This window comes from Arthrobacter sp. 10T44 (assembly GCF_056393885.1).
In genome coordinates, this window is record NZ_JBFTGT010000001.1 from 284,558 (window position 1) to 342,228 (window position 57,671).

The 57,671-nt window shown below is 67.9% G+C and carries 47 protein-coding genes (2 of these 47 running past the window's edge); 13 read left to right on the top strand and 34 right to left on the bottom strand.

The window, feature by feature from the left end; all coding sequences use genetic code 11:
- The 7 genes from AC1DBL_RS01285 to AC1DBL_RS01315 all read right to left on the bottom strand — a co-directional run.
- On the bottom strand, positions 1-623 hold the beginning of the coding sequence (locus AC1DBL_RS01285; RefSeq protein ID WP_476925327.1) for an AAA family ATPase. Its footprint begins 3,193 nt before the window's first position; only the first 623 of its 3,816 coding nucleotides appear in the window; its start codon is at positions 621-623; the stop codon falls past the left edge of the window.
- 221 nt (positions 624-844) lie between these two features.
- The gene (guaA, locus tag AC1DBL_RS01290) at positions 845-2,434 is read right to left on the bottom strand and encodes a glutamine-hydrolyzing GMP synthase (RefSeq protein ID WP_476908483.1); all 1,590 of its coding nucleotides are present in this window, start codon (positions 2,432-2,434) and stop codon (positions 845-847) included.
- 95 nt (positions 2,435-2,529) lie between these two features.
- Positions 2,530-3,042 carry a DUF3817 domain-containing protein gene (locus AC1DBL_RS01295; RefSeq protein ID WP_476925328.1) on the bottom strand — a complete coding sequence of 171 codons (513 nt, stop codon included), beginning with the start codon at positions 3,040-3,042 and terminating at the stop codon, positions 2,530-2,532.
- A complete protein-coding gene (locus AC1DBL_RS01300; RefSeq protein WP_476925329.1) occupies positions 3,039-3,896 on the bottom strand; it encodes an SURF1 family protein in 858 nt (285 codons plus the stop codon). Before AC1DBL_RS01300 ends, AC1DBL_RS01295 begins: the two co-directional genes overlap by 4 nt.
- Before the next feature lie 75 nt (positions 3,897-3,971).
- Positions 3,972-4,460: a PTS sugar transporter subunit IIA gene (locus AC1DBL_RS01305; RefSeq protein WP_441417098.1), complete on the bottom strand. Its 489-nt coding sequence runs from the start codon at positions 4,458-4,460 to the stop codon at positions 3,972-3,974.
- A 62-nt stretch (positions 4,461-4,522) separates the two neighbouring features.
- Complete coding sequence (locus AC1DBL_RS01310) at positions 4,523-6,274, bottom strand: glycerol-3-phosphate dehydrogenase/oxidase (protein WP_175321236.1); 1,752 nt, start codon at positions 6,272-6,274, stop codon at positions 4,523-4,525.
- 92 nt (positions 6,275-6,366) lie between these two features.
- On the bottom strand, positions 6,367-7,503 hold the full coding sequence (locus tag AC1DBL_RS01315; RefSeq protein ID WP_441417097.1) for a GuaB3 family IMP dehydrogenase-related protein: 1,137 nt from the start codon (positions 7,501-7,503) through the stop codon (positions 6,367-6,369).
- Positions 7,504-7,797: 294 nt separating this feature from the next.
- On the opposite strand from AC1DBL_RS01315, the gene AC1DBL_RS01320 reads away from it, so the two are divergent.
- On the top strand, positions 7,798-9,702 hold the full coding sequence (locus tag AC1DBL_RS01320) for a S8 family peptidase (RefSeq protein ID WP_476925330.1): 1,905 nt from the start codon (positions 7,798-7,800) through the stop codon (positions 9,700-9,702).
- Positions 9,703-9,833: 131 nt separating this feature from the next.
- Here the strand turns inward: AC1DBL_RS01320 and AC1DBL_RS01325 are convergent, their stop codons facing one another.
- The 3 genes from AC1DBL_RS01325 to AC1DBL_RS01335 form a co-directional block, all read right to left on the bottom strand.
- Positions 9,834-11,675 carry an ABC transporter ATP-binding protein gene (locus AC1DBL_RS01325; protein WP_441417095.1) on the bottom strand — a complete coding sequence of 614 codons (1,842 nt, stop codon included), beginning with the start codon at positions 11,673-11,675 and terminating at the stop codon, positions 9,834-9,836.
- 115 nt (positions 11,676-11,790) lie between these two features.
- Entirely contained in the window at positions 11,791-13,302 is a 1,512-nt protein-coding gene (gene guaB / locus AC1DBL_RS01330) for an IMP dehydrogenase (RefSeq protein ID WP_175321232.1), read from the bottom strand.
- A gap of 181 nt (positions 13,303-13,483) precedes the next feature.
- Positions 13,484-15,580: an acyltransferase family protein gene (locus AC1DBL_RS01335; protein WP_476925331.1), complete on the bottom strand. Its 2,097-nt coding sequence runs from the start codon at positions 15,578-15,580 to the stop codon at positions 13,484-13,486.
- A 146-nt stretch (positions 15,581-15,726) separates the two neighbouring features.
- Here AC1DBL_RS01335 and AC1DBL_RS01340 point away from each other — a divergent pair, with 146 nt between their 5' ends.
- Together AC1DBL_RS01340 and AC1DBL_RS01345 are read left to right on the top strand one after the other, a co-directional pair.
- A complete protein-coding gene (locus AC1DBL_RS01340; protein WP_476925332.1) occupies positions 15,727-16,395 on the top strand; it encodes a DUF389 domain-containing protein in 669 nt (222 codons plus the stop codon).
- 29 nt (positions 16,396-16,424) lie between these two features.
- Positions 16,425-16,694, top strand: a complete 270-nt coding sequence (locus tag AC1DBL_RS01345) for a DUF389 domain-containing protein (RefSeq protein WP_476925333.1) — start codon at positions 16,425-16,427, stop codon at positions 16,692-16,694.
- Positions 16,695-16,739: 45 nt separating this feature from the next.
- On the opposite strand, the gene AC1DBL_RS01350 is transcribed toward AC1DBL_RS01345, so the two are convergent.
- The 4 genes from AC1DBL_RS01350 to AC1DBL_RS01365 all read right to left on the bottom strand — a co-directional run bounded on the left by AC1DBL_RS01350 (position 16,740) and on the right by AC1DBL_RS01365 (position 21,727).
- Positions 16,740-18,803 (bottom strand): acyltransferase family protein, encoded by a 2,064-nt coding sequence (locus tag AC1DBL_RS01350; RefSeq protein WP_476925334.1) that lies wholly within the window; start codon positions 18,801-18,803, stop codon positions 16,740-16,742.
- Positions 18,804-18,992: 189 nt separating this feature from the next.
- A complete protein-coding gene (groL, locus tag AC1DBL_RS01355; protein ID WP_175321229.1) occupies positions 18,993-20,603 on the bottom strand; it encodes a chaperonin GroEL in 1,611 nt (536 codons plus the stop codon).
- Positions 20,604-20,682: 79 nt separating this feature from the next.
- Positions 20,683-20,979: a co-chaperone GroES gene (gene groES, locus AC1DBL_RS01360; protein WP_028275747.1), complete on the bottom strand. Its 297-nt coding sequence runs from the start codon at positions 20,977-20,979 to the stop codon at positions 20,683-20,685.
- Between the two features lie 334 nt (positions 20,980-21,313).
- A complete protein-coding gene (locus tag AC1DBL_RS01365; RefSeq protein WP_441417090.1) occupies positions 21,314-21,727 on the bottom strand; it encodes a hypothetical protein in 414 nt (137 codons plus the stop codon).
- A 56-nt stretch (positions 21,728-21,783) separates the two neighbouring features.
- Between AC1DBL_RS01365 and AC1DBL_RS01370 the strand changes: the two genes are divergently transcribed.
- Entirely contained in the window at positions 21,784-23,013 is a 1,230-nt protein-coding gene (locus AC1DBL_RS01370) for a THUMP-like domain-containing protein (protein WP_476925335.1), read from the top strand.
- 21 nt (positions 23,014-23,034) lie between these two features.
- On the opposite strand, the gene AC1DBL_RS01375 is transcribed toward AC1DBL_RS01370, so the two are convergent.
- Positions 23,035-23,868, bottom strand: coding sequence for a shikimate 5-dehydrogenase (locus AC1DBL_RS01375; RefSeq protein WP_476925336.1), 834 nt, complete (start codon positions 23,866-23,868; stop codon positions 23,035-23,037).
- Positions 23,869-24,257: 389 nt separating this feature from the next.
- Here AC1DBL_RS01375 and AC1DBL_RS01380 point away from each other — a divergent pair, with 389 nt between their 5' ends.
- The gene (locus AC1DBL_RS01380) at positions 24,258-25,409 is read left to right on the top strand and encodes a glutamate--cysteine ligase (RefSeq protein ID WP_476892141.1); all 1,152 of its coding nucleotides are present in this window, start codon (positions 24,258-24,260) and stop codon (positions 25,407-25,409) included.
- Between the two features lie 16 nt (positions 25,410-25,425).
- Here AC1DBL_RS01380 and tsaD read toward each other — a convergent pair whose 3' ends face one another.
- From tsaD to AC1DBL_RS01410, 6 genes are all read right to left on the bottom strand, one after another.
- Complete coding sequence (gene tsaD / locus AC1DBL_RS01385) at positions 25,426-26,565, bottom strand: tRNA (adenosine(37)-N6)-threonylcarbamoyltransferase complex transferase subunit TsaD (protein ID WP_441417086.1); 1,140 nt, start codon at positions 26,563-26,565, stop codon at positions 25,426-25,428.
- Entirely contained in the window at positions 26,562-27,053 is a 492-nt protein-coding gene (gene rimI / locus AC1DBL_RS01390) for a ribosomal protein S18-alanine N-acetyltransferase (RefSeq protein WP_476925337.1), read from the bottom strand. The genes tsaD and rimI overlap by 4 nt, the downstream gene beginning before the upstream one ends.
- A 53-nt stretch (positions 27,054-27,106) precedes the next feature.
- Positions 27,107-27,778, bottom strand: a complete 672-nt coding sequence (tsaB, locus tag AC1DBL_RS01395) for a tRNA (adenosine(37)-N6)-threonylcarbamoyltransferase complex dimerization subunit type 1 TsaB (protein WP_476892139.1) — start codon at positions 27,776-27,778, stop codon at positions 27,107-27,109.
- Between the two features lie 2 nt (positions 27,779-27,780).
- The gene (gene tsaE / locus AC1DBL_RS01400) at positions 27,781-28,413 is read right to left on the bottom strand and encodes a tRNA (adenosine(37)-N6)-threonylcarbamoyltransferase complex ATPase subunit type 1 TsaE (RefSeq protein WP_476925338.1); all 633 of its coding nucleotides are present in this window, start codon (positions 28,411-28,413) and stop codon (positions 27,781-27,783) included.
- A complete protein-coding gene (alr, locus tag AC1DBL_RS01405; RefSeq protein ID WP_476925339.1) occupies positions 28,410-29,633 on the bottom strand; it encodes an alanine racemase in 1,224 nt (407 codons plus the stop codon). Before alr ends, tsaE begins: the two co-directional genes overlap by 4 nt.
- 761 nt (positions 29,634-30,394) lie before the next feature.
- Positions 30,395-31,486 (bottom strand): carbohydrate kinase family protein, encoded by a 1,092-nt coding sequence (locus AC1DBL_RS01410; RefSeq protein ID WP_441417081.1) that lies wholly within the window; start codon positions 31,484-31,486, stop codon positions 30,395-30,397.
- Positions 31,487-31,568: 82 nt separating this feature from the next.
- On the opposite strand from AC1DBL_RS01410, the gene AC1DBL_RS01415 reads away from it, so the two are divergent.
- A complete protein-coding gene (locus AC1DBL_RS01415; RefSeq protein ID WP_476925340.1) occupies positions 31,569-32,984 on the top strand; it encodes a family 4 glycosyl hydrolase in 1,416 nt (471 codons plus the stop codon).
- A gap of 55 nt (positions 32,985-33,039) precedes the next feature.
- On the opposite strand, the gene AC1DBL_RS01420 is transcribed toward AC1DBL_RS01415, so the two are convergent.
- Positions 33,040-34,824 carry a glycoside hydrolase family 5 protein gene (locus AC1DBL_RS01420; protein WP_476925341.1) on the bottom strand — a complete coding sequence of 595 codons (1,785 nt, stop codon included), beginning with the start codon at positions 34,822-34,824 and terminating at the stop codon, positions 33,040-33,042.
- A gap of 83 nt (positions 34,825-34,907) precedes the next feature.
- Positions 34,908-35,444, bottom strand: coding sequence for a GNAT family N-acetyltransferase (locus AC1DBL_RS01425; protein WP_441417078.1), 537 nt, complete (start codon positions 35,442-35,444; stop codon positions 34,908-34,910).
- Between the two features lie 97 nt (positions 35,445-35,541).
- Between AC1DBL_RS01425 and mshA the strand changes: the two genes are divergently transcribed.
- Both mshA and AC1DBL_RS01435 read left to right on the top strand, forming a co-directional pair.
- The gene (gene mshA / locus AC1DBL_RS01430) at positions 35,542-36,807 is read left to right on the top strand and encodes a D-inositol-3-phosphate glycosyltransferase (protein WP_476925342.1); all 1,266 of its coding nucleotides are present in this window, start codon (positions 35,542-35,544) and stop codon (positions 36,805-36,807) included.
- Positions 36,808-36,878: 71 nt separating this feature from the next.
- Positions 36,879-38,636: a formate--tetrahydrofolate ligase gene (locus AC1DBL_RS01435; RefSeq protein ID WP_476925343.1), complete on the top strand. Its 1,758-nt coding sequence runs from the start codon at positions 36,879-36,881 to the stop codon at positions 38,634-38,636.
- Between the two features lie 85 nt (positions 38,637-38,721).
- On the opposite strand, the gene AC1DBL_RS01440 is transcribed toward AC1DBL_RS01435, so the two are convergent.
- From AC1DBL_RS01440 to glmS, 8 genes are all read right to left on the bottom strand, one after another.
- Entirely contained in the window at positions 38,722-39,807 is a 1,086-nt protein-coding gene (locus AC1DBL_RS01440) for an inositol-3-phosphate synthase (protein WP_476892132.1), read from the bottom strand.
- A gap of 192 nt (positions 39,808-39,999) precedes the next feature.
- Entirely contained in the window at positions 40,000-41,037 is a 1,038-nt protein-coding gene (gene mgrA, locus AC1DBL_RS01445) for an L-glyceraldehyde 3-phosphate reductase (protein ID WP_476908471.1), read from the bottom strand.
- Positions 41,038-41,052: 15 nt separating this feature from the next.
- Complete coding sequence (gene treZ, locus AC1DBL_RS01450) at positions 41,053-42,810, bottom strand: malto-oligosyltrehalose trehalohydrolase (RefSeq protein WP_476908470.1); 1,758 nt, start codon at positions 42,808-42,810, stop codon at positions 41,053-41,055.
- 36 nt (positions 42,811-42,846) lie between these two features.
- Complete coding sequence (gene treY, locus AC1DBL_RS01455) at positions 42,847-45,183, bottom strand: malto-oligosyltrehalose synthase (protein ID WP_476925344.1); 2,337 nt, start codon at positions 45,181-45,183, stop codon at positions 42,847-42,849.
- A complete protein-coding gene (gene glgX, locus AC1DBL_RS01460) occupies positions 45,180-47,420 on the bottom strand; it encodes a glycogen debranching protein GlgX (RefSeq protein ID WP_441417071.1) in 2,241 nt (746 codons plus the stop codon). The genes treY and glgX overlap by 4 nt, the downstream gene beginning before the upstream one ends.
- Before the next feature lie 91 nt (positions 47,421-47,511).
- Positions 47,512-49,035, bottom strand: a complete 1,524-nt coding sequence (locus AC1DBL_RS01465) for an NAD(P)H-hydrate epimerase (RefSeq protein WP_441417070.1) — start codon at positions 49,033-49,035, stop codon at positions 47,512-47,514.
- Between the two features lie 4 nt (positions 49,036-49,039).
- Complete coding sequence (locus AC1DBL_RS01470) at positions 49,040-49,387, bottom strand: holo-ACP synthase (RefSeq protein WP_175321209.1); 348 nt, start codon at positions 49,385-49,387, stop codon at positions 49,040-49,042.
- Positions 49,388-49,391: 4 nt separating this feature from the next.
- Positions 49,392-51,284 carry a glutamine--fructose-6-phosphate transaminase (isomerizing) gene (glmS, locus tag AC1DBL_RS01475; protein WP_441417069.1) on the bottom strand — a complete coding sequence of 631 codons (1,893 nt, stop codon included), beginning with the start codon at positions 51,282-51,284 and terminating at the stop codon, positions 49,392-49,394.
- Positions 51,285-51,405: 121 nt separating this feature from the next.
- Between glmS and coaA the strand changes: the two genes are divergently transcribed.
- From coaA to mscL, 3 genes are read left to right on the top strand one after another with little or no spacing between them, the layout of a single operon-like run.
- Positions 51,406-52,371: a type I pantothenate kinase gene (coaA, locus tag AC1DBL_RS01480; protein ID WP_441417068.1), complete on the top strand. Its 966-nt coding sequence runs from the start codon at positions 51,406-51,408 to the stop codon at positions 52,369-52,371.
- A gap of 5 nt (positions 52,372-52,376) precedes the next feature.
- Complete coding sequence (locus tag AC1DBL_RS01485; protein ID WP_476892128.1) at positions 52,377-53,297, top strand: M15 family metallopeptidase; 921 nt, start codon at positions 52,377-52,379, stop codon at positions 53,295-53,297.
- Positions 53,298-53,326: 29 nt separating this feature from the next.
- Positions 53,327-53,716: a large conductance mechanosensitive channel protein MscL gene (mscL, locus tag AC1DBL_RS01490; protein WP_476892127.1), complete on the top strand. Its 390-nt coding sequence runs from the start codon at positions 53,327-53,329 to the stop codon at positions 53,714-53,716.
- 66 nt (positions 53,717-53,782) lie between these two features.
- On the opposite strand, the gene glmM is transcribed toward mscL, so the two are convergent.
- From glmM to rplM, 3 genes are all read right to left on the bottom strand, one after another.
- Positions 53,783-55,144 carry a phosphoglucosamine mutase gene (glmM, locus tag AC1DBL_RS01495; protein ID WP_476892126.1) on the bottom strand — a complete coding sequence of 454 codons (1,362 nt, stop codon included), beginning with the start codon at positions 55,142-55,144 and terminating at the stop codon, positions 53,783-53,785.
- A 200-nt stretch (positions 55,145-55,344) separates the two neighbouring features.
- Entirely contained in the window at positions 55,345-55,854 is a 510-nt protein-coding gene (rpsI, locus tag AC1DBL_RS01500; RefSeq protein WP_441417064.1) for a 30S ribosomal protein S9, read from the bottom strand.
- Between the two features lie 36 nt (positions 55,855-55,890).
- The gene (rplM, locus tag AC1DBL_RS01505; protein WP_015937805.1) at positions 55,891-56,334 is read right to left on the bottom strand and encodes a 50S ribosomal protein L13; all 444 of its coding nucleotides are present in this window, start codon (positions 56,332-56,334) and stop codon (positions 55,891-55,893) included.
- A 307-nt stretch (positions 56,335-56,641) separates the two neighbouring features.
- Between rplM and AC1DBL_RS01510 the strand changes: the two genes are divergently transcribed.
- Both AC1DBL_RS01510 and AC1DBL_RS01515 read left to right on the top strand, forming a co-directional pair.
- On the top strand, positions 56,642-57,307 hold the full coding sequence (locus AC1DBL_RS01510; RefSeq protein ID WP_476925345.1) for a prepilin peptidase: 666 nt from the start codon (positions 56,642-56,644) through the stop codon (positions 57,305-57,307).
- A gap of 269 nt (positions 57,308-57,576) precedes the next feature.
- Positions 57,577-57,671, top strand: the start of a protein-coding gene (locus tag AC1DBL_RS01515) for a Flp family type IVb pilin (protein WP_476925346.1). The gene runs 112 nt beyond the window's last position; the window shows 95 of its 207 coding nt (coding positions 1-95); its start codon is at positions 57,577-57,579; its stop codon lies off the right edge, out of view.

A 57,671-nucleotide genomic window follows, 5' to 3' on the forward strand; every position in this document is an offset into this window, starting at 1 on the left:
GTCGAGACGAGCAGGTTGTGCTCGATTTCGGCGCCGTGGATCGGCTGGATCAGGGTGCCGAGGCGGTCCAGCACCGGCTGCGGATCGTACCGGGCCGTGCTGTAGGCCATCCGGGTCACGGCGTTGACGTCGAAGACAATCCCGTGGATGGTCTTCAAGTGCCGGACCAGGGCGGGGTTGATCCGGGCCTGTTCCGTGAGCTGCAGTTCGTAATCGTCCTCGCCGGGGCGCACGGTGAGGGAAATGGCGGTGAGCATGACCGGCGCGGACACGCGCTGCGGCTTGCCCCCGACGGCGGAGGTCCAGACAACGGTGCCGGCCGAGAAGTAGCCGGCGTCGATGCCGCGGTCGTTGGCGAGCTCGAAGATCTTGGAGCGAAGGTTGCGCGAGGCCCGCGCGGCGACGACGTACTGCTGACGGTCACGGATCAGGGTCGACAGGCGGGTCCTGCGGCCGGCCATCAGCTGCGCCAGGCCCGAGGGATGCGCGTGGGTCAGGTCAATGGAGCCCTCGGGCGTTTTCGTAAAGCGCAGCATGGTGTCTGCTCCGGTGACGGGTTTGAGACCCGACAGCCATTTCCTGAACTCCTCGGAGCCCTCGGGGTGGCCTTGACCAACTGACACTGCTGCCTTCTTTTCTGTGCTCACGGTTTCTGTGCTCGCGGTTTCTGAGTTCGCGCGGGACGCCCTGGACCATACCGGCATGCCTTCGAGGTTAGCCCGAATCGGGCGTCAGTGCGGGGCCGCAACACTGGCGTACACCAAATTCGTGGGCAAATTGCTTCGGCGAAAGGGCTGGCCAAAAGAAAATGGCCGGCCTCCGAAGAGGCCGGCCATTCACAACGCTATTCCCACTCGATGGTTCCCGGCGGCTTGCTGGTGACATCCAGTACCACGCGGTTCACGCCGTCCACCTCGTTGGTGATCCGGTTGGAGATCCGGGCGAGCAGCTCGTAGGGCAGCCGCGACCAGTCCGCCGTCATGGCGTCCTCGGAGGACACCGGACGCAGCACGATCGGGTGGCCGTAGGTGCGGCCGTCGCCCTGCACCCCGACGCTGCGGACGTCCGCCAGCAGCACGACCGGCATCTGCCAGACCTCGTTGTCGAGGCCGGCCGCGGTCAGCTCGGCGCGCGCGATGGCGTCGGCCTTGCGCAGCAGGTCCAGCCGCTCCTTGGTCACTTCGCCGACGATCCGGATGCCGAGCCCGGGGCCCGGGAAGGGCTGACGGCCCACGATTTCCTGCGGCAGGCCGAGCTGGGCGCCGACGGCGCGGACCTCGTCCTTGAACAGTGCACGCAGCGGTTCCACGAGCTCGAACTGCAGGTCTTCCGGCAGGCCGCCCACGTTGTGGTGGCTCTTGATGTTTGCCGCGCCCTCACCGCCGCCGGATTCGACGACGTCGGGGTACAGGGTGCCCTGGACCAGGAACTTGATCTTTTCGCCGTGCGCCGCGGCCTCGGCGATGATGGCCAGTTCGGCCTCTTCGAACGCGCGGATGAATTCGCGGCCGATGATCTTGCGCTTGGTTTCCGGGTCGCTGACGCCGGCCAGCGCGGCCTGGAAACGCTCCTGCTCGTTGGCGACGTAGAGCTTGACGCCCGTGGCGGCCACGAAATCGCGTTCCACCTGCTCCGCTTCGCCTTCGCGCAGCAGGCCGTGGTCCACGAAGACACAGGTGAGCTGGTCCCCGACGGCGCGCTGGACGAGGGCTGCGGCCACGGCGGAGTCCACGCCGCCGGAGAGCCCGCAGATCACGCGGGAGTCGCCGATCTGCTCGCGGATCCGCGCCACCTGCTCTTCGAGGATGTTCCCGGTGGTCCAGTTCGGTTCCAGCTTGGCGCCCTTGAAGAGGAAGTTCTCCAGGACCTGCTGACCGTAGGCGGAGTGCTTCACTTCGGGGTGCCACTGCACGCCGTAGAGGCACTTCTCCTCGTTGGCGAAGGCGGCGACGTCGGCGCCCGCCGTCGTCGCGAGGACATCAAAGCCCTCCGGGGCCTCGTGGACGGAGTCGCCGTGGCTCATCCAGGTGCTCTGGTGCTGCGGCATGCCCTCAAGGATGGAGCGGCCTTCGCCGATGGTGGTGGTCTCGGTGGCGCCGTATTCGCGCAGTCCGGTCTGGGCGACCTTGCCGCCCAGGGCGTTGGCCATGGCCTGGAAGCCGTAGCAAATGCCGAACACCGGGACGCCGGCCTCAAACAGGTCTGCGCCGACGCTCGGGGCACCTTCGGCGTAGACGCTCGCGGGGCCGCCGGAGAGGATGATGGCGGCCGGGTTCTTCGCCAGCAGCTGCTCGGTGCTGTAGGTATGCGGAACGACTTCCGAATACACATTCGCTTCCCGGACGCGGCGGGCAATCAGCTGCGCGTACTGGGCACCGTAGTCAACAACCAGCACAGGCCTTTGGGACGTCTGGGATGCAGTGGGAGTGGTCACCCCACTAGCCTACTTTGCACCGCCGGTCCCCCGCACATTGAGAAGCCCCGGGTAAGCGAACTCACAGGCCGCCGGAGCGTCCGGAGGAGAGCAGGTCAGTAGCGCTGCGGCGCCTGCGGGTTGGCAGCCAGTTCCGCCTCCACCTCTGCGTGGAACCTCTTTTCCACAAAGAAGGACAGGAACGGCACGATGCCGCCCAGCGCCAGGATGACGAGCTTGGCAAAAGGCCAGCGCATCAGCGACCAAAGTCGGAAGTTGGACATCAGGTAGACGACGTACATCCAGCCGTGCACGATCAGCACCGCCACGGAGAGATTCACTCCCCCGATTACTCCCGGCGGCTCGGCGTCGGCGAACCCGAAGCCGAACGGCTGCCCGGTCACGGCGTTGGTGCCGCCGGCGAAAAGGTAGTGGCCGAAGACGTAGCGGGCGATCAGCTCCGCGCAGAGCAGGAGGAGCATGGAGCCCGTCAGGTAGGCGAGGACCTTGTAGAACTTCAGGGCAGAGCGGATCTGCGCCTCGGTCCCGCCGAAGCGGCGCTTCTTGCCGTTGGCGCTTCCCGTTCCGTCGGACTGCTGCGGCTGGATGGCCGGCTGGGGCTCGATCATGATTGCACTCTCGGATTGGTTGGTTCGGTTGAGGGGGAATCAGTAGGCGGATCGGTGTCGTGGGGTCCGCCGGCGGCCGCCTCGTCCTGGGCGTCTTCGAGGCCGCGGCGGTAGTCGTCCTTGACCAGGCGCCACCAAATAAACAGTGCGAAGCCGGCAAAGACCACCCACTCCGCGGCGTAGAAGAGGTTGAGCCAGTTCACGGTCTGGGCGGGCGGCTGCGGGCCGATATTGAGCGGTTTGACGGAGCCGGCGGCGGCAACGTCCGCACCGCCGGAGCGCTCGGCGCTGGCGGCCACGAACCCGGGATAGCTGCTGACGTCCCAGAGATTAATGAGTTCCGCGACGGAGACGGCGCTTGCCCGCCCGGCGCCGGCGTCGGTGTTGGGCAGCGGCGCTTCGGAGGGGATCAGCCGACCGGTGAGTTCAATAGTGCCCGACGGCGGCGCCGCGGCGTCAGCCGCATCGGCCACCCAGCCCCGGGCCACCGGGATCCAGGTCTGCGGCGATGCGCCGGCGCCGGTCAAGGCGGGAGCGCCCTGCACGGCGAAGGCGGAGACGATCCAGAATCCCTTGGCGCCCTCGTGAATCCGGCCCGGCACCAGGACCTGCTTCCGCGGGTCGTAGCTGCCGGTGGCGGTGACGACCTGGTCGGCCACCGAGCCCGGGAAGAACTGCCCCGGCTTCAGGACCGTGGTCAGCGGGCGGGCGTCCTCGGTTCCTGTGGAAACCGGCGCCTCGGACCGTGTGGAGCGGCCGAACTGCCACTGGCTCAACAGCACAAAGACTCCCGAAATCACGATCGCCAGCACCAGGCCTGCGATCCAGCGGGGTTTGAGGGCGGTTTTCAGCACCCCTTAACCGTACTTCGTCGGCGTGTAGAACAACGAAACGGCTCTGGAGACCAGCCATAGCGTCGGCAGCAGGTGCTAGTGGTCGAAGAACACCAGGCTGGAATTGATCAGTTCGGAGATCACTTCGGGATCATAGGCCCGGCGGAGCGACTCCCGGAAGGACTCCTTGGACAACGAACGCGCCAGGGTGGCCAGCACCTCCAGGTGGTCCGAGAAGGAACTCGCGGGCGTCGCGATCAGCAGGATAACGGTGGCCGGTCCGTCGGCCGCCCCAAAGTCCAGCGCCTTGCCGTACTTGGTGATGCCGACCGCGATCGAGGTGCGGGAAACAAATTCGCTGCGGGCGTGCGGCAGGCCGACGCCGCCGGGAAGCCCGGTGGCCAGCTGGTGTTCGCGGGCGTTGACGTGGCTGAGGAACCCCTCCAGATCGGAGATCCGGCCGGCGTCGTACATCCGCTGCGCGAGCTGGGCGGCGGCGTCGAACTTGTCCTCCGCGTCCAGCTCCAGGATCACCATCTGCGGCGTGGTGAGGTCGGCATCGTACCGGTCCAGTGGTTCCGCCAAGAGGTGTCCCTTCGAAGTGGCGTCGGTGCACGCCGGCTGGCGGCGCCGTACGGCGTCCCCGGTCAGCGCAGCGGAACGATGTCCTCGACGCCCAGGCGTGCTGCGTCGGCGGATTCGTCGTCCGGCTGCTCCTGGCTCAGCCGTTCCGCGTCGACCCGGGCCAGGTAGTGCTTGATCTCGCTCTCGCGCTGCGCGTCGCTCCAGCCGAGAACCTCACCGATCAGTTTAGCGACTACCGGCGCCGCGGACACACCGCGGTCCCACGCCTCGATGGAAATGCGGGTCCGGCGGGTCAGCACATCCTGGACGTGGCGGGCCCCCTCATACCTGGCCGCGTAGACGGCCTCGGCTGCGAGGTAGTCGTCCGCGCCCGGCAGCGGCTCGGCCAGCTCGGGGTTCTCCCCGATCAGCGCCAGCACTTCCGGGGCCATCGAACCGTAGCGGTTGAGCAGGTGTTCGATCCGCGCGACGTGCACCCCGGTTTCTTCCGCCATCCGGTTGCGCTTGTTCCAGGCAGCCTTGAAGCCGCTCGCACCGAGCAGCGGGATGGACTCGGTGCAGGACGGCGGGACGCGTTCGTCCATGCTGCGGGTGGCTTCGTCGACGGCGTCCTTGGCCATGACCCGGTAGGTGGTCCACTTGCCGCCGGCCACGACGACGAGGCCGGGCACCGGGTGCGCCACCACGTGTTCGCGGGAGAGTTTAGCCGTTGAGTCATTCTCCCCGGCCAGCAGCGGGCGCAGTCCCGCATAGACGCCTTCGACGTCCTCGCGGGTCAGCGGCCGCTTGAGGACCTTGTTGACGTGCTCGAGGATGTAGTCGATGTCCTTGCTGGACGCCGCCGGGTGCGCCTTGTCCAGGTGCCAGTCCGTGTCGGTGGTGCCGATGATCCAGTGCCGGCCCCAGGGAATAACGAACAGCACGGACTTCTCGGTCCGCAGGATCAGGCCCACCGTGGACTGGAAGCGGTCGCGCGGCACCACCAGGTGGATGCCTTTGGAGGCGCGGACCTTGAGCTGGCCGCGGTCGGTGACCATGGCCTGGGTTTCATCGGTCCAGACGCCGGTGGCATTGATGACCTGCTTGGCCCGGATGTTGAAGCTGGAGCCGTCCTCGTGGTTGACGACCTTGGCCCCGACCACCCGTTCGCCCTCGCGGAGGAAGTCGACGACGGCCATCTGGTTCACCGCGTGCGCGCCGTAGTAGGCGGCGGTGCGGACGAGGTTCGCGACGTACTTCGCGTCGTCGACCTGGCCGTCGTAGTAGCGGATGGACCCGACGAAGGCGTCGTCTTTAAGGCTGGGCGCCGCCCGCAGGGTGCCGCGCCTGCTCAGGTGCTTGTGGAACGGGACGCCGCGGCTGTGGCCGCCGGTGATGGACATGGCGTCGTAGAGCGCGATGCCGGAGCCTACATAGGGCCGTTCCACGAACCGCTTGGTGAGCGGGTAGAGGAATGGGACGGGCCGGGCAAGGTGCGGGGCGAGCACGGAGAGGATCAGCCCGCGCTCGTGCAGGGCCTCCTTGACCAGCGCGAAGTCCAGCATCTCGAGGTACCGCAGGCCGCCGTGGATGAGCTTCGAGGACCGCGACGAGGTGCCCGCAGCCCAGTCGTTGGCCTCGACGATGCCCACACTGAGGCCGCGGGTCACGGCATCGAGGGCGGCGCCGGCGCCGACAATGCCGCCACCGACGATCAGGATGTCGAGTTCCTTGCCGGGCTGGGTGCTGGCTTTGAGCACCGCGAGGGACGCTTCGCGTTCCGCGGGCCCTAGCGCGCCACCGGCCAAGGGAGCACCACCGGGAAAACTGTTCATCTCACGCCTCCATCCGGATCAAACCTCGTAGTGCACCACACTACTTCCAAGTTCTTCGGATGGGCAGGGTCTTGGCCCCGCGGGCGCCGGGCTCAGTTTCCGGCGTACGGCGAGACGACGACGTCGACGCGCTGGAATTCCTTCAGGTCCGAGTAGCCGGTGGTCGCCATTGATCGGCGCAGCGCGCCGATCAGGTTCGAGGTCCCGTTGGTGTGGTGGCCCGGGCCGAACAGGACCTCCTCGAGCGGTCCGACGGTGCCGACGTTGGCCCGGTCGCCGCGGGGCAGTTCGAGGTGGTGGGCTTCCTGGCCCCAGTGCCAGCCCTTGCCTGGAGCCTCTTCGGCGCGGGCCAGGGCGCTGCCGAGCATGACCGCGTCGGCTCCCATGGCGATGGCCTTGACGATGTCGCCCGAGGTGCCCATGCCGCCGTCGGCGATCACGTGCACGTAGCGGCCGCCGGATTCATCCATGTAGTCCCGGCGGGCGGCCGCGACGTCGGAGATGGCGGAGGCCATCGGTGAGTGGATGCCCAGGGCGCGGCGGGTGGTGCTCGTCGCTCCCCCGCCGAAGCCGACCAGCACGCCGGCGGCGCCGGTGCGCATCAGGTGCAGGGCCGGGGTGTAGCCGGCCGCCCCGCCGACGATCACCGGGACGTCGAGTTCGTAGATGAACTGCTTGAGGTTCAGCGGCTCATGGTCCTTGGAGACGTGCTCGGCTGAGACCGTGGTGCCACGGATGACGAAGATGTCAACGCCGGCGGCCACGACGGTCTTGTAGTGCTCCTGGGTGCGCTGCGGCGTCAGGGAGCCGGCCACGGTCACGCCTGCGGCGCGGATTTCGGCGAGCCGCGAGGTGATCAGTTCGGGCTGGATCGGGGCCTGGTAGAGCTCCTGCATCCGGCGGGTGACGGCCGGGCTGTTGGTCTCGTTTTCGAGGGCGGCAATCTGGTCCAGGACCGGCTGCGGGTCCTCGTAACGGGTCCAGAGGCCTTCCAGGTCGAGGACGCCGAGGCCGCCGAGGCGGCCCAGTGCGATGACGGTTTCCGGGGACATCGCGGAATCCATCGGCGCGGCAATGACGGGCATATCGAACTTGTAGGCATCGATCTGCCAGGAGACGGAGACGTCCTTGGGATCGCGGGTACGTCGGTTGGGGACGATCGCAATGTCGTCCAGGGAGTAGGCACGACGCCCACGCTTGCCACGGCCAATCTCAATCTCGTAAGTCACGTCCCCACTTTACTTGACCGGGCCGGGGACCCGGCATTGGCCGCGCCTGCCGGGCTGCGGGCCGGCCCGCGGGGGCACGGCGGCGGCCGCCGCGGCGGCGTTGCCGGGCCGGCCGATAGCGAAGTATGCACCCGAATTAATCGATAGCTCACACTTACTTGACACGATCTGTCAATAGTTTACAAAACCTGAAAATGCCCTTACGTTTACTTTCGGCCGGCCGGGGATTTCGCCGGGGGCCTCCACACCCAGTTCCGGGCATTCCGCAATGCCCGGTTAAAGAAAGCAGAACCCATGGGAAGTGCATCACTCAGGAAGTCCCGCGTCCTGGCCCTGTCGCTGGCCGCCGTCGTCGGAACCATGACCCTCGCCGTCACCCCGGTGCTCGCCGCCCCCGGCACCGGGCCGGTCGCCACCGAAAATGTCCCCGCGCCGGACGTCAACGCCGGCGAGGCGTACACGCAGTTCATCGTCAGTTTCAAGAAGACCCCGGGCAACGCCACCCCCAACGGCCGCGCGAACGCCTGGGGCAAGGCCGCCAAACAGCAGGGGGTGAGCGTACGGGAGCTGCGCGCCCTGGCTACCGGAGCGACCCTGATCGCCTCCGACAAACCCCTGTCCGACCAGGCCGCCACGGACTTCATGGACTCGATCGTCGCTTCCGGCGCCGTCAACGCCGTCGAACCCGACGCCCGCATGACGGCCGTCCTGACGCCGAACGACACCCGCTACGGGGAGCAGTGGGACTTCACCGGCGCCAATGGCATGCGGATCCCCGGCGCCTGGGATGTCTCCACCGGGTCGGGGTCCACCGTTGCCGTGATCGACACCGGCATCACCGCACACCCGGACCTGGACGCCAACGTGCTGCCGGGCTACGACTTCGTCTCCGATGCCACCGCTGCGCGTGACGGCAACGGCCGCGACTCCAACGCCCAGGACCAGGGTGACTGGTACGCCGCCGGCGAGTGCGGGCAGACCACCGCCGGCAACTCCTCCTGGCATGGCACGCATGTCTCCGGCACCATCGCCGCGGTGACGGGTAACTCCACCGGCGTGGCCGGTGTCGCGCCCAACGCCAAGGTCCTGCCGGTCCGGGTCCTCGCCAAGTGCGGCGGCTCCCTCTCCGACATCGCGGACGCCATCATCTGGGCCTCCGGCGGGACTGTCTCCGGGATCCCCGCCAACGCCAATCCGGCCAAGGTCATCAACATGAGCCTGGGCGGCTCCGGCGCCTGCGGCACCACCTACCAGGCCGCCATCGACTCTGCCGTGTCGCGGGGCACGACCGTGGTGGTGGCGGCCGGCAACAGCAACCAGGATGCCTCCGGCTTCCGTCCGGCCAACTGCAACTCGGTGGTGACCGTCGCCGCCAGCAACCCGAGCGGCGCCCTCTCCTACTACTCCAACTACGGCGCCACCGTGGATCTCACCGCTCCGGGCGGCGACACCAGCGTCAGCGGCGGAGGCATCCTCTCCACGCTCAACACCGGAACCATGACGCCGGGTGCGGCGGGCTACGCCAGCTACCAGGGCACGTCGATGGCGACCCCGCACGTCGCCGGGCTCGTCGCCCTGATGAAGTCCAAGTCACCTGCCCTCACCCCGGCCCAGGTCGAGTCCACGCTCCGGCAGGGCACCCGGGCCATGCCCGGCGGTTGCACCAAGGGCTGCGGCGCCGGCCTCTCTGACGCCACGGCTACGATGGGGCTCCTCGGCGGAAGCACCCCGCCGCCGCCGTCGGGCAACCTGCTCCTGAACCCCGGCTTTGAAAGCGGCTCGGCGTCCTGGACCTCCAACCAGTCGGACACCTTCGAGACCGGCACGGCCGCCCGCAGCGGCAGCGGCTTCGCGGGGCTGAACGGCTGGGGCAAGTCGACGTCGTACACGCTGGACCAGGCCTTTTCCATCCCGTCCTCCGTCAGCGGCTCCTCGCTGTCCTTCTACCTGAAGACGCTCTCGGATGAGACCACCACCAGCACCGCATACGACACCCTGAAGGTCCAGGCCATCAGCGGCGGCGTGACCACGACGCTGGCCACCTACTCCAACCTGAACAAGTCCACCGGCTATGTCCTGAAGACGCTGGACCTGTCCTCGTTCAAGGGCAAGACCGTCACGCTGCGGTTCCTCGGCGTGGAGGATTCCTCCCTGGCAACGTACTTCTACCTTGACGACACCTCGGTGACCACCTCGTAGCACCACCGGCCGCTGCTAAGAATGGGCATGCCCTCCCTCCCCGGGAGGACATGCCCATTCTTTGTGCTCCGGAGTGGACATAACACCGCTATGTCCACGGGACGTCGCCGGCAGAGCGCATGTCCGGCGGCTCAGACCCCCTCGGCCTCGTCGACGGCGAGCTGCGATTCGAACATCCGGAAATAGCGGCCGCGCAGTGCCACGAGTTCCTTGTGCGTGCCCTGCTCCACGATCCGGCCGTCCTCGAGCATGTAGACGATGTCCGCCTTCTCGATCGTGGCGAGCCGGTGGCTGATGGCGATGATCGTGCTGCTGCGGTCGGCGAAGAGCCGGGTGAAGATCCGGTGCTCGGCCAGGGCGTCGATTGCCGACGTCGGTTCGTCCATCACCATGAAGGACGCGTCCCGGTAGAAGTTCCGGGCCATGGCCAGGCGCTGCCACTGCCCGCCGGACAGGCCGCTGCCCTTCCGGCCGCGCGGGTCCTCCATCCAGTTGCTGACGTGGTTATCCAGCCCGTTGGGCAGCTTGTTGATGAACTCGAGGGCCTCCGCGTCCGACGCGGCCCGGCGGATCCGGTCGTCGTCGCGCGGCGCATCGACGTCGCCGAAGAAAATGTTCTCCGCCGCGGTGGCGAACTCGTACTTCAGGAACTCCTGACTGAGCACCGCAAGGTGGCGGTGCCACGACTTCACGTCGACGGCGGCGAGGTCCACGCCGTCGAGCAGCACCTGGCCCGAATCCGGGCGGTAGAGCCCGGCGAGGATCCGGATCAGGGTGGACTTGCCGGCGCCGTTCTCGCCCACTACCGCGATGTGCTGGCCCTGCCGGATGGTCAGCGAGATCCCTTTGATGACCTCCAGCTCGCTGCCGGTGTAGGTGAACCGGATATCCCGCAGTTCCACGGTCCGGGGCGCCTGGAGCAGGGGCGGGGCATGGTCGGAGTGGACGGGCAGCGCCATGAACAGCTCGTAGTCCTTGAGGTTGGCGAGGTCCTCGTCGATGGAACTGAGCGAGGAGACGAGGCTGTTGGCGGTGGACAGGGCGCGGCTGACGATCTGCTGGACGTAGAGGAACTGCCCCACCGGCTGGGCCCGGGCGATGATCTGGCCCACCACCCAGATCAGCGAGACCACCTCCGCGCCGTATTGCAGGGCGTCGGCGGCGAGCTGTTTGGGGATGTAGCGCTTCTGGAAGTCGAGCCGGCGCTTCTCATCCGCGTCCCGGAGCCGGGAGCGGAGCCCCATCAGGTAGCCGACGATCCCGTAGAGCCGCATCTCGGCGATGTGCTGCGGGCGCAGCAGGTTGGTTTCGATCATCCGGCGCTGCCGGCGTGAATCGACCTGCGTGTTCCAGTGCGCGATCTGTTCCCGGGACAGTTTGAACTGCAGGTAGACGCTGGGCACGATCGCGACCAAAACGATCACCGCGATCCACCAGCTGACCAGCAGCAGCGCGCCGATCGCCAGGACCACCGAAACCAGTTGGGTGAAGATGGCGGCGATCCGGTCCAGGACCCGGGCGTAGGAATCGGAGAAGCGCTTCGCCCGGTCGTACAGGTCCACCGTTTCCTTGTCGTCGTAGCGCCAGAAGTCGAGGGCGAGGAACCGCTCGTACATCAGGTCCCCGACGATCGCGCCGACCCGGAAGCTCATCAGCTGCTGGATGTAGCGGTCCACGCTGCTGAAGGCTCCCCAGAACAGGCCAAGCGCCGCGGTGATGATGACGTAGACGATGGCCTGCTGCCCGGCGGCGGCGTTTCCCGCATAGGCGGCTGCCAGCGCCGTCGTGGTCAGCGCGGCGTAGTAGGTGGTGACGAGGGGCAGCAGCGCCGAGACCAGCGAGCCCACGACTTTCATGACGACGGCGGCGGGCGAGGCGCGGAAGCTGACCCGCAGAACCTGCGCCACGGCCCGGGCGTAGGGCCGCAGCGCCAGTTTCCGCTTCGGCTCGCGTGCGGGCAGGAGTTCGGACATGCCTCCAGCCTAGTTGCGGGCCGCGGCGGCGGAACGCGGAAGGGCCACGGGACGAATCCCGTGGCCCTTCAAGTCGGCGTGGTGGCAGGGGCCGGGTGGGCCCCCGCGCCGGGGACTAGCGCGAACCGTAGTTCGGCGCCTCCACCGTCATCTGGATGTCATGCGGGTGGGATTCCTTCAGCCCGGCCGGGGTGATCCGGACGAACTTGCCACGGGCCTTGAGCTCGGGGACGGTGGGTGCTCCGGTGTAGAACATGGTCTGGCGGAGGCCGCCGACCAGCTGGTAGGCCACGGAGGAGAGCGGGCCGCGGTACGCCACGCGGCCTTCGATGCCCTCCGGGATGAGCTTGTCGTCACCGGAAACGTCGGCCTGGAAGTAGCGGTCCTTGGAGTAGGAGGTATTCTTGCCGCGGGTCTGCATGGCCCCCAGCGAACCCATCCCCCGGTAGCTCTTGAACTGCTTGCCGTTGACGAAGATCAGGTCGCCCGGGGACTCGTCGCAGCCGGCCAGCAGGGAACCGAGCATGACGGTGTCCGCACCGGCGACCAGGGCCTTGCCGATGTCGCCGGAGTACTGCAGGCCGCCGTCGGCGATCAGCGGCACGCCGGCCGGGATGGCCGCCTTGGCGGACTCGTAGATGGCGGTGATCTGCGGGACGCCGACGCCGGCGACGACGCGGGTGGTGCAGATGGATCCGGGGCCGACGCCGACCTTGATGCCGTCGGCGCCGGCGTCGATCAGGGCCTGGGCGCCTTCGCGGGTGGCCGCCTGGCCGCCGATGATGTCCACGTGCGCTGCCACCGGGTCGGACTTCAGCCGGCGGATCATGTCCAGCACGCCCTGCGAGTGGCCGTTGGCGGTGTCCACGAAGAGGGCGTCCACGCCGGCGTCGATCAGGGCCATGGCCCGCTCCCAGCCGTCACCGAAGAACCCGATGGCGGCACCGACGCGCAGCCGGCCCTCGTCGTCCTTGGTGGCCAGCGGGTACTGCTCGGCCTTGGTGAAGTCCTTGGTGGTGATGAGGCCCTTGAGCCGGCCCTGCTCGTCGACGAGCGGGAGCTTCTCGATCTTGTTGGTGGCAAGCTTGTGCGAGGCTTCCTCGCGGCTGATGCCGACGTGACCGGTGACCAGCGGCATCTTGGTCATGACATCGCTGACCAGCCGGATCGGGAAATCCGTCTCCGGCACGAAGCGGGTGTCGCGGTTGGTGACAATGCCCAGCAGCCGCATGCCCTCGTCCACGACCGGCAGGCCGGAGACCCGGTAGTGCGAGCAGATCTCGTCCAACTCGGCCAGCGTGGCCTCGGGGCCGATGGTGAGGGGGTTGGTGATCATGCCGGACTCGCTGCGCTTGACCCGGTCCACCTGGTCGGCCTGGTCGGCGATCGAGAGGTTCCGGTGCACGACGCCAAGGCCGCCCTGGCGGGCCATGGCGATGGCCATCCGCGACTCGGTGACGGTGTCCATCGCGGCGGACAGCAGCGGCGTGTTCACCGTGATGCGCTTCGAGATCCGCGAGGAGGTATCAGCTTCGGAGGGGATGACGTTGGTGTGTCCCGGCAGTAGCAGGACGTCGTCGTAGGTCAGGCCAACAAAGCCGAAAGGGTCGTGTTCGGGCTGGGTCATGAGTGCGCCTCTTACCTTGGGTTTCTGGGTTCACGGGTAGGGGTTGCAGCAGATGACCAGCCCGTCATTACGGGCATGGCCTGTGCAGAAGTGTTGTGTAAATACTAGAACCTTGGCGGCGATCCCCATATTCCGGGACGCGAATGTGAGCAACGGCATCCAACTGGCGGCGCCGGGGGCGTCACTTCCAGCCGGTGGCGGCGAGCAGCCGCTTTTCGAACATTGGGATCATGCTCTGGACGTAGGTCTTGGTCAGGTGGTTGTCGTCCTTGTAGACGTACACGTTCCCGACGACGGCGGGGCAGGTCCCGTCGGCGCAGATGAAGTCGCTCATGTCCATCAGGTGCAGGCGGGCAACCTTGCCGCGGTAGTCGTCCAGCGGTGAGGACGCCGCCAGGGATTCCTGCAGCGGGACGTTGCACTCGGCGGCGTGGGGGCCCTTTTTCTGGACGCATTCGGGCATGTTGGTGGTGAACCGCGGGTTGTCGCGGATGCCGACAACCTCGATGCCGGTGTCGGTGAAGGGCTTGATCCCCTCCAGGTACTGCGGCACCTCGGTTTCGAACGGCGCCTCCTTGTGCGTCAGCGACGCGACCGTGAAGACGGCGTCGGGCTTGTGCGACAGGACGTAGTCGGAGCTGGCTTTGTTGAAGGCGTTGCAGTCGGCATCCCGCTCGGGTGACTCTCCCCCGAAGCGGCAGTTTCCCTTGAGCAGGGTGACGACCTCCCAGCCGTGGCTCTTGGCGATGGGGCCCAGCGCGGCCATGTACTGCTGCGCATGCGAGTCGCCGAGCACCACGATTTTCTTGGTGACCTTGTCCGGCCGGCTGTTCTGCAGGCAGCCCTGCAGGAGGGGGTCGCTGGGCACGTTGCCGTCGGTGCAGAGCCCGTCGATGTCGGCCCATTCGTTCTTCATGGCGGCCGGTGCCGGGATGATCTTGGCCTCCGGCGTCGGCTTCCCGGCATTCTCCGGGGCCAAGGCTGCGGCGCCGGGCGTCAGTTCCTTCGGCTGGGACGCGGCCGCGGCTTCGTCGGCCACAATGTGGCTCTGCCACAAAGTCACCGGGCCGGCCAGCAGGGCCCCGCAGGCGGCGATGACGACGGCGGTGCGCCAGGCGCGGCGCTGCGGCCAGTGCCACTCGCGCAGCGGCTTCTCCACGAAGCGGGTGGTGAGCACGGCCAGCACCACGGAGATGGCGACTATCGCGAGCCCCTGCCACAGGTCCGGCGCGCTGACTCCCATCCCGGCCAGGACCAGCACCAGCAACGGCCAGTGCCAAAGGTAGAGGGCGTAGGAGTTGTCGCCGAGGGCGACGAGCGGCCGCCAGGTCAGGAAACGGTCCACGCCGAATCGGCTGCCGCTCTGCCCCGCCACAATGATGGCGGCGGCAGCCAGGGTCGGCCACAGCGCGATGAATCCGGGGAAGGAACGGTCGACCGTCAGCAGCAGCCCGCAGGAGAGCATCGCCGCCAGTCCCGCCCAGCCCAGGACAAGGCGCAGGATCCTTCCCGGTTTCAGGTACGGCAGGGCCAGCGCCAGCAGCGAGCCCAAAGCGAATTCCCAGAGCCGCGCACGGGTGTCGAAGTAGGCGTAGGCCTGGTTGCTGGCGGTCTGCTCGATCGAGTAAACCAGCGACGCGGCGAAGATGGCGCCGAACGCGAGGGCTAGGAACAGGCGGTAATTCAGCAGTCGTTCGTCCACCCCGGTCCAGCGGCGGAGCGCGTAGCGCAGTCCCTTGTGCAGCAGGGCGGCGCCCGCGAACACGAGCGGCCACAACAGGAAGACCTGCCCCTGGATGGACAGCGACCAGAAGTGCTGCAGCGGGCTGGCTCCCGAGTGGTCCTGGGCGTAGTAGTCCACGGCAGAGTCCGCGAGCAGCCAGTTCTGCCGGTACAACAGTGACGCCCAGGCCTGGTCGAGGATGTCCGGCCAGCGGCTTGCCGGCAGGATGGCCCAGGTGCCTGCCAGCACGCCCAGGACCACCACGACGACGGCGGGCAGCAGCCGCTTGAGCAGATGCAGCCAGTGGCTCACCAGGCGGAGCGGCTTACCGCTTTCCACCTTGCGGGCAAAGCTCAGGGTCATCAGGAAGGCCGAGATGAGAAGGAAGATGTCGACGCCACCGGAGACCCGGCCAAGCCACACGTGGTAGGTCACCACCATAAGAACGGCGAGGGCACGCAGGCCCTGTACCTCCGGGCGGTACCCCGATTTTCGGCTCGCGGGAGAACCCGCGGCCGCGTGCTGCGGGCTGGCTATGGTTCGCTCGTTCGTCACGCGGGATCCCTCAGGCTGGCTTCCAAAACATCAATGTTACCGAACCGTAATTTTCATTGCCAATTTCCGGGGCGCCTTCCGCCCGGGATTCCCGGGGCAGGGCGTACCGGCGAGGCTAGGCTGTTACGAGTCGAAGGAGGCCGCGAGTGATCGTGCAGGTGCGGATATGTGTCCCGGAGGAGCTCTCCGGAGCCGTGGTGGAGTGCTGCTCCGGTGAGCTTGGCGTCGCGGAGGTTGCGTTGCACCCCGGCGCCTCGGTGGTGCCGCCGGGCAACGTCATCCTCGTGTTCATGGCACGGGAGTCCGTCGAGTCGCTGATCGAAAAACTCCACGCACTGAACGTCCAGGACGTTGGCTCCATCTCGGTCACCACGCCGGAGCTGGTGCTGTCCGATCGCGCGGACCAGGCGGTCGCTGAGGCGCCCGGCGAAGGCGCGGACGCGATGATCTGGGATGAGGTGTCGCGGCAGACCGGGGAGGATTCCCGGCTGACGTGGAGCTACCTGGCGTTTCTGGTCCTCGCGACGCAGCTGGCCGCGATCGGCATCGTCACCGACTCGACCATCGCGATCGTCGGTGCCATGGCGGTGGGGCCCGAGTTCGGCCCGCTCGCCGCCCTGGCCGTGGCCCTGGTGCGGCGCCAGTGGCGGCTGGGGCGCAGCGCGGCACTGGCACTCGGCGTCGGGTTCCCGGTCGCGATGCTGGCGGCGGCCTTCACGGCCTGGCTCTCCGTACCACTCGGGCTCTTTCCAGCTGACGCCCTGGACCGCGGTTCCGCTGTGGAGTTCATCTATCACCGGGGCCCTATTCCCTGATTGTCGCCCTGCTGGCAGGGACCGCCGGCATGCTGTCCGTGATCAGCCGGCGCTCGGCGGCCCTCATCGGGGTGTTCATCTCCGTGACCACCGTCCCGGCCGCCGGTTTCGTAGCGGTTTCCCTCGTGCTGGGCGAGTACCAGAAGGCCGCAGGTTCCGCCCTCCAGCTCCTTGTGAACTTGGTCGGGATTATTGTCTCGGCGGTGGCGGTGCTGCTGTTCTACCGGCTAGTCACGAAGCGGCTGCCGCGCGACGCCGCGCGGAAGCTGCGGAGGAACGCCCAGCGCCTGCACCACTGAGCTGCACCGGGCCGGCCCCGGGGCGTCCCCTGCGGGGCCTGCGCGCTACATCCAGCCGGTCGACTCAGCGAGCCGCTGGCCGAACACGGGTGACATCGAGGCCACATACGTGCGGGTCAGGTGGTTGTTGTCCTTGTAGACGAACGTGTTCCCGACCACCCCCGGGCAGGTTTTTCCGTCGCAGATCAGGTCGGTCATGTCAACGAACGACAGTCCTGGCACCCGGCCATGTAACGGAGCCAGAGGGCTCTTCGCGGCGAGCACGTCGCGTTCGGCGCGTTCGCAGTCCGGGCTCTCAATTCCCTTGTTCGCCACGCATTCGGCAATGTTGAAGTTGAAGCGCGGGTTATCGCGGATAGCGACCATCTCGACGTGCTTCCCGGTCCAGAATTTCGCGGTCGCTTCAAGGCCGGGTGACACCTTTTCCGCCGGGGAAGACACCGCGGCGACGGTGCCCACGGTGATGATGGCGTCCGGCGGATTGTCGGTGACCTCTTCCGTGACGGCAGCGTTGAAGGTGTCACAGGGAATGGACCGCCCCTGGGCGGCAATGGTGTACCGGCAGCCGGCCCGGAGGATGGAATAGACGCGCCAACCGTTCTTCTTGCCGACGGCATCGATAGCGGCCAGCCACTGCTGCGCGTGGGAATCCCCCAGCACGAGGACGGTCTTGGCGGGCTTGTCCGGAGCCGTGTTCTGCGAGCAACTGCTCCTCAGCGAACGGTCCTCGGGTTCAAGGTCGCCGGAGCAACGGTTGCCCAGGCTGGACCAGTCGTTCTTGAGCTGTTCGGGCAGGGGCAGGATCGGGGCGTCGCTGTCCGCCGCGCTGACGAAACCGGGCACCAGGGCCAGGGCGCCGGGGTTGTTCCGCTGTGACTCTGCCATCACAGCCTGCGCTTGGAAGTGCTGCTGGAGCTGCACCGCGGTGAGCGGCACCGCGACCACTGCGAGGCAGAGCGCCACGGCGAGGGCAGCGCGCCGACGTCGGACTTCCGGCCATGCCCAGGATCGCCACGGCTTCTCGACGAATCGGGTGGTCAGGAAGGCGAGCCCCAGTGAGACGGCGATGATGAGGCTGCCCGATAGCCATCCCGCGTGCTCCTTGCCGCTCCAAGCCAGGGCAAGCACCAGGACGGGCCAGTGCCAGAGGTAGAGGGCGTAGGAATTATCTCCGAGCCTTACGAGGGGGCCAGCGCTGAGGATGCGGTCCACTCCCCAGCGGCTGTTGGTCTGCCCGGCCAGGATGACGCAGCTGGCGGCCAGGGTGGGCCAGAGCGCCACGAACCCGGGGAAAGCCCCTTCCACATCCAGGATGAAGCCGCAGCTGACCATGGCCAGGACACCGACCCAGCCGAGGACCACGCGCACCGACTGCGAAAGGAACGACAAGCCCGGCAGGAACAAGGCCAGAAGCGTGCCCAGTGCGAACTCCCAGAGGCGTGCGCCGGTGTCGAAGTAGGCCTGGGACTGGTTGGTGGCCGTGTAGTAGATCGAGAAGGTCAGCGAAGCCAGGAAGATCGCGGCGAAGATGTAGCTGAGCAGCGCCCGGTAGCGCAGGTTGTACCGTCGTGCGAGGAACGCTGCGCCGGCAAAGATGAGCGGCCACAGGATAAACACCTGGCCCTGGATGGACAGCGACCAGAAGTGCTGGAGCGGGCTGGCCAGCGCGTGGTCCCCCGCGTAGTAGTCGACGGCCTCGGCCTGCAGGACGCGGTTTTCCACGTAGAACAGCGATGCCCAGCTCTGCGCGACCACATCCGGGAAGCGGGTGCGGGGCAAAAGGAAGTAGCTGGCCGCCAGCGTGGTGACAATGACGACGGCGGCCGCCGGCAGGAGCCGCCGGAACAGGTGCAGCCAATGCTTGATCAGCGCCATCTGCGAACCCCGCTCGAAGCGGCCCACGAACTGCAGCGTCATCAGGAACGCCGAGATCAGCAGGAAGATGTCGACGCCGCCGGACACCCGGCCAAACCAGATGTGGTAGGTGACCACCATGAGCACCGCGAGCGAACGCAGTCCTTGGATTTCCGGCCTGAATTTCGTCCCCCGGGCAGGACGTGGCTCGGCGCTCGTTTCGCGCGGCGAGACGAGCGTTACCGCTCCAGACATACAAACCCCCGTAGAAACAACGCAAGACAGCCAGAGCAACTATACAACCCGGTTCGGCGTCGGTCCCTTTCGGATGACGCCGGCCACGATGCCCGGACCCCGACGGCATGGCTCCGGGGAACAAAAGGGACCGGACCAGCTGACGCTGGTCCGGTCCCTTCTTTGCACGGAACCTAGTGCTCGGAAACCTTAGTGCTGGTGTCCGGCGTGCTCGTCCTCGTCGGCCGGCTTTTCCACCACGAGGGTTTCGGTGGTGAGAACCAGCGCCGCGATGGAGGCCGCGTTGCGGAGGGCCGCGCGGGTGACCTTGACGGGGTCGATGACACCGGCCGCGATCAGGTCCTCGTATTCGCCGGTCTTGGCGTTGAAGCCCTGGTTGACGGCGGATTCGGCCACCTTGGCGACGACGACGTAGCCGTCAAAGCCGGCGTTCTGGGCGATCCAGCGCAGCGGCTGGGTCAAGGCCCGGCGGACGATGCCCACGGCAGCTGCCGCGTCGCCGTCGAGCGCCTGGACAGCCGGATCCTCATCAAGCGCCTTGAGGGCGTGGATGAGGGCGGAGCCGCCGCCGGCCACGATGCCTTCTTCGAGGGCAGCGCGGGTGGAGGACACGGCGTCCTCGATGCGGTGCTTCTTTTCCTTCAGCTCGACCTCGGTGGCAGCGCCAACCTTGATCACGCCGATGCCACCGGCCAGCTTGGCCAGGCGTTCCTGCAGCTTTTCCTTGTCCCAGTCCGAATCGGTGCGGGTCAGCTCGGCGCGCAGCTGGGCAACCCGGGCCGCGACGTCCTCGGCCGAACCGGCGCCGTCAACGATGGTGGTGTTGTCCTTCGTGACGGTGATGCGGCGGGCGGTACCCAGGACCTCAAGGCCCACGGTGTCCAGGCTGAGGCCCAGTTCCGGGGAGACAACCTGCGCGCCGGTGAGGGTCGCGATGTCCTGCAGCATGGCCTTGCGGCGGTCTCCGAAACCGGGAGCCTTGACGGCCACGACGTTCAGGGTGCCGCGGATACGGTTGACGATCAGCGTGGAGAGTGCCTCGCCGTCGACGTCTTCGGCGATGATGAAGAGCGGCTTGGAGCTCTGCAGCGCCTTTTCCAGCAGCGGCAGGAATTCCTGGACCGAGGAGATCTTGCCCTGGTTGATCAGGATAAGGGCGTCTTCGAGGACTGCTTCCTGGCGTTCCGCGTCGGTGACGAAGTACGGGGACAGGTAGCCCTTGTCGAACTGCATGCCCTCGGTGAGGACCAGTTCGGTCTGCGTGGTGGAGGACTCCTCGATGGTGATCACACCATCCTTGCCGACCTTGCCGAAGGCCTCGGCCAGGAGCTCGCCGACCTCGTCGCTCTGTGCGGAGATCGCGGCCACGTTGGCCACCTGGGTACCCTCGACCGGGCGGGCGTTTTCGAGCAGGCGGGCGGCCACGGCCTCGACGGAGACCTCGATGCCACGCTTGATCTGGCCCGGGGCGGCGCCGGCGGCAACGTTGCGCAGGCCTTCCTTGACCAGGGCCTGGGCGAGCACGGTGGCGGTGGTGGTACCGTCGCCGGCGACGTCGTTGGTCTTGGTGGCGACCTCCTTGGCGAGCTGTGCGCCAAGGTTTTCATAGGGGTCGTCCAGCTCTACTTCGCGGGCGATAGTCACACCGTCGTTGGTGATCGTGGGGGCGCCCCACTTCTTGTCCAGCACGACGTTGCGGCCGCGCGGGCCGAGCGTCACCTTGACCGTGTTGGCGAGCTTATCGATGCCGGCTTCGAGCGACCGGCGGGCAGCGTCGTTAAACGCAAGCTGCTTTGCCATGGTTTTGTCCTTTCAAGACAGAACCCCGCGCAGCCGTTCGTTCAAAGCGAAGGATCGGCGGCGCGGGGGTCCAAGAGAGTTACTTTACGACGATCGCCAGAACGTCGCGGGCGGAGAGCACGAGGTACTCGGTGCCGCCGGTCTTAACTTCGGTTCCGCCGTACTTGGAGTAGATGACAACGTCGCCAACGGCAACGTCAACGGGAACGCGGTTGCCATTGTCATCAAAGCGGCCGGGGCCTACTGCAACAACTTCGCCTTCCTGCGGCTTCTCCTGTGCGGAGTCCGGGATAACCAGGCCGGAAGCCGTGGTCTGCTCGGCTTCGAGCGGGCGGACAACAATACGATCCTCAAGAGGCTTAATAGAGACCGACACTCGGACCTCTCCTTTTCGTCAGCAAATTTGTGGACTATGAAGCGGTGAGCCGTGGCGTACAAACCGTCGTCGCGGTGCCGGCAGTAGCCCGGCGGAACATGCTTCACGTGTTAGCACCCGCCTAGGGAGAGTGCTAATGACGACTCTATGTAAGTAGTTAGCACTCGGTCAAGGTGAGTGCCAGAAGTTCGTCACTGGTGAACGTCCGGCGGGAACGTCCGGAGTGACGGACATGCTCATCGCCAGCTGCCGGCAATGGGCATATCGGCAATATGTCCGGTGCTGGTGCCGAAGGATGGGCATGTCCCTCGGTCCGCGCCCAGGCTGGGGCGGCCTACTCCCCCGCCAGGTCCTCGTAGTCCCAGTCCTGGCCGTCGTCGTCTTCCTCGATCCGGGCGGAGGCGTTGCGTTCGCGGTACAGCACGAAGCCGCCGGCGAGGGCAGCGACCACGCCGAGGACGAGGGCGATGATGCCGCCCACCCGGGCTGCGGCATAGGTGTCACGGATCGCGCGCGCCTCATCGGTCGCATCCTTCACGTCCTTGCCGCCGACGGAGTAGACGGTCGCATTGAAGGAGTCCAGTAAGAAGATAATGACGAGCAACGCCACGCACACGACGGCGATCACGATGCCGGCGATCAGCGCCGGCCGGGCGAAGCGGGCCAGTCCCCGGCTGTCCCGGGCCTCCCCGACGGTGTTCTCCCGGGTGCCTGCCGTGCCGAAGTCGTCTGTGTCCCTGCCATCCATGCCGTCCAGCCTATCGGGCGCGCCGGGCGTTCCCCGCCTGAACTACGCTTGATGGCATGGCTGAGACTACGCAGGACCAGATCGCCCCGCTCCTCAATCCGGAGGGCTGGGAGCTGCTGGCCTCGCTGGGACCGTACCGCGAGGAGGAGGCCTTCCGCCTCAACGCCTCGCTCCGGAAGGCCGGTCATTCCCCCGAGCTGGTCTCCGCGGCACTCACCCAGTCCCGCCTGCGGACAAAGGCGGAAGCGAAGTTCGGTGAATTCGCCCGGCAGATGATTTTCACCCGGGCCGGCCTGGAACAGGCCACCCGGCTGACCGTAGCGGCGCGGCACGCGCAGCGCTTCGCCGAGGCCGGGATTGCCCATGTGGCGGATCTGGGCTGCGGACTGGGAGCCGACGCAATGGCCCTGGCCTCGCTGGACATCAAGGTGACCGCCGTGGAACTGGACGAAACCACCGCCGCCTGCGCCACGATGAACCTGATCCCGTTCCGGAACGCCACCGTCGTCCATGCCGATGCCGCCGCCGTCCCGCTCGACGGGATTGACGGCGTCTGGCTGGACCCGGCCCGCCGCACCACCTCAAGTTCCGGGACCAAGCGACTCTGGGATCCGGAGGACTTCTCCCCCCCGCTGTCCTTCGTGGAATCCCTGGCCTCGTCCGGCCGTGCCGTCGGCGTGAAGATGGGCCCGGGCATGCCGCATGCCTCCGTCCCGGAGGACTGCGAGGCGCAGTGGGTCTCGGTGGGCGGCGACGTCACCGAAGTTGCGCTGTGGTTCAACGCGGTCCGCCGGCCCGGAATCCGGCGTGCCGCGCTGGTAATCGGCCCGCAAGGCGCCGCGGAGCTCACCAGCTCGGAGGACTTCGGCGCCGGCCCGGAGGCCCCGCTGGGCCCGGTGGAAGGCTACCTCTACGAGCCCGACGGCGCCGTGATCCGCGCCGGCCTGGTCGCCGACGTCGCGCTCCAGCTGGGCGGTCATCTGCTGGACGAACACATCGCCTATATCTGCGCGCCGGAACTGCACGATACCCCGTATGCCCGCGCGTACAAGGTCCTTGAGGTGATGCCGTTCAACGTCAAGGCGCTCAAGTCCTGGGTCAAGGACAACGGCGTGGGCGTCCTTGACATCAAGAAGCGCGGCACCTCGGTCACGCCGGAGGAACTGCGCAAGCAACTGCTCCCCGGCGGCGGCAGGAACGCCAAGAATGCGGCCAAGAAGACGGCCACCCTGGTCCTCACTAGGATCGGGGAGGAGCGGGTGGCCATCTCGGTGGAACCGGCCTAGGGCCGGCCTTGCGGAGCGGGGCTACTGGGCCCGCATGAACTCCTCGGCGGCACGGACCTGTTCGTCGCTGGGCCGGATGCCCGTGTAGAGCACGAACTGTTCGAGGGCCTGGATGGTGGCGACCTCGGCGCCGGTGATCACCTGCTTGTCGGCCGCACGCGCGGCTTTGATCAGCGGCGTTTCGGCGGGCAGCGCCACAACATCGAACACCACCTTCGCGGCCGCCACGGCTTCCGGCGGGAAGGACAGGGCGCCGGACTCGGGGCCGCCGGCCATGCCGACGGGCGTCACGTTGATCAGCAGGTCGGCTGTGCCCTCTGCGGAATCCGGGGCCGGGAGTACTGCACGCCATTCGAATCCGTAGAGCCCGGCGAGCGCCCGGCCGGCCGCCTCGTTGCGGGCGATGATCGTGACGTGCCGGAATCCGGCGTCGCGCAGTGCCGCCGCAGTGGCCTTCGCCATTCCACCGGCGCCCAGCAGCCACACCGTGTAGTCCGTGGGGACGGCGTTGCGTTCCAGCAGCTGCTCGATCGCCGTGTAGTCGGTGTTGTAGGCCGTGAGCTTCCCGCCGTCGTTGACGATCGTGTTGACCGAGTCGATGGCTTTCGCGGACGGGTCCATGACATCCACGAGGGCGATGACGTCTTCCTTGAATGGCATGGACACGGCGCAGCCGCGGATGCCCAGGCCCCGCACGCCGGCGATGGCCTGGGCCAGGTCGGTGGGGGCGAAGGCCTTGTAGATCCAGTTCAGGCCCAGCTGTTCGTACAGGTGGTTGTGGAAGCGGGTCCCGTTGTTGCTCGGCCGGGCCGAGAGCGAGATGCACAGGGTCATGTCTTTATTCAGGATGGGCACAGCACCATTAAACGCCACGAAACGCCACGGCAACGGCTCAGCGGCAGCCGGAACCAGGCCCTTGCCGCCCGCCGGGGCCGGTGCAGCCTGTGGATACCAGGGCGAGCCCTGGCAGAACCGCCGCGGCTGCCGGGAACAGGCTTCTTCTGTGAAAACTCTCACGCATCAGCTGTAACTTGACCACCAGTTGGATGCTACCCCTGCACTAGACTTTGAACACCGCTGCCTGGCCACTGCATGCCGCAACCGGGCTGCACCAGCGGCCAATGAAAACCAGCGGCCAATGAACACCAGCGGCCAATGAACACCAGCGGCCAATGAACACCGGCGGCGAACACACACTGGCAGGTGACAAACACCGGCGGGCAACAAAACAGCGAAGGGACCACATGAAGATTGATTTCGCTTCATCCAGGCAATCAACTCTTGGTGTGGAATGGGAGCTCGCGCTCGTCAACGCCGAAACCGGTGAGCTGGCCTCGGTGGCCAGCGAGGTGCTCCGCGGCGTGTCCGCCCGGCATCCCGAGCTGAACGAGGATGACGAACACCCGCACATCAAACAGGAGCTGCTGCTCAACACGGTGGAGCTCGTCACGGGCATCTGCACCACCGTGGCGGAAGCGAAGGCGGACCTGAACAGTTCCCTCGCCGCGGTGCGCGAGGTCACCGACCCGATGGGCGTCGAAGTCTTCTGCGCCGGCAGCCACCCCTTCAGCCCGCCGCAGCTCCAGCCCGTCACCGACAAGGCGCGCTACGCCAAGCTGATCGACCGCACCCAGTGGTGGGGCCGCCAGATGGTCATCTACGGCGTCCACGTGCACGTGGGCCTCGACAGCCGCGACAAGGTACTTCCTGTACTCGACGGGCTCGTCAATTACTTCCCGCACTTCCAGGCGCTGTCCGCCTCCAGCCCGTTCTGGGGCGGCGAGGACACCGGCTACGCCTCGCAACGCGCGCTGATGTTCCAGCAGCTGCCGACGGCGGGACTGCCGTTCCAGTTCTCCAGCTGGGAAGAATACGAGTCCTACGTCCAGGACATGTTCACCACCGGGGTGATCGACACCCTCTCCGAGATCCGCTGGGACATCCGGCCGGTACCCAACCTCGGCACCATCGAGATGCGCATCTGCGACGGCCTGGCCACGCTTGAGGAGGTGGGGGCCATCGCCGCCCTGACCCAGTGCCTCGTGGACGAGTTCTCCACCATCCTGGACAACGGCGGCACCATCCCGACCATGCCGCCCTGGCATGTCCAGGAAAACAAGTGGCGCGCGGCCCGCTACGGTCTGGACGCAATTATCATCCTCGACGCCGACGGCAACGAGCAGCTCGTCACCGAGCACCTGCGGGAGACGCTGGCCCGGCTCGAGCCCGTGGCTGCCAAGCTCGGCTGCAGCGCGGAGCTGGCCGACGTCGAGAAGATTATCGAGCGCGGGGCCGGCTACCAGCGGCAGCGCCGCGTCGCCGCGGAGCACGGCGGGGACCTGCGCGCCGTCGTCCTGGACCTGGTCGAGCAGATGCGCAAGGGGCCCGAAGCCTAGATTCCTGGGCCGTCTCCTAGGCGGATACGCTCGTCACCGGCATCGACGAGTCCGGCGCGAAGCCGAGCCCGCTCGGCACTATTCCGGACATCACCAGCTGCGCCCCGAGCGCGGCCACCATGGCCCCGTTGTCCGTGCACAGCGAGAGCGGCGGGACGGTCAGCCGGATTCCGGCCGCCGTGCAGCGCTGCTCCGTGAGCTGGCGCAACCGCGAGTTCGCCGCCACTCCCCCGCCCAGCAGCAGTTCGGTGATGCCGTTTTCGCGGCAGGCGAGCACCGCCTTGGAGGTGATCACGTCCACCACGGCCTCCTGGAAGGCGGCCGCGATGTCCGCCACCGGCACCGCTTCGCCGCGCGCCTCGAACTGCTCCACGCAGCGGGCGACGGCGGTCTTGAGTCCGCTGAAGGACCAGTCGTAGCGGTGCGGGCCGGGTTCCTCCGCGGTCCCCATGTACTTGGGCTGGGTAAGACCACGGGGGAAACGGATCGCCTTCGCATTGCCGGTGCGTGCCAGCTTGTCGATGGCCGGCCCGCCCGGGTAGCCGAGCCCCAGCAGCCGGGCCACCTTGTCGTACGCCTCGCCGGCGGCGTCGTCGATCGTGGAGCCCAGCAGCTCGACGTCGTCGGTGATGCTGCGGATCCGGAGGATCTCGGTGTGGCCGCCGGAGACCAGGAGCGCGCCGAGGTTCTCCGGCAGGGCGGTCCCGGAGCCGGCCGCCTGCCCGCTGTCGTCCGAGCCGCCGTCCTCCGGCGCGCCGCCGCCGGGCTCGAGCAGTCCGACGCCCACATGCGCCACGAGGTGGTTGATCGCGTACAGCGGCTTGCCGGTGGCGACGGCGAGGGCCTTGGCTGCGCAGACGCCCACCATCAGGGCTCCGGCCAGTCCCGGGCCGGAGGTGACAGCGATGGCGTCGATATCGTCCAGCGTCACTTCCGCTGCGGCGAGCGCTTCCCGGAGGGTGGGGACGAAGGCGTCGAGGTGCGCGCGGGAGGCGATCTCGGGGATGACCCCGCCGAAGCGCACGTGCTCCTCCATGGAGGACGAGACGGTGTTGGCGAGCAGGCGGGTGCCGCGGACGATGCCGACGCCGGTCTCGTCGCAGGAGGACTCGATCCCAAGCACCAGGGGGGCGGAGCTGCGTGGGTGGTGGTTCATTCTTGGCCTGTTCCCCTTGGCTGTATGTGGTCCGTGGTGTTGCCGGGCGCTGGCTGTTCCGTCGCGTGCAGCTCGAGGCGCATGATGAGCGCGTCGACGCCGTCGCGGTAGTAGCGCGGCCGGACATGGATCTGCTCGAAGCCGAAGCGCCGGTAGAGCTGCTGGGCGCGGGGGTTGTCCGCGCGCACCTCCAGCAGCACATCGGCCGCATGCCGCCGCCGGCTTTCCCGGATGAGCTCGGTCAGCAGCGCCGAACCGATGCCACGGCCCTCCTGTTCGGGCACAACCGCGATGGTCTGCACGTCCGCGATGGGTTCGATGCACATCAGCCCCGCGTACCCGACGATTGAGCCGCCGGACTCGGCAACGATGTAGCGTCGGGTCTCGGTCTGGGCGAGCTCGTCGACAAACATCTGCAGGGGCCAGGCGTCCACCGGGAACAGCCGGCGCTCCAGCTCGTGCACCGCGGGGATGTCCGCGGAGGCCATGTCCCTGAGGCTCACACCTGCCGGGGACGGTCCGCGCGGCGTATCCGGGGCGTTCACAGGGCGCGCTTCCGCGGGCCCGGGACCTGCGCGTCCGATTCCCGCAGGTACAACGGGGTGGTGTCCAGGAGCTGCTCGCCGGCGGCGAGCCGCGCGAGCGCGAACTGGCCCAGCGAAAGCGCCTCGGGCTGCCGCGCGGCGAACTCGGGGACGGCATTGAGGACGTCCGGGTACAGGCCCGCGCCCGCGCCGTAGACCGGAAGGTCCGGCAGATCGGCGGCGAAGCCCACATGCGGCCCGTCCAGCAGCTGCGGCAGCTGGCTCCCGGCCAGCGCGTAGCGGGCCCAGTAGACCTCCTTGCGCCGCGCGTCGGTGGCCACAATGAACTCCGGGGCCGCTTCCGTGGACTCCGCTACCTCCAGGGCAATGGCATCCAGGCTCATGAGCCCGTAGAGGGGCTTTTGCCAGACGAAAGCCAGGCTGCGGGCGGTGACGATGCCGGAGCGGAGGCCCGTGAATGGACCCGGTCCCACCCCGGTGACAATGACGTCGACGTCGGCGCCGCTGAGACCCGCGGCGGCGAGCAGCTGCTTGATGCCCGGGGCCAACACCTCGGCATGGCTGCGGGTGTCCGCGGTGGCGAAGCTGCCGACGACAGATTCCAGGGAATCATCGGAAACGAGCGCCGCGCTGGCAACGGCCGAGGTATCGATGGCGAGGATCAGCATCTTCAGTCCGTTTCCGTGGTCGCGGGCAGGTCAGGGATTCCGGCAAGGGCGGCGGGCGGTTCGGCCCAGCGCGGCCCAAAGCCGCGGAAGACCACGGTCCTGGGCTCGTCGGCGTCGTCGGTGTCGAAATCCAGCACGTCGGTGCCGCTGGGCTGGGCGGGGCCGGACGGGGCTGTGCCGCTGGGCTGGGCGGGGCCGCTGGGCTGGGCGCCACCCAGCCGGCGTTGCAGCTCAACCTCCAGCCGGCTCTCGCTCAGGTGCTCCACCCGGCCGCGGCCCCACTCCACGACGGTCACCGCACTGTCCATGGTGTTTTCCAGGTCGATGTCGTCGATTTCGGAAGCAGAGGCGAGCCGGTACGCGTCGACGTGGACCAGGTCCGGGCCGCCGGGACGGGGCCCGTCCGGCAGGTTGGGGTGGATCCGCACCAGCACGAACGTGGGAGAGATGATTCCGGCGCGGACGCCAAGGCCCTCGCCGAGCCCCTGCGTGAAGGTGGTCTTCCCGGCGCCAAGCTCGCCGCTGAGCACTAGCAGGTCGCCCGCCTGCAACTCGGCGCCAAGGCCGGCCGCGAGGGCATGTGTCTGCTCCGCGGTCCCCACTTCCAGGGTCCGCTGCCAGGCCGGGTGGCTCACTGCGCGGCCCCGTCCCCGGGTGCGGGCTCTTCGTTGATGTAGCGGCGCGGCACCCGCGGGCTGATGCGGGTGACGATCTCGTAGTTGTTGGTGCCGGCTGCCCTGGCCCAGTCCTCGGCGGTGGGACCGCCGTCGGCACCGTCTCCGAACATCACGGCTTCGGCACCCAGCATGCTGGGACCGCCGGCGGAGACGTGGAGCGGGCCGAGGTCGATCACCATCTGGTCCATCGCGATGCGGCCCACCACGGGGTAGCTGGTTCCGGCCACCCTGATCGGACCTCCGGTGGCGACGCGCGGAACGCCGTCGGCGTATCCCAGCGGGACGAGGCCCAGCGTGCTGGCGCCCCCGGTGCGGTAGTTCAGTCCGTAGGAGACACCCTGGCCGGCGGGCACGTCCTTGCAGTGCGAGACGACCGTGCGCACCGTCATTGCCGGGCGCAGCCCGATCTCCGCGGAAGTCTGGCCCTCGAACGGTGAGAGCCCGTAGATGCCGAGGCCCACCCGGACGAGGTCGAAGTGCGTGTCCGGGCGGGACAGCGTCGCCGGGGTGTTCGCGAGGTGGCGGACCTCGGGATCGACGCCGGCGTCCTGGGCCATCGCCAGGACATCGCGGAAGGCGGCAAGTTGCTCGTCGGTTTCGGGGCGCTCGGGTTCGTCGGCCACGGCAAGGTGGGAGAAGATGCCCACGACCCGCAGCAGGCCCTGGTCCTGGTAGTCCATCGCTTCGCCGAGCAGGGTGTCCAAGGACTCCAGGGTGGCGCCGTTGCGGCCGAGCCCGGTGTCCACCTTCAGGTGAATCCTGGCTGGGCGCTCCTGCTCGCGGGCTGCGGTCACGATCCGGCCCAGTTCCCAGCCGGAGCAGCCGATGTCGATCCCGGCAGCGACGGCGGCGGCAAAGTTGCTCTCGGGGGTGTGCAGCCAAGCCAGCAGGGGGGCCTCGATCCCGGCGGCGCGCAGGGCAAGCGCCTCGGAGATATGTGCGACGCCTAGCCAACTGGCCCCGGCGCTGAGCGCGGCGCGGGCCACCGGGATGGCCCCGTGGCCGTAGGCGTCGGCCTTGACGACGGCCATCACCTTCGCCGGCGAAGCCACCTTGGCCAGCCGCCGGACGTTGTGCCGTATCGCCTCGAGGTCGATGACGGCCGAGCGCTCCTCGACGTGGTCCGGACCTGCTTCCGCCACCGGCCGGAAATCACCTGTTGCTGCTGGGTATATCACTTTACGATTCTACGGGTGGCCGAAGATCCTGCTGAATTCCGCTGGCGCCCCGCACTTTGGGACATGCCCATCCTTGGCTTCGGGACATGCCCACTCCTCGCAGCCACGAGTGGGCATATGCGGAATATGTCCAGTGCACAGCCCGGGCGCAGGGCATGTCCCTCGGCCCGCACCCCGCGGCATCCCAAACCATTCACGGATCCATTCCTGGCGTCGGGACATGCCCACCCCTCGCAGCTACGAGTGGGCATATGCGGAATATGTCCAGTCCACGGCCCGGGCGCGGGGCATGTCCCATGTCCCGCACCGCGCGGCGTCCCAAACCATGCACGGGTCCATTCCTGGCTTCGGGACATGCCCACCCCTCGCAGCCACGAGTGGGCATATGCGGACTATGTCCAGTCCACAGCCCGGGCGCAGGGCATGTCCCATGTCCCGCACCCCGCGGCGTCCCAAACCATGCACGGGTCCATTCCTGGCTTCGGGACATGCCCACCCCTCGCAGCCACGAGTGGGCATATGCGGAATATGTCCAGTGCACAGCCCGGGCGCAGGGCATGTCCCTCGGCCTGCACCCCGCGGCGCCCCCAAACCATGCACGGGTCCATTCCTGGCTTCGGGACATGCCCACCCCTCGCAGCCACGAGTGGGCATATGCGGAATATGTCCAGTCCACAGCCCGCGCGCAGGGCATGTCCCTCGGCCTGCGTCCCTCGGCCTGCGGGCCCGCACCCGCTCCCAGCCGCCCGCCACCCCAAGGGCTAGGCGTCGGAGAGGTGCGCAATCGTCGCCGTCGCCCGCCGCTGCGCCTCCGGCGGCACGTCGCGGACGATTTCTTCCAGGAAACGGTAGCGGCGCAGCCATTGACTGCCCTGCCGCTCCTTGCGGGCATTGGCCCGCTGCCACCAGTCGGCGAGGTCGCCCCAGCCGGGAGCGGCCAGCGAGCCGCCCACCTGCTGCACGGCCAGGGCCGCGCACAGGTTGGCGAACCGGAGCCGGTCCCCCAGCGGCCAGCCGGCCAGGCAGCCGACGATGAACGCGGCCCCGAAGCAGTCCCCGGCCCCGGTGGGGTCGAAGGCCGCCACGGGCAGCGACGGCACCCACTCCTCCTCACCGGTCTCGGAGTCCACCGCCATGGATCCCTGCGGCCCCAGGGTCACCACGGCCACTGGGACCCTGTCCGCGAGCGCGTAGAGCGCGGCCCACGGGTTGTCCTTGCCGGTGAACGCCATGGCCTCCTGCTGGTTCGGCATGAAGGCGTGGAAGTATTTCAGGTTGTCCAGTCGCGCCTGCGCCCACGTCCCGGTGGGATCCCAGCCGACGTCGCCGAAGAGACGGACACCGGCCCGGTGAGCGTCGACGGCCCACGGTTCCAGCTCCTCGCCTAGCTCGGCGACGGCGGCGAGCGCGGGCGGCGGGCAGCCGATCAGTTCGCTTGAGGTGACCGGCGCCGGGTGGCCGTGGGTCACCATGGACCGGTCCTTCTCGACACTCAGCGACACGGTGACCGGCGAGTGCCAGCCGGGAACGCGCCGCGACAGCGACAGGTCCACGTGTTCCTGCCGGTCGAGGATCTTCCAGTTGTAGTCGCCGTAGCCGTCGTCGCCAAACGCTGCGGCCAGCCCGGTCCTCAGCCCCAGCCGTGCCGCGGCGATGGCCTGGTTCGCCACCCCGCCGGGACAGCTGCCCATCCCGTCGCTCCAGATTTCCGTGCCGGGCCGGGGTGCGTGCGGCAGCCCGGTGAAGATGATGTCCTGGAACACGGTGCCGGTCAGGAGCACGTCGAAGCTTCCCGCCGCCGGGGTACGGACGGCGGCGAGCGGGTCGAAGCGCGGCGCTGGAATCGCGTCCATACACGGCACACTACGCCGTCCAGGTAGCCGGCGAAAGACGACGTTCCGGGCCCATCAGCGCGGCGCGGAATAGACTGCAGCCATGCGGCTCATGATTGCTGGCGGCGGCGGATTCCGGGTGCCGCTGGTCTACCGGGCGCTCTCCGCCGGCCCCTTTGCCGGGCTGGTCCGGGAGCTGGTGCTGTACGACGTCGACGCCGGCCGGCTGGCCGCCATCGAAGCGGTGCTGGCCTCCCTGCCGGGCAGGGAACAAGGCGGCGGGCCGCCGGTCCGCACCACCACGTCGCTGGCCGAGGCCCTGTCCGGCACAGACATGGTTTTCGCCGCCATCCGGCCCGGCGGCACGGCCGGCCGCACGGCCGACGAGCGCGTGGCGCAGGAGCTGGGCGTGTTGGGCCAGGAGACCACCGGCGCCGGCGGCATCTCCTACGCCCTGCGCACCATCCCGCCGATGTTGGCCCTGGCGCAGGCGATGAAACGCCTCTGCCCCGGGGCGTGGCTGGTCAACTTCACGAATCCGGCTGGCATGGTGACCGAGGCCCTGGTCCCGGTGCTGGGCCGCCGGGTGGTGGGTATCTGCGATTCGGCCGGCGGACTGGTGCACCGCGCGGCGCGGGCCGCCGGCGTCGTGCTGCCCGAGGGCAGGCTCGACGGCGTCGGCTACTACGGGCTCAACCACCTGGGCTGGCTGTACCGGCTGGAGTCCGGCGGCAGGGATGTCCTCCCCGCCCTGCTCGCCGACGCCGGGACCCTGGCAGGTTTCGAGGAGGGCCGGCTCTTCCCCCAACCCTTTCTGGCCGGCCTCGGCTGCCTGCCGAACGAGTACCTGTTCTACTACTACGAGACCGCCCGCGCCCTGGCCGCCATGCGGGCCGCTGCCCAGACCCGCGGCGAGTCCATCCACCGGCAGCAGTCCGAGCTGTATCCGCGGCTCGCGTCCGCCGGTGCGGAGGCCTACGGGCTCTGGGATGCCGCCCGCCGGTCCCGCGAGGAGGGCTACCTGGCCGAGGCCCGAACCGCTGGCGAGCACCGGGACGAGGAGGACCTGGCCGGCGGCGGCTATGAGCGCGTCGCGCTGGCGGTGATGCGCGCCCTCTCCGGTGGCGGCGGGGCCGAACTGGTGCTGAATACCCCCAACGCGCTACCCGGCCCGGACGGTGCACGGACTGCCGCGATCCCGGGGCTGCCGGCGGACGCCGTCGTGGAGGTCCCCTGCCGGGTGGACGCCGACGGAGTGGTGCCGCTCCCACAGGACCGCCCGTCGGAAGCGCAGCTCGCGCTGATGCTGCGGATCAAGGAGGTGGAACGGCTCGTGGTCCAGGCCACCGGGCCGGGTCCCGGCAGCCTGCGGCGCGGGGCCGCCCTCGCCGCGTTCGCCCGGCATCCGCTGGTCGACTCGGACGAGCTCGCGGCGAAGCTGCTCGCCGGTTACGAGGCAGCGTTCCCGGGCCTGTTGCAGCTCTGGCGCAGCGACGTCCGCAGTTCCGGTGACTCCTAGCCGAGTCCGCCGCTCAACGCGGGCCGCTCAACGCGGGCCACTCAGCGCAGTCCGCTCAACGCAGTCCGCGGGCGAGGGTCTCCTGTAGCGCCTTGTTGGGTTCGCCCGGCTGGCCGGTGCCGCTGAGGTAGAGCCCCATCTGGGTCCCGTGGTATTCCCAGTACGCGAAGCTGAGCTCGTTCTCCGCCAGGAGATCAAGCATGTCGGTGACCCACTGGCTGCCGCCCTTGCCCTCCATCTCAAATGCTTGCCGGACCAGGCCGAACTCCATGACCGACATCGGCACGTTGTTATCGATGCCGAACTTGAGTCGCTTCCCCAACTCATGTGCCAAATAGCCTTTGTCGCGTGCCAGGAAGCCGTTTCCGGGTGTTCCGGGCGACTGTGCGTAGACGTCGAGCTGGAGCCCGATCCGGGGTGCCGAACCGGCCGAGGCCGCAATGCTCTGCCCCCGCATGTGGCCCTGGATGCGGTACTTGTTACCCGGCACGACCTTGAACAGGTGGGCGTCGTTGCTCCACCCTGCGATTGCCGTGGCGTCGACGGCATTGCTGATGGAGAGGCTGCCGCTGTCCTGGTGCCCGGTCTTCTCCCGCGCGAACTTCGGCGGCGCCGCCGTGTCCCCGTACTGCCATTGATGCCAGTCCAACGTCGAGTCGCGGTCCAGGGGATCGTTGATGACTTGCCGGAGTTCGGTCCCGTCGGGGCCGTATTCGGTCACCCTGATTGCATCGAAGCCGGCCGTTCCGCGCATGCCGCCCTGCGCAGTGACCATGGGTGCAGCCGCCACCGCGCTGCTGTCCTCGATAGTTACGATGCCGCTGTCATACGCCGCCCAGCCTGAGGTGCCGGGCGGCAAGGACTTGGTTGCGATGCGGCTTTCCGGCAGCAGGACCCGCTGACCGGTCGGGAGAATGGTGTCGGGGTCGGGATAGCGGCCGCCGTCCTGAACCGGGCCCTCGACCCAGGACGCATACTGGTGGGTGTATTTGATGGGCTCGTAGAAGTGGAAGTCGTAAACCACGTTGTCGTCATCAACAAGGAAATGCTGGTCGGCCCCGGAGATGCCGTAGCTGCCGTTGACCCCATAGATCCCGCCCACAACCAGAAGGTGGTTCTGGTCCTCGGACCGGACTGCGGCGACCAACTGCCGGGCCAGCACTTTCCATTGTTCCCCGGTCGCGTCAGTCGTCACCGGCTCATTGAGCAGGTCGTAGGCTGCGATGGCTGGTTCATCCTTGTAACGGGCTGCGATATCGCGCCACAGGTCCGCGTTCTGCTGCTGCAGCCGGGGGTTGGACCAGATGTCGAAACTGACGGCGTCGCTGGTGGGGTCCAGCCAGAATCCGCCGATCGGGGTCTGCAGATCCAGGATCAGGCGCATCCCGTGTTCCCGCGCCCAGGCCACGTTTTGGTCCAGCCACTGCCAGAAGACCTGCGGGGAGTCGACATACCAGTCCCCGTCGAAGGCGAAGCGGATGCTGTTGAAGCCAATTTCTTTCGCCCGGGCAAAGTCGTCCCCCGCATGGTGCTGCGAATTAGGAAGCTCGGCCCCGTTCAGGTTTCGATGGTAGAAGTTGGAGAAATTCACCGCTTTCAGCCGGGTGGGCTCGCCGTTGAGGACGAGGCCGCGGCCCGAGGCGGTGACGAAGCCCGGCGAATTCTCCGCCGAGGAGCTTCTGTCGTTGTTCCGGGCCAGCGTGCACCCGGCCATGACCAGCAACGGAACCACCAGCAGCAGGACGGCCGGAACCCACCCAGGCAAGCGGCGCCGTCGTGCACCCCGTTCAGGGCTGCGCCGTTCCTGGTGCGGCAGTTGCGGATCGCCACTTCCGGGCATTCAGGCCTCCCTCGCTCGGCCCCCAGAGGGCCAGCCTATTCGGGCCGGCAGAAAATGTCTTGGGTTGAATCCGGCGAAGGCAGCTATAGCTTGCGGTACATCACGTGGAGTCCCACGTAGCCCAGCTGCGGGTGCCGGAAGGCTTCCGGGATGGTGGCGAGGATCTCGAAGCCCATGGCTTGCCAGGCGGCGACGGCCCGGACGTTGCTTTCCACCACGGCGTTGAACTGCATGGCGCGGAAGCCCGCGGCGCGGGCGGCGTCCAGCGAGTAGGCGCACAACGCCCGGGCCACTCCCTGGCCGCCGTAACCGGCGCGGACCATGTAGCCGGCGTTGGCGACGTGGCTGCCGCCGCCACCCTGGTTCGCGTGCAGTTCGCCGGTGCCCAGTACGACGCCGTCGAACCGGCCAGTTCCGACGGCGACGAAGGTCCTGCCCGGGACGGTTTTGAACCACTTGGCGCGGGCCTGGTCCTCCGTGGTGTCGCGGTCCCAGGTAAACGTCTCCCCGGCACGGATCACGGGCTCCAGGATCTCCCAGATGGCGGCCCAGTCCTGCGCGGTGGCCTCGCGGATCTCCCAGGACGCCGTGGCCGGCCGGTCTTTTGCGTTTGCGCTCACAGCCGCCACGCTAGCAGCAGGCAGCCGCCCGCGAACCGTCCCGGCGTTCAGGAGTAATGTTTTACCGAATCCACGTCACGCGAAGGGAAGGAAGAGGATGCCGCTGGTCCGCCGTGTCGCCTTCCTCTCCCTGCACACCTCGCCGATGGAGCAGCCCGGGTCCGGGGACGCCGGCGGCATGAACGTGTACATCCGGGCCCTCGCCGCCGCCCTCGCGGAGACCGGCGTCGAGGTGGAGATTTTCACGCGGTCCAACGCGGCCGGCCAGGCCGCCGTCGAACACCCCACCCCGGGAGTCTGCGTGCACAACGTGCTCGCCGGGCCGCCGCGGAAACTTCCCAAGGAGGAACTGCCGGCGCTGCTGCACAGCATGGTGGCCGAAATCGACCGGATCAAGCAGCTGCAGCCGCATGGCCGCTACGACGTCATCCATTCGCACTACTGGGTTTCCGGCGTCGCGGGCCTCGAACTCTCGGAGCTGTGGGGGGTGCCGCTGGTGCACACCATGCACACCATGGCCAAGGTCAAGAACCTGCTGCTGGAATCCGGCGAGCAGCCCGAGCCGCGCCGGCGCGAGGATGGTGAACACCGGATCGTCGACGGCGCCACCCGGCTGATCGCCAACACCGGCGCCGAGGCCGCCGAGCTGGTTTCGCACTACGACGCCGACCCCGACCGGATCGACGTGGCGCCCCCGGGCGTGGACCTCTCCGTCTTCACGCCTGCCTTCCGGAGCCGTGCCCGCAGCCAGCACGGGGTCCCGCCGGGTCGCTTCCACCTGCTCTTCGCCGGGCGGATCCAGCGGCTCAAGGGCCCGCAGATCCTCATCAAGGCGGCCGCGCTGCTGCGTGCGCGCCGCCCGGACATCGACCTGCAGCTGACCATCCTCGGTGCGGTGAGCGGTGCGAAGGACTTCGACCTCAAGGCCCTGATTACCGCCGCCGGGATGGACGACGTCGTCACGCACCATCCGCCGGTCAGCGCGCCCAAGCTGGCATGCTGGTACCGTTCGGCCGACGTCGTGGTGATGCCTTCTTACAGCGAGTCGTTCGGCCTCGTCGCGCTGGAGGCCCAGGCCTGCGGAACGCCCGTGGTCGCCACGAAGGTGGGCGGGCTGTCGCGGGCGATCTTCGACGGCCGGACCGGGCTGCTGGTGGAAGGGCACAAGGCCGCGGACTGGGCCGATGCCCTGGAGGCACTGCACGACGACCCGGCCACCCGGGAGGACATGGGCCGCGCGGCGTCGGTGCATGCCCAGGGCTTCGGCTGGCAGCGCACCGCCGCGATTACGCTGGAGAGCTACCAGTCCGCATTGCTCCAGTATTTTGGAACACGGAGCATCCCGGTGGGCCACACGCCCTGAGGGAACCACACCGGGCGCCTGGCCGGAACCGCCGGCCGGAGCGACCCGAAGCCACGAGCTGAAGGGCAACGATGTCTGAGAACACCACGGAAACCGCAGCAGCTACCGAAGCGCCGGCTGGGACGGCGGCACCGGGTTCGCCGGCCGCAGCGCCGGTCCTGAGCGACCTGGAGATTGCGCAGCGGGCCACCATGCGGCCGATCGAGGACGTGGCTGCCGCGGCCGGGATCAACCCGGAGGCGCTGGAATTCTACGGCCGCTACAAGGCGAAGATCGATCCGGCCAAGCTGGCCCGGGACGGTGCGCACGCGCCGGGCAAGGTGGTGCTGGTTTCGGCGATGTCCCCCACGCCGGCCGGCGAGGGGAAATCCACCACCACCGTGGGCCTCGCCGACTCCCTGGCTCGCGCCGGGCACCGGGTGATGATCGCCCTGCGCGAGCCTTCGCTGGGTCCGATCCTGGGCATGAAGGGGGGCGCGACCGGCGGCGGCTACTCCCAGGTCCTGCCGATGGACGAGATCAACCTGCACTTCACCGGCGACTTCCACGCGATCACCTCGGCGAACAACGCCCTGATGGCTCTGGTGGACAACCACATCTACCAAGGCAACGCGCTGAACATCGATCCGCGCCGGATGACGTTCAAGCGGGTGCTGGACATGAACGACCGGGCGCTGCGCGAGGTCGTGATCGGCCTGGGCGGTCCCACCCAGGGCGTGCCGCGACAGGACGGCTTCGACATCACGGTCGCCTCGGAGATCATGGCCGTGTTCTGCCTGGCCACGGACCTGGACGACCTGCGCGCCCGGCTGGGCCGGATCACCTTCGGCTACACCTACGACCGCGAGCCGGTCACGGTCGCGGACCTCGGCGTCCAGGGTGCCCTGACCATGCTGCTCAAGGACGCGATCAAACCGAACCTGGTGCAGACCATCGCGGGCACCCCGGCCCTGGTGCACGGCGGGCCCTTCGCCAACATCGCGCACGGCTGCAACTCGCTGATCGCCACCCAGACGGCGCGTTCCCTGGCCGACGTCGTCATCACCGAGGCCGGCTTCGGCGCCGACCTGGGTGCCGAGAAGTACATGGACATCAAAGCGAGGATGGCCGACGTCGCCCCGTCCGCCGTCGTGGTGGTGGCCACCATCCGCGCGCTCAAGATGCACGGCGGCGTCGCCAAGGACCAGCTCAAGGAGCCCAACGTCGAGGCGCTGGCCGCCGGCGTCGCCAACCTGCAGCGGCACGTGCGCAACGTGGAGAAGTTCGGCATCACCCCGGTTGTGGCGATCAACAAGTTCGGCACCGACAGCCAGGAGGAGCTCGACTGGCTGCTGGACTGGTGCGCCGCGGAGGGTGTTCAGGCGGCCGTGGCCGACGTCTGGGGCCGCGGCGGAGGGGGCGACGGCGGCGACGAGCTTGCCGCGAAGGTTGCCGCCGCGATCGACGCCCCGCACGGCTTCCGCCACCTGTACCCGCTGGCGATGTCGGTGGAGGACAAGATCCGCACCATCGTGCAGGAAATCTACGGGGCCGACGGCGTCGACTTCTCCGTCCCGGCGCTCAAGCGGCTCGCGGAGATCGAGAAGAACGGCTGGTCCGGGATGCCGGTCTGCATGGCGAAGACGCAGTACTCCTTCAGCGACGACGCCACCAAGCTCGGCGCCCCGAAGGGCTTCACGGTCCACGTCCGGGACCTGATCCCCAAGACCGGTGCGGGCTTCATCGTGGCGCTCACGGGTGCGGTGATGACCATGCCCGGACTGCCCAAGGTCCCGGCGGCCATGCGGATGGACGTGGACGCCAAGGGCAACCCCGTCGGTCTGTTTTAAACAGCAACGCGGGGTCACTTACGGCCCATCCCAAGGGGGATGATGGGCTGTAAGTGACCCCGCGTTGCGGTGTACGGTGCGGGGCTTAACGCTCCAGGTCGCCGCGGATGAAGGCCTCGACCTTTTCGCGGGCGAGGTCGTCGTTGAACTGCTCCGGCGGGGACTTCATGAAGTAGCTCGACGCCGAGAGCAGCGGGCCGCCGATGCCGCGGTCCAGGCCGATCTTGGCGGCGCGGACGGCATCGATGATCACGCCGGCGGAGTTGGGCGAGTCCCAGACCTCCAGCTTGTATTCGAGCGAGACCGGGGCGTCACCGAAGTTGCGGCCCTCGAGGCGTACGAAGGCCCACTTGCGGTCATCGAGCCACTGGACGTAGTCCGACGGGCCGATGTGCACGTCCTTGGCGGCGAGCTCGGCTTCCACGTTGGACGTGACGGCCTGGGTCTTGGAGATCTTCTTGGACTCGAGGCGGTCGCGCTCCAGCATGTTCTTGAAGTCCATGTTGCCGCCGACGTTCAGCTGGTACGTGCGGTCCAGGGTGACGCCGCGGTCTTCGAAGAGCTTGGCCATAACGCGGTGCGTGATGGTGGCACCGATCTGGCTCTTGATGTCGTCGCCCACGATCGGCACGCCGGCGGCGGTGAACTTGTCCGCCCACTCCTTGGTCCCGGCGATGAACACCGGCAGCGCGTTGACGAAGGCCACGCCGGCGTCGATCGCGCACTGGGCGTAGTACTCGGCGGCTTCCTGGGATCCGACCGGCAGGTAGCAGACCATCACGTCGACCTTGGCGTCCTTGAGGGCCTGGACGACGTCGACCGGCTCCTCCGGGGACTGCTCAATGGTCTCGAGGTAGTACTTGCCCAGGCCGTCGAGGGTCGGGCCGCGCTGAACGGTGACGCCGGTCGGCGGGACGTCGGCGATCTTGATGGTGTTGTTTTCGCTGGCGAGGATGGCGGCGGAGAGGTCCTGGCCCACCTTCTTGCCGTCGACATCGAATGCTGCGACGAACTGCACGTCGTTGACGTGGTACTTGCCGAACTGCACGTGCATCAGACCCGGAATCGTGGCCTGGGGGTCGGCATCCTTGTAGTACTGGACACCTTGGACCAGCGAAGTGGCACAGTTACCCACGCCGACGATTGCAACACGAATCGGATTTGAAGACACGAAACTCCCTTTGAGAACAAACTTCACGTGCCCGGCGCGGCCATACTCTGATGTACGACGGCGGCAAACGGGCACAACGCCATGCGGCACTCTTGCATTCTAGTCAACGGCGCCGGGACTCAAGTTGTTCCCGGCCACGGCACCGAATCTGTTACGTCAGCCGGCGGCGCCGCGGAACGGCGCCGCCGGGGCTTATTTCTGGGCCCAGAGGTTGATGTCGGACTCGACGGCGAACTCGTCGATCGCGTCCAGCTCGTCGGCCGTGAAGTCCAGGTTGTTGATCGCGGCCAGGGTGTCCTCCAGCTGCCGGACGCTGGATGCGCCGACCAGGGCGGACGTCACCGAGGTGCCCTTGCCCTGCTCGCGCAGGATCCAGGCGATCGCCAGCTGCGCGAGGGTCTGGCCCCGGCCCTCGGCAATCCGGTTGAGCCCGCGCACGCGGTCCAGCTTCTCCCCGGTGATCATCGCCTCGTCCAGGGACTTGTCCTGCGCCGCACGGGAATCCTTGGGGACGCCGTTGAGGTAGCGGTCGGTAAGCATGCCCTGCGCCAGCGGCGAGAAAGCGATGGCCCCTGCACCCACCTGCTCCAGCGCCTCGTAGAGGCTGGGGCTGCCGTTCTCGGTCCAGCGGTTGAGCATCGAGTAGCTGGGCTGGTGGATCAGCAGCGGGGTGCCGAGTTCCTTCAGGATCCGGGCCGCCTCGAGCGTCTGCTCCGGAGTGTAGGACGAAATGCCGGCGTAGAGCGCCTTGCCGGAGCGCACGGCCTGGTCCAGGGCGCCCATGGTCTCTTCCAGCGGCGTCTCGGGGTCCGGGCGGTGGCTGTAGAAGATATCCACGTAATCCAGGCCCATCCGGCCCAGCGACTGGTCCAGGCTGGCCAGCAGGTACTTCCGGGAGCCCCAGTTGCCGTAGGGCCCCGGCCACATGTCGTAGCCGGCCTTGCTGGAGATGATGAGTTCGTCGCGGTACGGCTTGAAGTCGTCCTTGAAGTGGCGGCCGAAGTTAGTCTCGGCGCTGCCGTAGGGCGGGCCGTAGTTGTTGGCGAGGTCGAAGTGGGTGACACCCAGGTCGAAGGCGCGGCGCAGGATGGCCCGCTGCACTTCGAAGGGCTTGTCATCGCCGAAGTTGTGCCAGAGGCCCAGGGAAATGGCCGGCAGTTTCAGTCCGCTGCGTCCCACCCGGCGGTAGGGCATCGTCTCGTATCGGTTCTCTGCTGCAACATATGTCATGACTATTATCCTGTCCTAGTTTGAGACGACGGCGGCACTGTGGCCGGGCAGTTCCACGCGGCCGGCGGACAGCGCGACGCCGTCCTCGGTGGCCAGCAGCAGCGAGCCGCCGTCCACGGCTACCTGGCGGGGTTCGATGGAGAAGTTCATCGCGACCTCCACGCTGCCGCGGCGCAGGCGCAGCCAGCCCTCGTCCTCGCTGAACGCCACTGCGGTGTCCTCGAACCCGAGCCCGGCCAGCTCCGGGGTCGCACGGCGCAGCGCGATAAGTTTCCGGTACAGCTCCAGCAGCCGCGCGTGCTCCCCGGACTCGGCTTCGGACCAGTCCAGCTTGGAGCGGGTGAACGTGGCCGGGTCCTGCGGGTCGGGCACGACGGCGGGGTCCCAGCCCATCCGTTCGAACTCCTTGATCCGGCCCTCCGCCGTGGCCTTGCCCAGCTCGGGCTCCGGGTGCGAGGTGAAGAACTGCCAGGGCGTCGTGGCGCCGTATTCCTCACCCATGAACAGCATCGGGGTGAACGGCGAGGCCAGGGTCGCGACCGCTGCGAGCGCCAGCTGCCCGTAGCCGAGGCTCTGGGAGAGCCGGTCGCCGGTAGCCCGGTTGCCGATCTGGTCGTGGTTCTGGCTGCAGACCACGAGGGCGGCCGGGTGCACGAGGGCGGTGTTGATGGGCCGGCCGTGGTGCCGCTCCCGGAAGCTGGAGTAGCTGCCGTCGTGGAAGAACCCGTCCACCAGGACCTTGGCGAGGGCCGCGAGCGAATCGAAGTCGCTGTAGTAGCCGGTGGTCTCGCCGCTGACGTTGACGTGGACCGCGTGGTGGAAGTCATCGCTCCACTGCCCAGCCAGGCCGTAGCCGTTTACCTCCCGCGGGTAGAGCAGCCGCGGGTTGTTCAGGTCCGACTCGGCGATCATCGTCGCAGGGCGTCCGGTTTCGGCGGAGACCTCATCGGCGAGCGCCCCGAATTCCTCCAGCAGGTGGACCGCCCGCTCGTCCTTGAAGGCGTGCACGGCATCGAGCCGCAAGCCGTCCACGTGGTAGTCGCGCAGCCACATGGCTGCGTTGTCGAGGATGTAGCGGCGGACGACGTCGGAGCCGGGGCCGTCCAGGTTGACCGAGTCGCCCCAGGTGTTGCCCTCCCCGGACTTGAGGTACGGCCCGAACCGGGGCAGGTAGTTGCCGCTGGGGCCGAGGTGGTTGTAGACGACGTCCTGGATGACGCCCAGGCCGGCGGCGTGGGCGGCGTCGACGAAGCGCTGGTAGGCGGCCGGGCCGCCGTAGCCCTCGTGCACGGCGTACCAGAGGACCCCGTCGTAGCCCCAGTTGTGGGTGCCGTTGAACCCGTTGACCGGCAGCAGTTCGACGAAGTCGATGCCGAGGTCGGCGAGATAGCCGAGCTTGCCGATCGCGGCGTCCAGCGTCCCCTCGGGCGTGAACGTGCCCAGGTGCAGCTCGTAGATCACGCCGCCCTGCAGGCCGCGGCCCTTCCACTGCCCGTCGGCCCATTCGTGGCTGCCGGCGTCGAAGGTCCGCGAGAGTGCATGCACTCCCCCGGGCTGGCGGCGTGAGCGCGGATCCGGCAGCGGGGTGGAATCCCCGTCGAGCAGGTAGCCGTAGTCGACGTCGCCGGAGGCCGGTGCCTCCGGCGCGCTCCACCAGCCGGCGGACCCGGACCGGACCATCGGGTAGTGCCGGCCGTCGGCGAGCAGCGTGACGTACTGCGCTTCCGGTGCCCAGAGGTCGAAGCGTGCGGTTCCGTGTGCGGGCAGAGTCATTGCCGTTCCCCTAAGTTGGTTCGTCAGTTCGTGCGTTCAGGCGCCCGGCACCAGCAGGGCCACCGGGTAGTCGCGGAGGATCTCCGCCACGTCCGTCGTGCCCGGCCCGAAGGACCTGCCGCTGAGCTGGTCCGTCATGGCGACGGTGAGGCCGATGGCGGTGTCCTGCCAGCCTCCGCGTTGTTCGAGGCCGCGGGGCAGCCTTGTGGCCAGGGTGAGGGCCCCGGGCGTGCCGGCGCCGCGGTCGAAGGCGACCAGGTGTTCGGCGGCGGCTCCGGTGGCAGCAACCGGGGCGTAGCCGGCGAACAGCTCCGGCCGGTCCCGGCGCAGCCGCAGCGCCCGCGAGGTCACGAGCAGCTTCGCCGCGTCCTCCCGGTACGACGCCGGCCGCTCACCGGCGTCGATCGCTTTGAGGGCGGCGCGCCGCGCCCCGAAGTCGAACGGCCGCCGGTTATCAGGGTCGGTCAGCGACCGGTCCCAGAACTCGGTGCCCTGGTAGACGTCCGGCACGCCCGGCATGGTGAGCTGGACCAGTTTGGCGGAGAGCGCGTTGGCGGAGCCGTAGGGTTCCAGCAGGTCCACCAGCGAATCGAGTTCGGCGCGCACCTGGGCGTTGTCGAACGCAGCGTCGACGGCGGCTGCAAGTTTCGCTTCGAAGTCCGGGTCCGGGTCCAGCCAGTTCGTCGAATTGCCGGCCTCTCGGGCCGCCTTCTGGGCGTAGGACTGGAGGCGTTCCCGGTCCGCGGGCCAGACCCCGGCCACGGCCTGCCACAGCAGGTTGGCCAGCGGGCCGTCGGGCAGGGGCGCCAGCTCCTGCAGCCGGCGCAGCGAGGCCGTCCATTCCGGGGCCAGCTCCGCAAGCACGGAGATCCGGGCCCGGGTGTCCTCGCTGCGCTTTGTGTCGTGGGTGCTGAGCGTGGTCATCGACAGCGGCTGGCCCGCCTGGCGGCGTGCCATCCGGGCGTGGAACTCGTCGGCGGACAGCGCGAACTCGGTGGGGTCCGCGCCGACCTCGGTGAGGGTGCCGAGCCGGGTGTAGCGGAAGAACGCGGTGTCCTCCACACCCTTGGCCATCACCATGCCGGAGGTCTGCTGGAAGCGGCGGCCCAGCTCGGCGTCGGGCCCGGGGTCGGCATGCAGCAGCAGCGGGAGCAGCGCCTGCACCACGGGTTCCAGCTCGGGACGCCGCCGGGCGGCGAGTTCGCATGCCTCGCGCAGCACGCCCTCGCCCTCGGGCAGGTAGCTGCGGTAGACCGGGAAGGCCGCGGTGATCTCGGACAGCGCATCGACGGCGGCCTCCGGGCTGAGGCCGGCGGACGCCGGTACCAGCCGGGCGAGCCGCCGCATCTCCGAGTGCAGGATGCCGTCGGTGATCCGGCGCTTGGTGCCGCGGATCATGTCCTCATAGTCGGCGGGCGTGCCGCCGCGCAGCGAGGTGTCCAGGGCGTCGAGGCCCGCCTGGCCGGCGGGGTCGACGAAGAGCCGGTCCACGTCCGCGAGGGCGTCGTACCCGGTGGTCCCCTCGCACTCGAAGCCGGCCGGAAGCTCTTCACCGGGCTCCAGGATTTTCTCGATCAGCAGGTAGGCCCCGCCGGTCACGTCGCGCAACCGGCGGAGGTAGCCTGCCGGATCCGCGAGGCCGTCCGGGTGGTCGATGCGCAAGCCGTCAACGAGGCCCTCCCGGAACCAGCGGACAACCTCCTCGTGCGCCTCATCGAAGACCTCCGGGACCTCAACCTTGATCCCGGCGAGGGTGTTGACCGCGAAGAACCGGCGGTAGTTCAGATCGGTGTCCGCACGGCGCCAGCCCACCAGCTCGTAGTGCTGCCGGTCATGGACCGCGCGCGGGTCGTCGGCAGTGGAGTCACCTGCGGTATAACTGCCCTCGGCCAGCGGGAAACGGTGGTCGTAGTAGCGCAGTTCGCCGTCACGGATTTCGAGCGCGTCCACGTCCGCGTCCTCGCCCAGCACCGGGATCCGGATCCGGCCGCCGCCGAAGTCCCAGTCGACGTCGAACGCCTGGGCGTAGCGCGACTGTTGGCCTTCCTTGAGCAGCGACCACCACCACGGGTTCTGGACCGGGGTGGCGACGCCGACGTGGTTGGGCACGATGTCCACCAACACACCCATGCCGGCTTCCCGCGCCGCGCGCGACACCGCTGCCAGCCCCTCCGGCCCGCCGCGGTCCGGGTCGATCGCGGCGGGGTCGGTGACGTCGTAGCCGTGGTCCGAGCCCTGCTCGGCCGTCAGGATCGGAGACAGGTAGATCCAGTCGACCCCAAGGGACTTCAGGTAGGGCACGGTGTCGGCGGCATCCTGCAGGGTGAAGCCCGGCCGGATCTGGAGCCGGTAAGTCGAGACGGGGGTCCTCATGAAGCAGTGGCCTTCGCTTCGCTGGCTTCGGCGGCCTTCGTCTGGGCTTCCGCCATCTCCTCCTGGGCGTCCTCGTGCTCGGCCATGGAGGCCAGGGAGGCGGCTGCGGAGTGGTCGACCTCGATCTCGGGGCCCGAGTAGGCGCGCAGCACGGCCATCGACTTGGCCGCCAGCGTCAGGGTCGACCCTGCCTTGAGCGGCTCGTCCGTATCGGCCTGGTCCGCGGTGTCCACGAGGATCTCCCAGAAGGGCGAGTACTCGTCGTTGGGCAGCACGAAGTCCACGCTGTCGTCGTGGGCGTTGAAGGCCATCAGGAAGCTGTCGTCGGTGATCCGGCGGCCCCGGGAGTCCTGTTCCTGGATGCCGTGGCCGTTGTAGAACACGCCGATGGTCCGGCCGAAGCCGCTGTCCCAGTCCTCCGGCAGCATTCCGGTGCCGTCGGTCTTCAGCCAAACGATGTCCGGCAGTTTCTCGCCCTCACCACGGACGACCGGGCGGCCGTCGAAGAAGCGGCTGCGGCGGAACGTCGGGTGGTCGTGGCGGATCTTGTTGACGAACGCGGTGAACTCCACGAGGGGCTGGTCCATGGCTTCCCAGTGCACCCAGCTCAGTTCGGAGTCCTGGCAGTAGGTGTTGTTGTTGCCCTGCTGGGTGCGGCCCAGTTCGTCGCCGTGCAACAGCATCGGCACGCCCTGGGAGAGCAGCAGCGTCGCAATGAAGTTCCGCTGCTGGCGGGCGCGGAGGGTCAACACCGTGTCGTTGTCGGAGTCGCCCTCTTCGCCGCAGTTCCAGGAGCGGTTGTGCGATTCGCCGTCGTTGTTGCCCTCGCCGTTGGCCTCATTGTGCTTCTCGTTGTAGGAGACCAGGTCGCGCATGGTGAAGCCGTCGTGCGCGGTGACGAAGTTGATCGAGGCCACCGGGCGCCGTGCCGAACTCTCGTACAGGTCCGCGGAGCCGGTCAGGCGGGAGGCGAATTCGCCCAGGGTGGACGGTTCGCCGCGCCAGAAGTCCCGGACGGTGTCGCGGTACTTGCCGTTCCATTCGGTCCACTGCGGCGGGAAGTTGCCCACCTGGTAACCGCCGGGGCCGACGTCCCACGGCTCGGCGATCAGCTTGACCTGGGAGACGATCGGATCCTGCTGGATCAGTTCGAAGAAGGTGGAGAGCTTGTCGACGTCGTAGAACTCGCGGGCCAGCGTGGAGGCGAGGTCGAAGCGGAAGCCGTCGACGTGCATTTCCGTCACCCAGTAGCGCAGCGAGTCCATCAGCAGCTGCAGCGAGTGCGGGTGCCGGACATTGAGCGAGTTACCGGTGCCGGTGTAGTCCATGTAGTGCTTCAGGTCGCCGTCGACCAGGCGGTAGTACGCCTGGTTGTCGATGCCCTTGAAGGAAAGGGTGGGGCCGAGGTGGTTGCCTTCGGCGGTGTGGTTGTAGACGACGTCGAGGATGACCTCGATGCCGGCCCGGTGCAGCTCGCGGACCATGGCTTTGAATTCCTGGACCTGGTGTCCGACGTCGCCGGAGGAGCTGTAGGTGTTCTGCGGGGCGAAGAAGCCGATGGTGTTGTAGCCCCAGTAGTTGTTGAGGCCCTTCTCCACCAGGGTGCCGTCGTTGACGAACTGGTGGACCGGCATGAGCTCGATCGCCGTGACGCCGAGCTTCTTCAGGTGCTCAATGACGGCCGGGTGGGCCACACCGGCGTAAGTGCCGCGCTGCTCTTCGGGGATTTCCGGGTGCAGCTCGGTCAGGCCTTTAACGTGGGCCTCGTAAATGACCGACTCGTGGTAGGGGACGCGCAGCTGGCGGTCACCGTCCCACTCGAAGTACGGGTTGATGACGACGCCGTGCATGGTGTGCGGTGCCGAATCGGCGTCGTTGCGCGAATCGGGGTCGCCGAATTCGTAGGAGAAGAGCGCCGGGTCCCAGTCGATCTGGCCCTGGATTGCCTTGGCGTACGGGTCCATCAGCAGCTTGTTGGCGTTGAAGCGGTTTCCGCTCGCCGGGTCGTACGGGCCGTGCACCCGGTAGCCGTACTTCTGTCCGGGCTGGATCTGCGGCAGGTAGCAGTGCCAGACGTAGCCGTCCACCTCGGTCAGTTCGATCCGCGTCTCGCTCAGGTCGTCGGCCAGGAGGCAGAGCTCAACCCGCTCCGCTTGCTCGCTGAACAGGGCAAAATTGGTGCCGGTGCCGTCAAAAGTGGCTCCCAGCGGGTAAGCCGTTCCGGGCCAGACTTCCATGTGTACTCCTCGTGCGATGCGGACAATCTCTAGACAGACTACTTGTAAGTAAGGTTACTAATTTACCGGAGGCGCGAGGCGCGCGCTTTTGTTACAGCTTCGCGATAACCTCCGGCAGGGCTTCGGCAATGTCCGACGCCGTCAGCGGCCCGCCGTTCGAGGCAGCTGTTCCGGCACGGCCGTGCAGGCTGGCCGCCATCGCGGCGACGGCGGCCCACCGGTCCGGCCCCTCGAGCCCCAAGGCGCTGAAGGCACCGGAGCCCTCCGGGAGTTGTGCCAGCAGGGCGCCGAGCACCCCGGCCAGGACGTCGCCGCTGCCGGCGGTGGCCATCCACGGGCTGGCTTCGGCCTGGCTGAAGACCGCCCCCGAGGGGGCAGCCACCAGGGTGGTGGCGCCCTTGAGCAGCACGGTCGCTCCGGTGAGCCCGCTGGCCTGCCGGACGGCGGCGAGCGTTGCGTCCTCGACGGAGGTCCGGGCCGGGCCGGCGCCGTAACGTTCCAGCAGGGCGGCCAGCTCGCCGGCATGCGGGGTCAGCACGGTGTGCGGGGACAGTTCGCGGGGCAGGGCCGGCAGCGCACCGGCGTCGGCCACGGTGGGAAGTCCGGCGGCTGCCGCCTCGCGGACCCGCTCCAGCTGCTCGTGGGCGCCGGCGTCGAGTCCGGATCCGAGCAGCCAGGCCTGGACGTGCGCGTCGGCGACGGACGTGCCGCACACCACTTCGGGGCAGGCCTGGCGGACCAGGTCCGCGACCTCCGGCGGGCCCACGTAGCGGACCATGCCGGCACCCGCGGCCAGGGCGCCGCGGCAGGCGAGGACGGCCGCCCCCGGGTAGCGGGCGGATCCGGCCACGACGCCGAGCACGCCCCGGGAGTATTTGTGCGAGCGGCGGCCGGGCTGCGGGAGCAGCGCGGCCAGGTCCGCGGCCTGGAGGCGCCGCAGCTCCGGATGCACCAGCGCGTCCTCGATGCCGATCGGGATGGTCCGGAGCCGGCCGGTGAAGTCCGCGCCCGGGTCGGCGAGCAGGCCGGCCTTCGCGGCCCCGAAGCTCACGGTGACGTCCGCGGCCAGGACAGGGGCGTGCGCTTCGCCGGTGTCGGCGTCGACGCCGCTGGGGATGTCGCAGGCAACAACCAGCCCGTGGCGGCTGCGCTGCAGCTCTTCGATCAGCGTGCCGGCCGCGCCGCGCAGCCCACCCTGCGCGCCGGTTCCCAGGACCGCGTCAATGACGACGTCGGCGCGGGCGGCGTCAGCAGCCAGGTCCCTGGCGTTGCCGTCGGTGAGGGCGGTGTCCCGGCCGCCGGCGGCGCGGAAGGCCGCCAGCCCGCTTGGATGGGCGTCGCCGGCGGTGAGCACCGCCGTCGTCCGCAGGCCCCGGCGGGCCAGCAGCGCCGCGGCGTAGAGGCCGTCGCCTCCGTTGTTGCCCTTGCCGGCAAGCACGGTGACGCTGGAGCCGTAGGGCCGCAGTCCGCGGCGTTGGAGTTCCCGGATGACCGCGTTGGCGAGCCCGTAGGCGGCCCGCTGCATGAGAACAGCGCCCATACCAGGGTCCGCACTCGCCTCAAGGAGTTGCTTCTCGAGGCCTCGAATGTGGGTACCTGTATAGGCGCTGATCATGTGCTTAGCCTTCGGCGATCACCGTGGCGGTGGCGATGCCGCCGTCGTGGCTGATCGAGAGGTGCCAGCGCTTGACGCCTTTCGACTCGGCCACGGCCAGTACCGTGTCCTTGACCTGGACGGTGGGTCCGTTCTGGTCCAGGCCGATCCAGCAGTCCTGCCAGTTCATTCCGGCGGGCGCGCCGAGCACCTTGGCCACGGCCTCCTTGGCCGCGAACCGCGCGGCCAGGGACCGGGTGTTCAGTTCCCGCTCGGCCGGGACAAACAACCTGTCGCGCAACCCGGGGGTGCGCTCAAGCTGCCGGCCGAACCGCTCAATGTCTACGACGTCTACGCCAATGCCAACAATCATGCGGCTATTCTACGGTCACGCTCTTGGCCAGGTTCCGCGGCTGGTCCACGTCGTAGCCCTTGGCGCTGGCGAGTGCCAGCGCAAAGATCTGCAGGGGCACGGTGGACAGCAGCGGGGCCAGGAGGGTCGGGGTCTCCGGGATGTAGATGACGTGTTCGGCGTAGGCCTTCACCGCTTCGTCACCCTCCTCGGCGATCACGATCGTCTTGGCGCCGCGGGCACGGACTTCCTGGATGTTCGAGACGACCTTGGCGTGCAGCGAGTCGCGGCCCCGGGGCGACGGGACGACGACGAAGACCGGCTGGCCTTCCTCGATCAGGGCGATCGGGCCGTGCTTGAGCTCGCCGGCGGCGAAGCCTTCGGCGTGGATGTAGGCGAGCTCCTTGAGCTTGAGCGCACCCTCCATGGCAACCGGGAAGCCGACGTGGCGGCCCAGGAACAGCACGGACTTGGCGTCCACCATGTCGTGGCCGAGTTTCTTGATCGCGTCGGCATTGTCCAGGATCTGCTGGATCTTGGCCGGGATCTTGCCCAGGTCGGCGAGGATGTCCTTGATCTCGCCCTGGAACTTGTTGCCGCGCAGCTGTGCCAGGTACAGGCCCAGCAGGTAGGCGGCCGCAATCTGGGCGAGGAACGCTTTGGTGGAGGCCACCGCGATTTCCGGACCGGCGTGCGTGTACAGCACGGCGTCGGACTCGCGCGGGATGGTGGAGCCGTTGGTGTTGCAAATGGACACCGTCTTGGCGCCCTGTTCCTTGGCGTACCGGACAGCCATCAGCGTGTCCATGGTCTCGCCGGACTGCGAGATGGAAACGATCAGGGTGTTGGCGTCCACGATCGGATCGCGGTAGCGGAACTCGTGCGAGAGCTCGACCTCGGTGGGGATCCGGCACCAGCGTTCGATCGCGTACTTCGCGACCTGGCCGGCGTAGGCGGACGTGCCGCAGGCCAGGACGATGATTTTGTCCACGCTCTTCAGCAGTTCCGTGTCGATCCGGAGTTCGTCGAGGGTCAGCTTGCCGTCGACGTCCGACCGGCCCAGCAGGGTCTGCAGCACGGCGTCCGGCTGGTCGTGGATTTCCTTTTCCATGAAGGACGGGAAGCCGCCCTTCTCCGCGGAAGCGGGATCCCAGTTGACGTAGTATTCCTTGCCCTCGGCCGGGGCACCGTAGAAGTCGGTGATCGCGACGGTATCGGCGGTGATGGTGACGATCTGGTCCTGGCCCAGTTCCACGGCGCGGCGGGTGTAGTCGATGAAGCCGGAGACGTCGGAACCGAGGAAGTTCTCGCCCTCGCCCAGGCCCACCACGAGCGGGGAGTTGCGGCGGGCGGCCACGACGACGTCGGGCTGGTCGGCGTGCACGGCGAGCAGCGTGAAGGCGCCCTCGAGGCGCTGGCAGGCAAGTTCCATGGCCTTGGTCAGGCCGCCGTTGGCGTTGTCGCCGCCCAGCTGGTTGCGGTAGATGTCACCGATCAGCGCTGCGGCCACCTCGGTGTCGGTCTCGGAGAGGAAGGTCACGCCTTCGCCCACGAGTTCCTGCTTCAGCTCCGCGAAGTTTTCGATGATGCCGTTGTGGATGAGCGCCAGCTTGCCGCCGTCGGACAGGTGCGGGTGCGCGTTCAGGTCCGTGGGGCCGCCGTGGGTTGCCCAGCGGGTATGCCCGATGCCGGTGAGGGCGTCCGGCAGCGGGTGGGCCTCCAGTTCGGTGATCAGGTTGCTCAGTTTCCCCGACTTCTTGCGGGAAGAAATGGCACCGTCCGCCACGACCGCGATCCCGGCGGAGTCATAGCCGCGGTACTCAAGGCGCCGCAATCCCTCCAGGACAACGTCCAGGGCTTTGTGTTCAGTATTTACCCGGCCAGCCGAGCGGCCTACATATCCAACGATTCCGCACATGGACATAAGCCTAACCGGTTTCCCGGTCGTCCGACGTAGGATGTGCCGGTCCGGGCCCGCCGCTGGCGGCTGGCGGGGTGTCCATTTCGCTCTGGGCGTTGTCAAGGGCAGAATCTCTAAGGTGACTTTGCAACGCAACGAAGCGAACGGCGAGGGCGTCTCCCCGTTCGTTGAGCTGGACCGGCAGACCTGGTCCCGGCTCGCTGCCCAGATGGAGCAGCCCCTCAACGAAGAGGATGTGCTCCGCCTCCGCGGCCTGGGCGACCCCCTGGACATGAAGGAGGTCCGCGAGGTCTACCTCCCGCTGTCCCGGCTGCTGCACCTCTACGTCGAGGCCGCCAACCAGCTCCACGCGGCCACCACGACCTTCCTGGGCGAGAAGACCCAGCGCACCCCCTTCGTGATCGGCGTGGCCGGCTCCGTGGCGGTGGGCAAATCGACCATCGCCCGCGTACTGCGTGAAATGCTGCGGCGCTGGCCCGGCACCCCGAACGTCGAGCTGATCACCACCGACGGGTTCCTCTACCCCCTCGCCGAACTCAAGCGCCGTCAACTCCTGGAGCGCAAGGGGTTTCCGGAGTCCTACGACCGCCGCGCACTGCTGCGCTTCGTGAGCGAGGTCAAAAGCGGGGCCGAGGAAGTGCGGGCCCCCTGGTACTCGCACGTCACCTACGACATCGTTCCGGGCAAGGAAGTTGTGGTCCGCCGGCCGGACGTGCTGATTGTCGAGGGCCTGAACGTCCTGGCGCCGGCACGCCCGCGGCATGACGGCCGGCAGGGCCTGGCGTTGAGCGACTTCTTCGACTTTTCCATCTACGTGGACGCGAAGACCTCGTATATCGAGGAGTGGTATGTGGACCGGTTCCGCAAGCTGCGTACTACCGCCTTCGCACAGCCCGAGTCCTACTTCCACCGCTATGCGACGCTCTCCGATTCGGAGGCCGAGCAGACCGCCCGGGACATCTGGAAGCGCATCAACGAGCCGAACCTGGAAGAAAATGTCCTCCCCACCCGCGGCCGGGCCCAGCTGGTGCTGACCAAGGACGCCGACCACTCCATCCGACGCATGTTGCTGCGCAAGGTTTAGCACAGGTGTGCCACGACAGCGCCGGCACTTCCCCGGGCCCGGCAACCCCGAGCCGGCGGACGCTCGGGCGCCTGCTCGCGGCGGGAACGGCACTGGCTGTCCTTGCAGCCGTGGCCGGCTGTAGCCCGGGCAGCAGCCCGGAGCCATCCTCCAGCACGGCTGTGCCAACTGAGCGTTCCTCCGCCGCGGTTTCCGCCTCCGGCTCGCCTACGGCGACGACCACCTCCGCGGGCGTGGCCACCGCCCCCACACCCACGGCCGACGCAGCGCCGTCAGCCTCCGCGCCTGCGGCTTCCTGGCCTGCGACGTCCGGACCGGCCCGGAAGCATTCCCTGACCGATCCTGCGAGCCCGTGGGTGGTGGTGAACAAGCACCGGCCGCTCTCCCCCGCCACGTTCGTTCCGCCCGACCTCGTGCAGCCGGCCGTCAGGCTGGCGGTTTCCGGCGAGGCCGCGCAGCTGAACAGCACGACGGCGGCGGCCGCCGAGCGGATGTTTGCAGCCGCCGCGGCGGACGGCGTGGTCCTGACCCTGGCGAGCGGCTACCGTTCCTTCGCGACCCAGACGGCCACCTACAACGGCTACGCGAACGCCCGGGGGCGCGCCGAGGCGGACACGGCTTCCGCGAGGCCCGGTTACTCCGAGCACCAGACGGGCTGGTCCTTTGACATCGGCGACGGCGGAGGGGCCTGCAGCTTCCAGCCCTGCTTCGCGGAACAGCCGGCCGCCGTGTGGGCCAAGGCCAATGCGCACCGCTTCGGCTTCGTGGTCCGCTACCCCTGGATGGCCCACCCGGTCACCGGCTACTTCTACGAGCCGTGGCACCTGCGCTACATCGGTACCGAGGCCGCGGGCGACATGCACAAGCGCGGCGTCGCCACCCTCGAAGAGTATTTCGGCCTGGAAGCCGCGCCAGCCTACCGCTGAGCCTGCCGGGCCCGGGCTACCGTGGGTTCATGCTGACTGGATTCAAGAATTTCATCATGAAAGGCAACGTCGTTGACCTTGCCGTCGCCGTCGTCATGGGGGCCGCCTTCGGCGCCGTCGTGACCTCCATCGTGGAAGGACTCCTCACGCCACTCATCGGCTTGCTTTTCAACGCCAAAGGCATCGAGGAAATGGCCTGGGAGGGGTTCAAGTACGGCACCGTCATCTCCAGCATCATCTCGTTCGTGCTGATTGCAGCTGCCATCTACTTCGTGGTGATCCTGCCGATGAACCACATGATTGAACGCCGCAACCGCCGGCTGGGCATCAACCCGGACGTCAAGGAGGAATCGGCCGAGGACCCTCAGATCGCCCTGCTCACCGAGATCCGCGACGCCCTGACCCGCACCACCCGCTAGCTTCCGGACCAACAAAAGGTGGCCCGCTTCCTCACGGAAACGGGCCACCTTCTTGCGTTCTTGGAGTCAGTCGGCGATGAGCGCCAGGGCAAGCTCGGTCCGGACCACCTGGGCCAGGCCTTCGGCGACTTCCTGGGCGGTGTCCTGGTCCGCGGCTTCCACCATCACCCGGACAACGGGTTCGGTCCCGGAAGGACGCAACAGCACGCGTCCGGTGTCACCCAGCCGTGCCTCGGCCCGGGCCACGGCTTCAGCCACGGCCTCGTCACCCTTGACCCGGCTGCGGTCGACGCCCTTGACGTTGATCAGCACCTGCGGGAGCTTGGTCATGACCGTGGCCAGTTCCTTGAGCGGACGGCCGGTCAGCGCGACCTGGGCGGCAAGCTGCAGGCCCGTCAGGACGCCGTCGCCGGTGGTGGCGTAGTCGGCAAAAATAACGTGGCCGGACTGCTCGCCGCCGAGGTTGAAGCCACCTTCGCGCATGCCTTCCAGCACGTAGCGGTCGCCTACGCCGGTCTCACGGAGGCTGATGCCTGCCTCGCGCAGGGCGATCTTGAGTCCGAGGTTGCTCATCACGGTGGCAACCAGGACGTCGTCCTTGAGCTTGCCGGATTCCTTGAGGGCCACGGCAAGGATGGCCATGATCTCGTCGCCGTCCACCTCGTTGCCCTCGTGGTCCACGGCCAGGCAACGGTCGGCGTCGCCGTCGTGGGCGATGCCCAGGTCAGCCCCGTTGTCCAGGACCGCCTGCCTCAATGGGCCGAGGTGTGTTGAACCCACCCCGTCGTTGATGTTGAGGCCGTCCGGATCGGCGCCGATCAGTATCACCTCGGCGCCGGCCGTCTTGAAGACCTGCGGTGAGCAACCGCTGGCGGCGCCGTGCGCGCAGTCCAGGACCACCTTTAGGCCGTCCAGGCGGTGCGGGAGGGTGCCCAGGAGGTGCACGATGTAGCGGTCTTCCGCGTCGGAGAACCGCTGGATGCGGCCAACTTCGCCACCGACCGGGCGGTACGGCTCCTTGCTCAGCTGTTCCTCGATCGCGTCCTCGACGTCGTCGGGGAGCTTCTGGCCGCCGCGGGCAAAGAACTTGATGCCGTTGTCCGGGGCCGGGTTGTGGGAGGCGGAGATCATCACGCCGAAGTCGGCGTCGAGGTCGGCGACGAGGTACGCGGCGGCCGGCGTTGGCAGCACGCCGGCGTCGTAGACGTCGATGCCGGAGCTGGAGAGCCCGGCCTCCACGGCGGCCGCGAGGAACTCGCCGCTGGCCCGCGGATCGCGGGCGACGACGGCGCGCGGCCTGTTGCCGTTGGTGTTGCGGTCGTGGCCGAGCACGACGGCGGCGGCCTGCGCCAGCTGCAACGCCAACTCTGCGGTCAGTAGGCCGTTCGCCAGGCCCCGGACACCATCTGTTCCAAATAATCTAGACATCGAGCCCAAGTTTAGTCGATCGCGGGCCCGGGTCCGGTTTCCGACCATCGGAGACCCGTTAAACGCCGGAAACCCGCCCCGCAGAATGCGGGACGGGCTTCCAGTTGAGCGTGTTTAGCGCTTGTGGATCCGAGCGCTGAAAAGCGCCGCGGGCCCCAATCTGTGGTCGCGCCAGCGGCCACAGATTGGGAAGGCGCTGTTTAGCGCTTGGAGTACTGCTGAGCCTTGCGTGCCTTCTTGAGACCAGCCTTCTTACGCTCGATGATGCGAGCGTCGCGGCGCAGGTAGCCGGCCTTCTTCAGGGTGGCGCGGTTGTTCTCGGTGTCGATCTCGTTCAGTGAACGGGCGATGCCGAGGCGCAGGGCACCGGCCTGGCCGGAGATGCCGCCACCGTGGATGCGGGCAATAACATCGTAGGCGCCTTCAAGGTCAAGGATCTTGAAGGGCTCGTTGACGTCCTGCTGGTGCAGCTTGTTCGGGAAGTAGTTCGCCAGCTCGCGACCATTGATGGTCCACTTGCCCGAACCGGGCACGACGCGAACGCGTGCGACGGCTTCCTTGCGACGGCCAACTGCAGCGCCGGCGACGGTCAGTGCCGGACGTTCCTTCTTCGGCGCCGCTGCGTCAGCAGCACCGCTCTCCGAGGTGTAGCTGGTCAGGTTTTCCTCAGCCTCAACGGCTTCGGTGGTCAGTTCTTCGTTCTGAGCCACGATTCTCCTTGATAAAAAGTTGGTTGGTGGCCAGGACTACTGGGCGACCTGGGTGATTTCGAAAGTCTTGGGCTGCTGGGCGGCGTGCGGGTGCTCGGCACCGCGGTAAACCTTCAGCTTGCCCAGCTGCTGTGCAGCGAGGGAGTTCTTCGGGAGCATGCCCTTGATGGCCTTCTCCACGGCGCGGACCGGGTTGGACTCCAGCAGCTCCGCGTAGTTGACGGAGGTCAGGCCGCCCGGGTAACCGGAGTGGCGGTATGCGCGCTTCTGCTCCAGCTTGGCACCGGTGAGGGCGACCTTTTCAGCGTTGATGATGATGACGAAGTCGCCCATGTCCATGTGGGACGCAAAGGTGGCCTTGTGCTTGCCGCGCAGCAGGATTGCGGTCTGGCTGGCGAGACGACCAAGGACAACGTCGGTGGCGTCAATGACGTGCCACTGGCGGTTGATATCGCCGGGCTTCGGGGTGTACGTACGCACGGTGTTTGCCTCGTTCTTGTTCTGGCGTTCTTGTTTTAGGCGTCACGCGGAGGTGCACCTACTATCTATGCGCTACCGGAACAGAGGTGAGGGCTCCATGTAACCAGTCATCCAGTGGTCTCGAATGTGCACGTTGAGTAGCTATCCTGCAACCGGATTCTCAAGCGGGCACGCATCATCGAGATAGGACACGCACAACGACTACCAAGAATAGCGGAAGCCGGGGCCGTGGGTCAAAATGGGGTGTCCGGTGGCATGCTGCCCTGCGTGCCGTTCAGTTCCGGCCCGCCGCGTTCCTGGAGGTCCCGTGCCCGATCCCGCCGTTGCAGGTTCCGCATCGCTGCTGTTCCTCGCGGGAGTCGCCGCCGCCGGGCTGTGCCTGTCACTGCTGGCCGACGTCGTCGTTCGGCGCACCCTGCCGGCGCTGGCACCGCACCCCAATCCCGCACAGAGGACAATGGCGGCGGTGGCCGCTGCCGTGATCAGCGCGCTGCTGGCTTGGCGGTTCGGCGTTTCTCCGGAGCTGCCCGCATACATGGCCCTGGTGGTAATAGGAATCCAATTGGCGCGAATAGATGTTATTCACCATTTGCTGCCGAATCGGCTGGTTTTCCCCCTGCTGGGAGCCGGCATCCTGCTGCTCGCAGGGGCCTCGGTAGCACTCGGAGGTTGGGAAAAGCTGGCCCGCGCCCTCGCGGGCGGCGTCATTCTCTTCTTTTTCTACTTCATCTTGGCCCTCATCAGCCCCAAGGGCCTCGGAATGGGCGATGTTAAGCTCGCCGCACCCCTCGGCCTGTACTTGGGCTACTTGGGCTGGTCCCCGCTGTTCTATGGCGGGGCCTTCGGATTCGTCGCCGGGGGGCTTGTTTCCGCGGTACTCGTCGCTATGAACCGCGGAAATAAGCCCAAGGAAGTGGCCTTCGGGCCCTCCATGCTGGCCGCCGCCCTGGCCGCCATCCTGCTCTCCGCATAGCGTGCTCCCCGGCGGCGCACTTCGGCCAACACGTAAGCCGACTTATCAAAACAAGTAGTCGCCGCTTTGCCGTCCCAAAAAACTGAGTACACCTTTTTCAGAGCTGCAAGTAAACCCCTCAATTAGCTCCCAGAAGTCGAGTAGCCGGACTCATTGCCGGGCCGTTAATCGGCGTGCAAATGTTGTGCCAACGGAACTCCAGCGAATACGCAAAGGGGATTTGCTGGTAATCCGTTTCTTATTCAAAATCTCTGGAAAAGGAAATTACAATGACTGGTCTCATGGTCTCGATGCTCGCTTTCGTCTCTGGAATCAAGAACCGCCTGTCGGACGAGGAAAAGGGCGCCACCGCCGTTGAATACGG

Coding starts and splice junctions, on each gene's coding strand:
- AC1DBL_RS01410 (WP_441417081.1), bottom strand. CDS start 31,486: ATGGACGCGATTCCAGCGCCGCGCTTCGACCCGCTCGCCGCCGTCCGT.
- glmS (WP_441417069.1), bottom strand. CDS start 51,284: ATGTGCGGAATCGTTGGATATGTAGGCCGCTCGGCTGGCCGGGTAAAT.
- AC1DBL_RS01415 (WP_476925340.1), top strand. CDS start 31,569: ATGCGGCTCATGATTGCTGGCGGCGGCGGATTCCGGGTGCCGCTGGTC.
- treY (WP_476925344.1), bottom strand. CDS start 45,183: ATGAGGACCCCCGTCTCGACTTACCGGCTCCAGATCCGGCCGGGCTTC.
- AC1DBL_RS01350 (WP_476925334.1), bottom strand. CDS start 18,803: ATGTCTGGAGCGGTAACGCTCGTCTCGCCGCGCGAAACGAGCGCCGAG.
- AC1DBL_RS01435 (WP_476925343.1), top strand. CDS start 36,879: ATGTCTGAGAACACCACGGAAACCGCAGCAGCTACCGAAGCGCCGGCT.
- AC1DBL_RS01465 (WP_441417070.1), bottom strand. CDS start 49,035: ATGATCAGCGCCTATACAGGTACCCACATTCGAGGCCTCGAGAAGCAA.
- AC1DBL_RS01325 (WP_441417095.1), bottom strand. CDS start 11,675: ATGTCCGAACTCCTGCCCGCACGCGAGCCGAAGCGGAAACTGGCGCTG.
- mshA (WP_476925342.1), top strand. CDS start 35,542: ATGCCGCTGGTCCGCCGTGTCGCCTTCCTCTCCCTGCACACCTCGCCG.
- treZ (WP_476908470.1), bottom strand. CDS start 42,810: ATGACTCTGCCCGCACACGGAACCGCACGCTTCGACCTCTGGGCACCG.
- rimI (WP_476925337.1), bottom strand. CDS start 27,053: ATGGCCTCCGCGGACATCCCCGCGGTGCACGAGCTGGAGCGCCGGCTG.
- groL (WP_175321229.1), bottom strand. CDS start 20,603: ATGGCAAAGCAGCTTGCGTTTAACGACGCTGCCCGCCGGTCGCTCGAA.
- glmM (WP_476892126.1), bottom strand. CDS start 55,144: ATGTCTAGATTATTTGGAACAGATGGTGTCCGGGGCCTGGCGAACGGC.
- AC1DBL_RS01320 (WP_476925330.1), top strand. CDS start 7,798: ATGGGAAGTGCATCACTCAGGAAGTCCCGCGTCCTGGCCCTGTCGCTG.
- mgrA (WP_476908471.1), bottom strand. CDS start 41,037: ATGACATATGTTGCAGCAGAGAACCGATACGAGACGATGCCCTACCGC.
- glgX (WP_441417071.1), bottom strand. CDS start 47,420: ATGGAAGTCTGGCCCGGAACGGCTTACCCGCTGGGAGCCACTTTTGAC.
- AC1DBL_RS01310 (WP_175321236.1), bottom strand. CDS start 6,274: ATGAACAGTTTTCCCGGTGGTGCTCCCTTGGCCGGTGGCGCGCTAGGG.
- AC1DBL_RS01370 (WP_476925335.1), top strand. CDS start 21,784: ATGGCTGAGACTACGCAGGACCAGATCGCCCCGCTCCTCAATCCGGAG.
- tsaB (WP_476892139.1), bottom strand. CDS start 27,778: ATGCTGATCCTCGCCATCGATACCTCGGCCGTTGCCAGCGCGGCGCTC.
- AC1DBL_RS01470 (WP_175321209.1), bottom strand. CDS start 49,387: ATGATTGTTGGCATTGGCGTAGACGTCGTAGACATTGAGCGGTTCGGC.
- AC1DBL_RS01420 (WP_476925341.1), bottom strand. CDS start 34,824: ATGCCCGGAAGTGGCGATCCGCAACTGCCGCACCAGGAACGGCGCAGC.
- guaB (WP_175321232.1), bottom strand. CDS start 13,302: ATGACCCAGCCCGAACACGACCCTTTCGGCTTTGTTGGCCTGACCTAC.
- AC1DBL_RS01345 (WP_476925333.1), top strand. CDS start 16,425: ATGCTGTCCGTGATCAGCCGGCGCTCGGCGGCCCTCATCGGGGTGTTC.
- tsaD (WP_441417086.1), bottom strand. CDS start 26,565: ATGAACCACCACCCACGCAGCTCCGCCCCCCTGGTGCTTGGGATCGAG.
- mscL (WP_476892127.1), top strand. CDS start 53,327: ATGCTGACTGGATTCAAGAATTTCATCATGAAAGGCAACGTCGTTGAC.
- AC1DBL_RS01295 (WP_476925328.1), bottom strand. CDS start 3,042: ATGATCGAGCCCCAGCCGGCCATCCAGCCGCAGCAGTCCGACGGAACG.
- AC1DBL_RS01365 (WP_441417090.1), bottom strand. CDS start 21,727: ATGGATGGCAGGGACACAGACGACTTCGGCACGGCAGGCACCCGGGAG.
- AC1DBL_RS01380 (WP_476892141.1), top strand. CDS start 24,258: ATGAAGATTGATTTCGCTTCATCCAGGCAATCAACTCTTGGTGTGGAA.